Source organism: uncultured Polaribacter sp., from assembly GCF_947501385.1.
In the GTDB taxonomy this organism is placed as follows: domain Bacteria; phylum Bacteroidota; class Bacteroidia; order Flavobacteriales; family Flavobacteriaceae; genus Polaribacter.
This window is the reverse complement of sequence record NZ_CANMVP010000006.1, coordinates 114370-172040: the sequence shown is the minus strand read 5'-3', so window position 1 is coordinate 172040 and position 57671 is coordinate 114370. Positions and strand designations below refer to the sequence as shown.

Annotated in this window: 52 protein-coding genes and 1 other RNA gene (2 of these 53 only partly in view); 35 read left to right on the top strand and 18 right to left on the bottom strand. The window is 29.0% G+C overall.

What is annotated here, in order from left to right; genetic code table 11:
* A protein-coding gene (locus Q0998_RS06045) for an SDR family oxidoreductase (protein ID WP_299667605.1) crosses the window boundary here: on the bottom strand, positions 1 to 137 show its 5' portion. It extends 979 nt beyond the left edge of the window; the window shows 137 of its 1116 coding nt (coding positions 1-137); its start codon is at positions 135 to 137; its stop codon lies beyond the left edge, outside the window.
* A 98-nt stretch (positions 138 to 235) separates the two neighbouring features.
* Positions 236 to 1321 carry a glycine cleavage system aminomethyltransferase GcvT gene (gene gcvT, locus Q0998_RS06040; RefSeq protein ID WP_299667603.1) on the bottom strand — a complete coding sequence of 362 codons (1086 nt, stop codon included), beginning with the start codon at positions 1319 to 1321 and terminating at the stop codon, positions 236 to 238.
* 132 nt (positions 1322 to 1453) lie between these two features.
* Between gcvT and Q0998_RS06035 the strand changes: the two genes are divergently transcribed.
* The 3 genes from Q0998_RS06035 to Q0998_RS06025 are packed head-to-tail and all read left to right on the top strand — an operon-like array spanning position 1454 to position 3967.
* Positions 1454 to 3082, top strand: a complete 1629-nt coding sequence (locus Q0998_RS06035; RefSeq protein ID WP_299667601.1) for an aminopeptidase P family protein — start codon at positions 1454 to 1456, stop codon at positions 3080 to 3082.
* The gene (locus Q0998_RS06030; RefSeq protein WP_299667599.1) at positions 3082 to 3753 is read left to right on the top strand and encodes an NAD(P)H-binding protein; all 672 of its coding nucleotides are present in this window, start codon (positions 3082 to 3084) and stop codon (positions 3751 to 3753) included. The genes Q0998_RS06035 and Q0998_RS06030 overlap by 1 nt, the downstream gene beginning before the upstream one ends.
* Positions 3746 to 3967, top strand: coding sequence for a VF530 family protein (locus tag Q0998_RS06025; protein ID WP_299667596.1), 222 nt, complete (start codon positions 3746 to 3748; stop codon positions 3965 to 3967). Before Q0998_RS06030 ends, Q0998_RS06025 begins: the two co-directional genes overlap by 8 nt.
* A 302-nt stretch (positions 3968 to 4269) precedes the next feature.
* On the opposite strand, the gene Q0998_RS06020 is transcribed toward Q0998_RS06025, so the two are convergent.
* The 9 genes from Q0998_RS06020 to Q0998_RS05980 form a co-directional block, all read right to left on the bottom strand.
* On the bottom strand, positions 4270 to 5019 hold the full coding sequence (locus tag Q0998_RS06020; protein WP_299667594.1) for a LytTR family DNA-binding domain-containing protein: 750 nt from the start codon (positions 5017 to 5019) through the stop codon (positions 4270 to 4272).
* A gap of 14 nt (positions 5020 to 5033) precedes the next feature.
* On the bottom strand, positions 5034 to 5870 hold the full coding sequence (locus Q0998_RS06015; protein ID WP_299667591.1) for a metallophosphoesterase: 837 nt from the start codon (positions 5868 to 5870) through the stop codon (positions 5034 to 5036).
* Between the two features lie 5 nt (positions 5871 to 5875).
* Entirely contained in the window at positions 5876 to 7837 is a 1962-nt protein-coding gene (locus Q0998_RS06010; protein WP_299667589.1) for a histidine kinase, read from the bottom strand.
* A 173-nt stretch (positions 7838 to 8010) separates the two neighbouring features.
* Positions 8011 to 9099, bottom strand: coding sequence for a hypothetical protein (locus tag Q0998_RS06005; protein WP_299667585.1), 1089 nt, complete (start codon positions 9097 to 9099; stop codon positions 8011 to 8013).
* A gap of 107 nt (positions 9100 to 9206) precedes the next feature.
* The gene (locus Q0998_RS06000; RefSeq protein WP_299667583.1) at positions 9207 to 9560 is read right to left on the bottom strand and encodes a DUF6686 family protein; all 354 of its coding nucleotides are present in this window, start codon (positions 9558 to 9560) and stop codon (positions 9207 to 9209) included.
* Between the two features lie 11 nt (positions 9561 to 9571).
* Positions 9572 to 11761 (bottom strand): PepSY domain-containing protein, encoded by a 2190-nt coding sequence (locus Q0998_RS05995; protein ID WP_299667580.1) that lies wholly within the window; start codon positions 11759 to 11761, stop codon positions 9572 to 9574.
* An 81-nt stretch (positions 11762 to 11842) separates the two neighbouring features.
* Positions 11843 to 12337: a DUF2271 domain-containing protein gene (locus tag Q0998_RS05990; RefSeq protein ID WP_299667577.1), complete on the bottom strand. Its 495-nt coding sequence runs from the start codon at positions 12335 to 12337 to the stop codon at positions 11843 to 11845.
* Between the two features lie 10 nt (positions 12338 to 12347).
* On the bottom strand, positions 12348 to 13820 hold the full coding sequence (locus Q0998_RS05985; RefSeq protein ID WP_299667574.1) for an ankyrin repeat domain-containing protein: 1473 nt from the start codon (positions 13818 to 13820) through the stop codon (positions 12348 to 12350).
* A gap of 4 nt (positions 13821 to 13824) precedes the next feature.
* Positions 13825 to 14727: a DUF6607 family protein gene (locus Q0998_RS05980; RefSeq protein WP_299667571.1), complete on the bottom strand. Its 903-nt coding sequence runs from the start codon at positions 14725 to 14727 to the stop codon at positions 13825 to 13827.
* A 191-nt stretch (positions 14728 to 14918) separates the two neighbouring features.
* On the opposite strand from Q0998_RS05980, the gene Q0998_RS05975 reads away from it, so the two are divergent.
* Together Q0998_RS05975 and Q0998_RS05970 are read left to right on the top strand one after the other, a co-directional pair.
* Entirely contained in the window at positions 14919 to 16874 is a 1956-nt protein-coding gene (locus tag Q0998_RS05975; RefSeq protein WP_299667568.1) for a TonB-dependent receptor, read from the top strand.
* 41 nt (positions 16875 to 16915) lie between these two features.
* Entirely contained in the window at positions 16916 to 17542 is a 627-nt protein-coding gene (locus Q0998_RS05970) for an HmuY family protein (RefSeq protein ID WP_299667565.1), read from the top strand.
* 59 nt (positions 17543 to 17601) lie between these two features.
* On the opposite strand, the gene Q0998_RS05965 is transcribed toward Q0998_RS05970, so the two are convergent.
* A complete protein-coding gene (locus Q0998_RS05965) occupies positions 17602 to 18714 on the bottom strand; it encodes a MauE/DoxX family redox-associated membrane protein (RefSeq protein ID WP_299667562.1) in 1113 nt (370 codons plus the stop codon).
* Positions 18715 to 18839: 125 nt separating this feature from the next.
* Positions 18840 to 21632 (bottom strand): excinuclease ABC subunit UvrA, encoded by a 2793-nt coding sequence (gene uvrA, locus Q0998_RS05960; RefSeq protein ID WP_299667559.1) that lies wholly within the window; start codon positions 21630 to 21632, stop codon positions 18840 to 18842.
* A 214-nt stretch (positions 21633 to 21846) separates the two neighbouring features.
* On the opposite strand from uvrA, the gene Q0998_RS05955 reads away from it, so the two are divergent.
* Together Q0998_RS05955 and Q0998_RS05950 are read left to right on the top strand one after the other, a co-directional pair.
* A complete protein-coding gene (locus Q0998_RS05955; protein WP_299667556.1) occupies positions 21847 to 22434 on the top strand; it encodes a sigma-70 family RNA polymerase sigma factor in 588 nt (195 codons plus the stop codon).
* 322 nt (positions 22435 to 22756) lie between these two features.
* The gene (locus Q0998_RS05950; protein WP_299667554.1) at positions 22757 to 23380 is read left to right on the top strand and encodes an SDR family oxidoreductase; all 624 of its coding nucleotides are present in this window, start codon (positions 22757 to 22759) and stop codon (positions 23378 to 23380) included.
* A 385-nt stretch (positions 23381 to 23765) separates the two neighbouring features.
* On the opposite strand, the gene nth is transcribed toward Q0998_RS05950, so the two are convergent.
* Positions 23766 to 24422: an endonuclease III gene (nth, locus tag Q0998_RS05945; protein ID WP_299667551.1), complete on the bottom strand. Its 657-nt coding sequence runs from the start codon at positions 24420 to 24422 to the stop codon at positions 23766 to 23768.
* An 89-nt stretch (positions 24423 to 24511) separates the two neighbouring features.
* Between nth and bcp the strand changes: the two genes are divergently transcribed.
* Together bcp and Q0998_RS05935 are read left to right on the top strand one after the other, a co-directional pair.
* Positions 24512 to 24964, top strand: a complete 453-nt coding sequence (bcp, locus tag Q0998_RS05940; RefSeq protein WP_299667547.1) for a thioredoxin-dependent thiol peroxidase — start codon at positions 24512 to 24514, stop codon at positions 24962 to 24964.
* A gap of 208 nt (positions 24965 to 25172) precedes the next feature.
* The gene (locus Q0998_RS05935) at positions 25173 to 25961 is read left to right on the top strand and encodes a helix-turn-helix transcriptional regulator (protein ID WP_299667545.1); all 789 of its coding nucleotides are present in this window, start codon (positions 25173 to 25175) and stop codon (positions 25959 to 25961) included.
* A gap of 151 nt (positions 25962 to 26112) precedes the next feature.
* Here the strand turns inward: Q0998_RS05935 and Q0998_RS05930 are convergent, their stop codons facing one another.
* Both Q0998_RS05930 and Q0998_RS05925 read right to left on the bottom strand, forming a co-directional pair.
* The gene (locus Q0998_RS05930) at positions 26113 to 28560 is read right to left on the bottom strand and encodes a TonB-dependent receptor (RefSeq protein ID WP_299667542.1); all 2448 of its coding nucleotides are present in this window, start codon (positions 28558 to 28560) and stop codon (positions 26113 to 26115) included.
* A gap of 5 nt (positions 28561 to 28565) precedes the next feature.
* A complete protein-coding gene (locus tag Q0998_RS05925; protein ID WP_299667539.1) occupies positions 28566 to 30266 on the bottom strand; it encodes a M23 family metallopeptidase in 1701 nt (566 codons plus the stop codon).
* 145 nt (positions 30267 to 30411) lie between these two features.
* Between Q0998_RS05925 and Q0998_RS05920 the strand changes: the two genes are divergently transcribed.
* The 4 genes from Q0998_RS05920 (at position 30412) to rny (ending at position 32801) form a co-directional block, all read left to right on the top strand.
* Entirely contained in the window at positions 30412 to 30702 is a 291-nt protein-coding gene (locus Q0998_RS05920) for a hypothetical protein (RefSeq protein ID WP_299667536.1), read from the top strand.
* A 13-nt stretch (positions 30703 to 30715) separates the two neighbouring features.
* On the top strand, positions 30716 to 31006 hold the full coding sequence (locus tag Q0998_RS05915; RefSeq protein WP_299667533.1) for a cell division protein ZapA: 291 nt from the start codon (positions 30716 to 30718) through the stop codon (positions 31004 to 31006).
* A gap of 54 nt (positions 31007 to 31060) precedes the next feature.
* A non-coding RNA gene (gene ssrS / locus Q0998_RS05910) (6S RNA) lies at positions 31061 to 31187 on the top strand.
* A 48-nt stretch (positions 31188 to 31235) separates the two neighbouring features.
* Positions 31236 to 32801, top strand: coding sequence for a ribonuclease Y (rny, locus tag Q0998_RS05905; RefSeq protein WP_299667530.1), 1566 nt, complete (start codon positions 31236 to 31238; stop codon positions 32799 to 32801).
* Between the two features lie 199 nt (positions 32802 to 33000).
* Here the strand turns inward: rny and xerD are convergent, their stop codons facing one another.
* On the bottom strand, positions 33001 to 33918 hold the full coding sequence (gene xerD / locus Q0998_RS05900; protein ID WP_299667528.1) for a site-specific tyrosine recombinase XerD: 918 nt from the start codon (positions 33916 to 33918) through the stop codon (positions 33001 to 33003).
* A 142-nt stretch (positions 33919 to 34060) separates the two neighbouring features.
* On the opposite strand from xerD, the gene Q0998_RS05895 reads away from it, so the two are divergent.
* Both Q0998_RS05895 and aroQ read left to right on the top strand, forming a co-directional pair.
* The gene (locus Q0998_RS05895) at positions 34061 to 34555 is read left to right on the top strand and encodes a hypothetical protein (protein ID WP_299667527.1); all 495 of its coding nucleotides are present in this window, start codon (positions 34061 to 34063) and stop codon (positions 34553 to 34555) included.
* Between the two features lie 75 nt (positions 34556 to 34630).
* Complete coding sequence (aroQ, locus tag Q0998_RS05890) at positions 34631 to 35044, top strand: type II 3-dehydroquinate dehydratase (protein WP_299667526.1); 414 nt, start codon at positions 34631 to 34633, stop codon at positions 35042 to 35044.
* Between the two features lie 20 nt (positions 35045 to 35064).
* Here the strand turns inward: aroQ and Q0998_RS05885 are convergent, their stop codons facing one another.
* Positions 35065 to 35529 (bottom strand): GNAT family N-acetyltransferase, encoded by a 465-nt coding sequence (locus tag Q0998_RS05885; protein WP_299667525.1) that lies wholly within the window; start codon positions 35527 to 35529, stop codon positions 35065 to 35067.
* Between the two features lie 101 nt (positions 35530 to 35630).
* Here Q0998_RS05885 and Q0998_RS05880 point away from each other — a divergent pair, with 101 nt between their 5' ends.
* From Q0998_RS05880 to Q0998_RS05785, 20 genes are all read left to right on the top strand, one after another.
* Complete coding sequence (locus tag Q0998_RS05880; RefSeq protein ID WP_299667523.1) at positions 35631 to 36503, top strand: ABC transporter permease; 873 nt, start codon at positions 35631 to 35633, stop codon at positions 36501 to 36503.
* A 1-nt stretch (position 36504) separates the two neighbouring features.
* Complete coding sequence (locus tag Q0998_RS05875; protein WP_299667521.1) at positions 36505 to 37773, top strand: ABC transporter ATP-binding protein; 1269 nt, start codon at positions 36505 to 36507, stop codon at positions 37771 to 37773.
* The gene (locus Q0998_RS05870) at positions 37770 to 38927 is read left to right on the top strand and encodes a glycosyltransferase (protein ID WP_299667518.1); all 1158 of its coding nucleotides are present in this window, start codon (positions 37770 to 37772) and stop codon (positions 38925 to 38927) included. Before Q0998_RS05875 ends, Q0998_RS05870 begins: the two co-directional genes overlap by 4 nt.
* A 3-nt stretch (positions 38928 to 38930) precedes the next feature.
* Entirely contained in the window at positions 38931 to 39860 is a 930-nt protein-coding gene (locus tag Q0998_RS05865; RefSeq protein WP_299667515.1) for an NAD-dependent epimerase/dehydratase family protein, read from the top strand.
* Entirely contained in the window at positions 39844 to 40860 is a 1017-nt protein-coding gene (locus Q0998_RS05860; protein ID WP_299667512.1) for a glycosyltransferase, read from the top strand. The genes Q0998_RS05865 and Q0998_RS05860 overlap by 17 nt, the downstream gene beginning before the upstream one ends.
* A gap of 3 nt (positions 40861 to 40863) precedes the next feature.
* A complete protein-coding gene (locus tag Q0998_RS05855; protein ID WP_299667509.1) occupies positions 40864 to 42078 on the top strand; it encodes a hypothetical protein in 1215 nt (404 codons plus the stop codon).
* A 4-nt stretch (positions 42079 to 42082) separates the two neighbouring features.
* A complete protein-coding gene (locus Q0998_RS05850) occupies positions 42083 to 43207 on the top strand; it encodes a glycosyltransferase family 4 protein (protein ID WP_299667507.1) in 1125 nt (374 codons plus the stop codon).
* Entirely contained in the window at positions 43207 to 44205 is a 999-nt protein-coding gene (locus tag Q0998_RS05845; protein WP_299667505.1) for an N-acetylneuraminate synthase family protein, read from the top strand. Before Q0998_RS05850 ends, Q0998_RS05845 begins: the two co-directional genes overlap by 1 nt.
* A 1-nt stretch (position 44206) precedes the next feature.
* Positions 44207 to 45367, top strand: coding sequence for a UDP-N-acetylglucosamine 2-epimerase (gene neuC, locus Q0998_RS05840; RefSeq protein ID WP_299667502.1), 1161 nt, complete (start codon positions 44207 to 44209; stop codon positions 45365 to 45367).
* The gene (locus Q0998_RS05835; RefSeq protein WP_299667500.1) at positions 45367 to 46065 is read left to right on the top strand and encodes an acylneuraminate cytidylyltransferase family protein; all 699 of its coding nucleotides are present in this window, start codon (positions 45367 to 45369) and stop codon (positions 46063 to 46065) included. Before neuC ends, Q0998_RS05835 begins: the two co-directional genes overlap by 1 nt.
* 245 nt (positions 46066 to 46310) lie before the next feature.
* Positions 46311 to 47420 carry a non-hydrolyzing UDP-N-acetylglucosamine 2-epimerase gene (wecB, locus tag Q0998_RS05830; RefSeq protein WP_299667498.1) on the top strand — a complete coding sequence of 370 codons (1110 nt, stop codon included), beginning with the start codon at positions 46311 to 46313 and terminating at the stop codon, positions 47418 to 47420.
* 1 nt (position 47421) lies between these two features.
* Positions 47422 to 48807, top strand: a complete 1386-nt coding sequence (locus Q0998_RS05825) for a UDP-glycosyltransferase (RefSeq protein ID WP_299667497.1) — start codon at positions 47422 to 47424, stop codon at positions 48805 to 48807.
* The gene (locus Q0998_RS05820; RefSeq protein ID WP_299667495.1) at positions 48798 to 49943 is read left to right on the top strand and encodes a glycosyltransferase family 4 protein; all 1146 of its coding nucleotides are present in this window, start codon (positions 48798 to 48800) and stop codon (positions 49941 to 49943) included. The genes Q0998_RS05825 and Q0998_RS05820 overlap by 10 nt, the downstream gene beginning before the upstream one ends.
* A gap of 2 nt (positions 49944 to 49945) precedes the next feature.
* On the top strand, positions 49946 to 50758 hold the full coding sequence (locus tag Q0998_RS05815) for an FkbM family methyltransferase (protein WP_299667492.1): 813 nt from the start codon (positions 49946 to 49948) through the stop codon (positions 50756 to 50758).
* A 55-nt stretch (positions 50759 to 50813) separates the two neighbouring features.
* A complete protein-coding gene (locus Q0998_RS05810; protein ID WP_299667489.1) occupies positions 50814 to 51818 on the top strand; it encodes a glycosyltransferase family 2 protein in 1005 nt (334 codons plus the stop codon).
* The gene (locus tag Q0998_RS05805) at positions 51815 to 52939 is read left to right on the top strand and encodes a glycosyltransferase (RefSeq protein ID WP_299667486.1); all 1125 of its coding nucleotides are present in this window, start codon (positions 51815 to 51817) and stop codon (positions 52937 to 52939) included. Before Q0998_RS05810 ends, Q0998_RS05805 begins: the two co-directional genes overlap by 4 nt.
* Positions 52936 to 54012 (top strand): glycosyltransferase, encoded by a 1077-nt coding sequence (locus Q0998_RS05800; RefSeq protein WP_299667483.1) that lies wholly within the window; start codon positions 52936 to 52938, stop codon positions 54010 to 54012. Before Q0998_RS05805 ends, Q0998_RS05800 begins: the two co-directional genes overlap by 4 nt.
* A gap of 1 nt (position 54013) precedes the next feature.
* Complete coding sequence (locus tag Q0998_RS05795; RefSeq protein ID WP_299667481.1) at positions 54014 to 55339, top strand: O-antigen ligase family protein; 1326 nt, start codon at positions 54014 to 54016, stop codon at positions 55337 to 55339.
* Entirely contained in the window at positions 55323 to 56345 is a 1023-nt protein-coding gene (locus tag Q0998_RS05790; protein WP_299667480.1) for a glycosyltransferase family 4 protein, read from the top strand. Before Q0998_RS05795 ends, Q0998_RS05790 begins: the two co-directional genes overlap by 17 nt.
* Positions 56338 to 57671, top strand: the 5' portion of a protein-coding gene (locus Q0998_RS05785; protein ID WP_299667478.1) for a hypothetical protein. 58 nt of this gene lie beyond the right edge of the window; 1334 of the gene's 1392 nt are visible here — the first part of the coding sequence; the start codon lies at positions 56338 to 56340; its stop codon lies beyond the right edge, outside the window. Before Q0998_RS05790 ends, Q0998_RS05785 begins: the two co-directional genes overlap by 8 nt.

Here is a 57671-nt window from a genome sequence, read left to right as displayed (position 1 = left end):
TGTTTCGCAGGTTTTTCATTGTCTCTTATTACAATAAAAAGATGGTTTACTGTTTTCTCAACGATGGCTTTGTGTATCCATTCAAAAATAATATGACTTCCAACAATTCCTGTTCCACCTGTTAACAAACAATTCATACGTATACTTTTAATGAAATTTCAACAGTGAAAAGATTTTTTGAAGTAAAAACCTCACAATTCTGAAACTCCGAGCGTGAGGTTTAAAATATGTTAATTTAGCCTTTGTAAAAAGGTAATTTTACAATAGTTGCAGGAATTGCTTTTTTACGAACCTGAATGTAAATTTGAGTTCCAGATTTGGCGAAAATGCTAGGAACATAACCCATTCCAATTCCTTTTTGTAAACAAGGGCTCATGGTACCTGAAGTTACATTTCCAATCTCGTTTCCCTTGCCATCAACAATAGCATATCCATGTCTTGGAATTCCTCTTTCATTCAATTCGAAAGCAACCAATTTTCTGGCTGGTTTCAATTCTTTTTGCTTCGCCAAAGCTTCTGCATTTACAAAATCTTTCGTGAATTTTGTAATCCACCCTAAACCAGCTTCAATCGGTGAAGTGGTGTCGTCAATATCATTTCCGTACAAACAATAGCCCATTTCTAAACGCAATGTATCTCTTGCGGCCAAACCAATGGGTTTAATTCCAGATGCTGCTCCCGCTTCAAAAACTTTATTCCAGATTTGTTCCACATCCGTATTTTTACAATAAATCTCAAATCCGCCAGAACCTGTATATCCAGTTGCAGAAATAATAACATGTTCAATTCCGGCAAAGTCACCCACTTTAAATTTATAAAAAGGAATGGCTGCCAAGTCTAATGAAGACAAAGATTGCATCGCTTTCACCGCTTTTGGACCTTGAATTGCCAACAAGGAATACTCTTCGGAGATGTCTTTTAAATTGGCATTAAATTCTTGGTTATATTTTGAAATCCAATTCCAATCTTTTTCAATATTAGAAGCATTTACTACCAATAAATATTGATCTTCTTTAATTTTGTAACAAATCAAATCATCTACAATTCCGTTTTCTTCATTTGGAAAACAACTGTACTGTGCATCCCCAATTTCTAGCTTAGAAGCATCATTAGAAGTCACTTTCTGAATCAAAGCTAATGCATGCTTTCCACTCACTAAAAATTCACCCATATGACTTACATCAAAAACACCAACAGCTGTTCTTACCGTTAAATGTTCTGCAGTAACCCCTTCATATTGAACTGGCATATTGTAACCAGCAAAAGGAACCATTTTTGCGTTTAAACTTTCATGAACAGAATGTAATGCTATATTTTTCATTGATAGATTTCTTTAAATTTCAGCTAAATTATTGAAAAATTCGCAATTAACGACCACTAATATTTTGTTAATATTTTTAACTAAAAAATAAATAACAGTACATTTGAAAAAACAACCATTAAACCAATTGAAATGAAGATTTTTAAATTTCTATTTATTGCTTTTTTAGCCGTTTCTTTTAGCGGATTTTCACAAACGCCAACCGATTTTTTATCGGCAGCATTTCATAAGAGTAGAAGAGATGCACTGCGTGCTAAAATGCCAGCGAATTCTGTGGCGGTAGTTTTTGCAAATTCAATTAGAAATAGAGCAAATGATGTAGATTATGTGTTTCATCAAGATCCAAACTTTTATTATTTAACGGGTTATAGAGAACCCAACGGTGTTTTGGTGATGTTTTCGGAAAACCAAACTGATGCTGATGGAAATATCTATAACGAAATTTTATACGTCCAAAAAAGAGATGCAAGAGCAGAACAATGGAATGGAAAACGTTTAGGCGTTGAAGGCGCAATAAATGTACTAGGATTTTCTAAAGCAATGAATGCTGAAGAGTTTGTAAATACAACAATTGATTTTAAGAAGTTTGATCGAATTTTTATTGAAAAATTTAATGATGATTATAGAAATTCATCAAGAAATGCTGCAGAAGTTTACGACTTAGTAGTTGCTTTTAAAGAGAAATCAGCATATAATCCGAATAACTTTTTATCACCTGTAAAAAAACAAGTGTATGAATTGGTAAAATCTACTCCAATAGAAAATAGTGCCAATGTTGCACAGGTAATTGGTAGAGCTTTGGCGTACGATCCATCTTTAAAAAATGATAAAGATTTAATGCAATATAAAGAGGCTACAGATGCGCAACTAAAAAAAGATTTACAACAGAAAATTTCTTTGAAATTAGAAGCTAAAACAAATATCGATCAATCATTTTTATCTACAAATTTAGCAACTTTAAGAGAAGTAAAAACTGCGGAAGAATTAAAATTACTTACCAAAGCAGTAAGAATTTCTGCCATTGGTCAAGTAGAAGTAATGAAAGCCATGAAGCCACACATGTCTGAAACTGAATTGCAAGGAATTCACGAATTTGTTTACAAAAAATACGGAGCAGAATATGAAGGATATCCTTCAATAGTTGGTGCAGGAAACAATGGTTGTATTTTACATTACATAGAAAACAATAAGACAGCTGTTGGAAACGATTTAGTTTTAATGGATTTAGGAGCAGAATATAGAGGTTATACAGCAGATGTTACACGTACAATTCCTGCAAACGGAAAATTTACCGAGGCACAAAAAGCGATTTATGATATTGTATATAAAGCGCAAGAAGCAGGAATTGCGGCCTATGTAATTGGCGAAAGTATGGCAAAACCGAATCAGATTGCTAGAAAAGTTGTCAATAAAGGTTTGTTGAAATTAGGAATCATAAAATCTATTGATGAAAAGCATCCTTATTTTCCACACGGTACTTCGCACCATATTGGTTTAGATGTGCATGATCCAGGAAACTATGGTAATTTCGAAGAAAATATGGTGGTGACTATGGAACCTGGAATTTACATTCCTAATGGTAGTAACTGCGATAAAAAATGGTGGGGAATAGGAATTCGTATTGAAGACGATATTTTAGTTACTAAAAATGGTCCTGTAAATTTATCCGAAGAAGCACCAAGAACAGTTCAAGAAATCGAACAAATGATGGCAAAAAAATCTGTTTTAGATAATTTTGTTTTACCAGATTTAGATAAATAATGGGTAAAACCGCAATCCTATTAGGTGCAACGGGTTTAACAGGAGGATTTCTTTTAGAAAAGCTAATCGCAGACAATTCGTATACAAAAATAAAACTTTTTTCTAGAAGTTCTGTTGAAAAAACTTCTGATAAAATAGAAGAACATCTTGTTGATTTATTAAAGTTAGCAGACCAAAAAGTAGAGTTTATAGCAGATGAAATATATTGCTGTATTGGTACAACAGCATCAAAAACAAAAGACAAAAATCTATACAAAGCTATAGATTATGGCATTCCAGTAGCTGCTGCAAAACTGGCAAAACAACATGGTATTGCTACTTTTATAGTCATGTCTTCTATGGGCGCAGACGCTTCAAGTACTGTTTTTTATAATAGAACAAAAGGAGAAATGGAGCGCGATGTTTTACAACAAAATATTCAAAATACTTTTGTTTTAAGACCTTCTTTAATAGGTGGCAGGAGAGACGAATTTAGACTAGGAGAAAGAATAGGAGTAACACTCATGAAATTATTAAATCCACTATTTGTTGGAAGTTTAAAAAAGTATAGAATGATTCATCCAGAAAAAATTGCAACGTGTATGAAAATACTTGCCAATAAACCTATACATGAATCTATTATTAGTTCAGATAAAATTATAACGATTGCAAATTTTAAAGAAAATGAGTGAAAAACAACCCAATAATCCGATGCATGGAATTAAATTGGCAACTATTTTAGAAGAACTATTTAAAGAATATGGTTGGGAAGAATTAGGAGATATTTTAAACATCAATGCTTTTAAAAATAATCCGACTTATAAATCGAGTTTAAAATTTTTAAGAACAACACCTTGGGCAAGAGAAAAAGTAGAGAGGCTTTATGAAAAAACAATATTGAAATAATTTTTATAGAAGCTACCTGCCTGCGGAAGTCAGGTTTCTAGCTTTCACTACTTGCTTTACTTTCTGAAATTAAAAAAATCTCAAACAATTAGCCATTCTTGAACATAATCGAAAGGAATTCCATCTTTTTTGTGATTACTAATTTAGATTTAGGAATTTAATTATTTAAACAAAATTGAAATCTCTTGGAGCATTATTGAAATTATATAAAAAAGAACAATTTACAAAGTAACTTAAGATCTTGTTATTTTTTATTTAAGTCTCTTCGGAAGGTTCGGAACGCTCGACCAGATACTGATGTACTAATAAGCATTCAAAATTACTAAAACTTCTGCTTTTTTTCTTGAGGAAACAGGTACATTCGAATTGTCTGTTAGCATCAAATAACCACCATCAGATTTTATATATTCTTTGATATATTTTATATTAACCAAATGACTTTGATGCACTCTTAAAAAACCAACTTCCTTTAGCAAGTCTGCATAAAATTTTAAAGTTTTAGAAACAAGTATTTTATCAGTATTTTTAAAGTAAAAAGTAGTGTAGTTATTGTCTGATTTACAACGGATAATATCAGAAATATTAGCAACAATAATTTTTTCTAAAGTATGTAAAGATATCTTTTCTAATTTGGTGTTTGGTGTTTTAATTGCCTGCTTTAAAACCTGTAGTTGTTCTTTTTCTGGTTGTAGTTGTGATTGTGCTTTCTCAATTGCATTTGATAAATCTTCCTCTGAGTAGGGTTTTAAAATATAATCTATTGCTGCAAACTTAAATGCTTTAATTGCATACGCATCACTGGCGGTTACAAAGATAATTTTCGATTTTAAATCAGGAAAAATTTCTAAAAGATCAAAACCAGTTCCATCTCCTAACATAATATCTAAGAAAAGAATATCTGGCTGATTTTTGCGTAATAATTTTGCAGCTTCCACCACACTTTTTGCGTTGCCAATAATTGCTATTTCTTTGTGATTATTTACAATGTCATTTTTTAACATTTCTAAAGCCAGCCTATTGTCTTCTACTAAAATTGCAGTTGTTTTCTTCATCAATCTATCTATATTTATGAGAGTTTAAAAACGGTAATTTCTGGTCTTACATTGAATCTTATTTGATGTAAATTTCCCAAAGCTCTATTAATATACAAAGTTCTACCATCCTTTAAATCGATTTCACCAGCATTATATCTTTTATTTTTTACAGGAAGCATTGGTGGATTTAGAAAAGGAGGTTTTACTTGCCCTCCATGTGTATGACCAGATAAAATCCAGCCGCTGTAATTGTTCCAAACATTTAAATCACAAACATCAGGATTGTGACATAAAACCAAATTTGCTTTTTTAGCATCATATGTAGCCATTATTTCGGTTGGATTAAAATTTAATCCCCAATAGTCATCTAAACCAATAAAGTTTAGTCCGTTCGCATTTTTTTGATAATTACTCAATACAGAAACTCCAGCATTTTCTAAGATCTCGGTAATTTTATTGGCAACATGTTGTTCTGCCCAATTTTTTCCGTAATCATGATTTCCTAAAATACCAACAGTGCCTAATTTGCCTTTTACAACATGCTTAAAAACATCTTTTAATTGTTTTAATTGTTCTTCGTTTTCATAGGAGACAAAATCTCCCGTATAGACCACAAAATCAGGATTAAGCAATTTTGCTTTTTCAAAAGAATCGATTATAAATTGATAATCAAATTTATTGCCTACATGAATATCACTTATTTGCAATAACGTTTTACCAATCAATTCTTTCGGTAAATTTTTAATAGGCATTTTTTTATGGACAAATTCTAACCAAAAAGGTTCTACTTGCCAACTATACAAACTTGTTAATAAACCCATTCCTGCAGCACTTAACAATGTTTTTTTTATAAAATTTCTTCTTTTCATAGCTATTAATAATCTGTTTTTAAAGGAATTTTAAACCAAATTTTAGTTCCTAAAATAGTGTCTTTTTCTTTTATTTCTTCCACAGAAAAAGCACTGAATTTAGAGCTGTTTTCAATTCTCTCTTGAGTTACTTCTAAGGCAACGGAAGTATGATTTTTTGTGGTTTTATTTTTTTGAGATTGATAAATTCCGATACCATTATCAACTACAAAGCACTCTAAAAAGCGATGTTTTACTTTAAAAATAATATTAATTTTCCCTTTTGATGAGTTTTGCTGAATTCCGTGTTTAATAGCATTCTCCACAAAAGGTTGTACCAACATTGGTGGAATCAAAATTTCTTCAGAATCTATATTGTTGAGCGCCGTTTCTATCAAAAAGCTAAATTTTTTAGAGCTCATTGTTTGTTCTAAACTTAAATAGTTTTCTAAGGTTTCTATTTCTTCTTTTAAACTTACTTCTGTGCGTCTAGAATTGTTTAAAACACTTCTTAAAAGTATTGAAAACTGTGAAATTATTTTGTTAAATTCCTTTTTATTTTCTGAATTTCCTAACGCTTTAATTCCGTTTAAAACATTGAAAATAAAATGCGGATTCATTTGTAATTGCAAGGCCTTTTGTTCTAAAGAAAGCAGATGATTCTCTAGTTTTAAAGCTTCGATTTTTTCCTGATTTTTCTTATGAGAATTTCTGATGTACAAATCAACAATTCCTGCAAAAATCAAACACAAAACTACGCCACATAAAAGAAGAAACCAAACTTCTTTATAAATAGGCTTTTCTATATAAAATGAGAAAATTTTAGTAGTGGTTTCTGTACTGTTTTTAAAACGAGATTCCGTAATGAATTCATAATTACCAGGTTTTAAACTGGCAAAATTTACTTGCTGGTTTTTGTTCCAAGGAGAAAATGAATTGTCTAACTTATATCGAAATTCTATATTTTCTGGATTGCTAATTGAAACACTTTGTAGTAAAAAAGAAATGTTATTTTGATTCGGTTTTAACTGCAGCACCTTGTTATACGAATTTACGTTGATGGAATCTATAGCAACATAATTAACAGCAATATCCGCAATGGCTAATGTTGGTTTTTTTACAATTGATGTATTTTTTTTGATGTATAATTCATTATTTGTCGCAATAAAAATATTTTTTTCAACATCCTCAAAAACGGACTGAATTGTATTCGAATTTAAATTGCTATTGTATTTATTCATCCTTTTCTCAAAAATAAAATCATCTGAATTTAAAATATCAATACCATCATTTTTAGAAGCAACATATATTTTATCATTGATTAAAGAAATATGTGTTATTTCATTTTTAGAATACTTTTTAACCAACTTATTTTCAACATTTAATGCTTCAATTTCTGATTTGTTTTTTACAACGAAAAGTTTGTCGCTATTTATTAAAAGTGATGAATAATTTCCTTTGCTAATTAAATTTATTTCCTTTGGCTGAAACAAGCTGTCTAAAATCCAAAGTCCGCTATTGGAAGCCACTATAAATTTATTATTGAAAAAAGTAATATCATTTATAAAAGAGAAATCTAAATTATATGTGGTTTTTAAAGGTTGTAAGAAATCTTTATCAAAATACAGCATTCCTTGGTTAGAACCTATAAATATTTGATTTTGATATTCAAATATTTTATGGACATTTTTTGCATCAAAAGTTAAGAGTTTATTGCGAGTTTTTAAATGAAGACTTTTATTTTTTCCTATAAAAAGCGTATCATTTTTAGAAAAAATAGTTTGAATATTTTGAGAAGATGCTTCTATTTTAAAATCGAAATTAGTAATAGAAACTCCGTCAAATTTCAGTACGCCTTTGCTGGTTGCCAACCAGATATTATAAAACTTGTCTTGGGTAATCTCATTAATTTTATAATTTCTAAATTCTTTGAAAGCTTCCACTTTTTGAAAGCTATTTTCTTGAGCATTTGTTTTAAAAATGAACAAACAAAATAAAATTAGAAATGTGAGATTCCTCCTCATACTTCGTTCGGAATGACAAATCAATAAAGATTTCAAAAAAAATATTTTCATTGTAACAAACTTACTAATTAAAACGTCATTACACCATTTATAATAAAGTGTAATGACGCTTATCAACCTACAATTTCCATTCCAATTTAGTTCATCGCATACAAGCGTTTATTGTTTGTGTCTGGTTTTATGTGTTTTAAATCTCCGTAAGGTCTTATCAATGGTTTTAATACACACAAACCTGTTGTTCTACCTCTAATTACTAATTTACTTCCTTTTATAGACCAGTTCCATCTAAATTTATCCACAGAAATATTTAATTTTTCTAAGGCTGCAAGCAATTCATCTTGTTGTTCAATCCAATCCATTACTTCTTCTACAATTGTAAATTTTGGCATTTCGTTATCAGAATCTTGATAATTAAATTCCCATTTCACGGGGATTGTAAATTGTGTTGTATACGCCTCACCAACATATCTTTCTTTTTCATTATTTAAAGCATCATACCAATCGATGTCTTTTTCTTTAGGGTATTTTCTAGCGATTTCTTTAGATAAATCTACTTTTCCCGGAGAATATGCTGTTGGATAAAATACATAATAAGGTTGCGCTAAATAGTGATTCGAAAATTGGCCTCCAAAAATTGTATGATAAGGAGAAGCCACAACTTTTGGGTTTTTTTTTGCATGAAAAGCGTCTTTTAAAGTACTTAGCAATTCTTTATTTTCAACCAATCCAGAAGCATGAAATACTATTTTCGAATTACCATTTACGACACTTTTCAATTTTGGCAAAGTACCTTGTGTAATAGATCTTCTTAATGTTTCTGAAGTAATTTTGTCTCCTCTAACAACGGTTTCTAAATTCATGCCTTTGTAAGGGTTGCTCTTGTTTACGATATGAATTTCGCTATATGGATGCTGATTTCCGTTTTCATTCAACCAAATAATGATTTCTTCTAAAGAATATTGTCCATCAATTACTTTTAACCCTTTTTCTTGAAAATAAGTTCTTGCGTCTGCATAAAAAGTTTCACTTCCTTTATCAAAACCTGCAATAAACACAATTGGTTTTTGATAGATTATCTCTTTATTTTCTGCTGAAATTGAATTGGTATTCTCTGCAACAATTATGGGTGAAGTTTTATTTGTTGATTTTGAATTGCAACTTATAAAAGTGCTTGTTGCTAAAAATGCGGCTGCAATACATACTGATTTTGTTAAAAATGTTTTCATGATTTCTACTTTTTTAAATGTTAATACACTGTAAAAGTAGCAGAGAAGTTGATCTAAATTTTGGCTGTTTTAGAATTCGTGCAGTATGCATTAGAATTCGTTACATTTTAGTTCAATATAAAAGCATAATCAATATCTCCCGGAAATAATATTTCTTGTGTTTGACTTTTTTTAAATCCTAAAAGTGTTTTCAACTCATTTATTTCATAAATATCAAAAACTAGAACTAAATTTTGATGAAAAGTTTGCACTGGTATTTTTCTTTTTTGTGTTGTACAGGCATTAAAGTCTAACCAATAATCGATATCTATTTTAGAAATATATTCTTTAAACTTATTTAGCTGATTTTTATTAAATTGAAAAAATATATTATTGAAGATAAGATTATAGCTTTTACAACCTTTACACATAGAAAGCTCTCCATTTTTAACTCTTGAAATAATTTTAGCTTTTTGACACATGATGGTAGGCTTTAATAGCAATCTGTTTTAATTTGATTATTTTCTTTTAATATTTCAATATTTGAACTCAATTTTTCTTTGGCAATTTTATTGATTACTTTTTCTACACCTTTTTGCATGTTTAGAGAACCACAAATCATAATAACTCCTTCTTTCTGTAGAGCATTTGAAATTAAATCTGATTGACTTGCTAAACTCTGCTGAACATATGTTTTTTGTGCTACTGAATACCCAACATTAAAAGAAGTAAGTGTTTTGTTTTCTAAAGCAGCAACTATGTATTTATTATAAATTTTTAATGAATTTTTAGTTCTTCCGCCCCAAAATAAATGAACCTTAGCCTTCTTGTTTTCTTGAATCATTCCTAAAAAGGGCGCAATTCCTGTTCCATTTGCAATAAGAATTACTTCTTTCACTTTCTTCGGAAAATGGAAATGGTCATTTTTTTGAATGGTTGTAGTAATTGAATCATTTATTTTAAGCTGATGTAGATAATTTGAACAAACTCCGAATTCGTGTTTTTTGACACTTAGAAGTATTTTTTTATCAATTTTTGCGATAGAGTATAATCGGTTTCTTTGTAATCTATTTGGACTAATGGAAAGTAAATCTCCTGATGTAAATTTTGTTTTTTTTGTTGATTTCAATTCAATTAGAAAAGTATCATCAACATTTATTTCACTAGTATTTGCAACCTTAAAAAAAGTTTCTTTTATTGTTTTTTCAAATATATCACTTTCATCAATTTCTAAAGAAAGGTGATTTAAAATGCCCCATTCATGTATCCAATTTCTAAAAGAACTTAAATTTTGATTGTCAATTTTAAACAAAGGCATTACAGGAGTAAATTTTAAATGAACTTGTAAAGAAGCGTGCACTAAAATGGCAAACTTGCAAAACGCTGTATATTGGGTTGAACCAAAACCTAATACAGCAAATTTTAAAGAATTATTTTGTTGAATTGCACCAATCAATTTCATAAATTTATGTGCATTGGTAGGCGCATCTCCATCTCCATAAGTTGCTGTGAAAATGATGAGATTCTTTGCTTTTTTATAAGTTGTATAGTTATTTAATTCCGCTATAAAAACTCTTTTGTTTGCCTTTATAAGCGCGTTTTTAAAAGCATTGGCAGAGCGTATGGTACTTCCTGTTTCAGAGCCTACCAAAATAACGTATTCAGCTTCGTCTTTTGATATTTTATTTTTTATGGGCGATATTTCTCTCTTTCTTTTTAGTGCCATGACAAACCCTGAATAGATGAAAAATAAAATGGCGAAACAAGTGAATACTAAAATGGTAGCCCATAAAATTGAACCATCTCCTGTGTGTAGCAACAAACTATAATGAGAACCTAAAGCAACTAAAGATTGTCTTTTCTCACTAACAATTTGGCCGTTATATTGATGAACTGCCAATTCCTTATCGTGAAGTTTTATAAAAAAAGAATCTTCTTCATCTGAAGAAAAAGGAAATTCTATTTTTTTAACCTTATCTAAATTTGTTGATTTAAAAATTTCAAAATCAGTTGTTTTTGAATTTAAAGCCTCTTTCTTTAGAGATGTATTTTGATGCGAGTTGGTGTCTTTTGGTAACAAAGAGAATTTTTCTAACGATAAATAAACACCTGTTAAAGTGATAATTATTATCGGAATTAAGGTATATCTGCTAATAACGATATGATAATATTGAGTATAATTTTCTTTGACAATTTTTGAGAATATTTTATGAATTCCTCCTTGTCTTTTACTAATTAAAAGAACACCAGTTATTGCAATTAAAAAGAGTAAAAAGGAAACAAAACCGATTAAAAATCTGCCTGTAGATTTTAAAAATAAAGAACGATGTAAATTAGTTGCAAATTCAAAAAGTGCTAATTTTTCTTTATTATTACCAACCTTTTCGCCTGTTTCTGGGTTGATGTAAAATTTTTCGCTTTTTCCTTTTTTAGTAATTATAGTTGCAGCAACAAAATTATTTTCGTCTATTTCTAAAGCAATAACTTCATCATATTCTTTTTGTAAAACAGCAACTGTTTCGGAAATTGAAATATCATTTAAATTAACAACAGCAAATGGTTGTGACTTGTTTAAAATAGGCTCAAAAGCTAAAATAATACCTGTTATAGAAGCAATTATAATAAATAAAGCAGAAGATATGGCCAGTGTTAAATGGCTATATCTCCAAATAGAAGTGGTCATTTATATATTTTTTTGAGACGTATTTCATATACCAACACAAATAAATTCTGTATTAATTTGTGAAATTAGTACCTTTTACTTTTATTGTGGTATCATTCTTACATAGCGAATAAACCCTTTTCCTTCAATTTTAGACTTTACGTTTCCTGATGTTAATTCAAACTCAACATCATCTTTATGGTATTCTTGGTCTTCAACAGCAGTTTCAAAACGGATTTTATATCCCTTGTCTATTTTTTCATTATCAATTTTAATAATGCTAATAGTTCTTTGTCCTCCACTAATTGTTGCCCCAGTAATCGCATCTATATCTACACGCTTTTTTCCTTGAAAATTCCACCATTCTGTAATATCAAAATACCATTCATCATCATCTCCTTGCACATATAATGTTTCTTCATAATTACCGTTTGGATTCAGCAAAGAGATGATAACATACGCGCCTTCACCTGTATAATTCTTCATTTGAATCATGCATTTATACGCTGAACTTTCACTGTGTTTTTTAAAACTGTACAAAACACAAATCAGCATTATAAAAATTGGAATAACTATAATTAATTTTCTTGTTTTCATTTTTGAAATTTTATTTTAAGTAAGAAATATTGATGCTTTGTTTTTGTAGCAATTCATTTTCTGATGCCAAATCATATACCGTTTCATCAAAATCTGTTTTTACACTTTTATCTGCACCAATATTTAATAAATATTTCATTATTTTATCATCTTTTGCAGTCATAGCAGCAATTTGTAATGCTGACAAATTTTCTTTATTTATTGCATTTACATCAATATTAAAAGTTGATAATCTTTTAAGTAATGCTAAATTATTTTTTTGCGTAGCAATATGAAGCAATGTGTTTTCAGAATTTTGAAGCTCATTGATAACCAAACCATTTTCTTGTAATAGTTTTAATTTGGCTTCAAATCTCTCTGTATTATTCGGTTTAAAATTATTGATTGCATAGTATGAAAGTGTATTTCCATCTTTATCTTTAGTGTTGATGTCTGCACCTTTTTCTATTAGAAATTTTACAACATCAATAGTGTTTCTACTCACTGCCATCGCTAATGCTGAACGACCATTTTCATTTTCCAAATTGATATTTTTTACATATTTAGATAAAAATTTCACAACTTCTAAGGTATTGTTATTTGCAGCATTCATAAAAGGAGAATCTCCACCTTTGTCTTGTAAATTTACAGCAACACCTTTCTTAATAAAGTAGTTATAAATTGATAGATCTTTACTATTGTAGGCAATTGCATGCAATGGATTTCTGTCTTTTTTATCAACTATATTTGGTTGTACGCCCAAACTTTCTAAAAATTGATACGTTTCTAAAGTATTTTTCTTTCTTCGCAAACCTTGACTTGCAAAAATCATTGCATTTTTTCCTTTTTTTACTCCATTTTTTAGCAATGTTTTCAATAAAGCCGTATTTCCACCTTTGGCTACATATTCAAAAATACCATTTCCAATATTGTCTTTATCCTCTAAAGATGCTCCTTTTGACACAAAATATTTTACAGTTTTATAGTTTTTAATGTACGGAGCAACTAATAATAGTGCATTTGCACCCTCATGATTTTTTTCTGTCTTAATATCCGCTCCAATTTCAAAAGAATAATCGTACAATTCTTGATCTAATTGACCAGTTGAAGCCGCAAAATTTAAAAATGTGTTTCCATGCGTATCAACAATGTCTGTTTTTGCACCTTTTGAAAACACAAATTTCATCATTTCTACATTGTCTCTGTAGGCAGCCCAAAAAATATAGGTTCTACCATCATGTGTTTTTTTATTTACATCATTTCCAGGTTTGGACAATATATATTTTATGGTTTTATTCTCTACGTTTTCTAAAATAGCATAGACAACAGCATCAAAAGCATTCTTATTTAAAGCAGAAATATCATTTCCTTCAGAAATTTTCTGATCTATGATTTCTATTGTTGGATTTGTTTTCCAAAAATCTCTATCATGAAAAATATTTTCTTTTTGGGCGAAAGCGAAAAAATTGAACGCAATGAATATCGAAAATGGCAGGTTTTTCATCACATTATTTTTTTACAAAAGATTCAATAATTGCATTCATTTCCTTTGCTGCAGTAACTTTATCCGAGAATAAATGTTTGTAAAGAGGTTTGTTATCAACTTTAGTTGCTAATGTCAAATTCGTATTTCTTTCATACACTTCATCCCATTTGCTTCTAACCAATTGCCATTTATTGGTATTTGCAATCCACCAATCTTTAGCAGCTTTACATCTAATATCAGCTACTTTTTTGTAGGTATTGTAGCCTTTTTCGTTGGCAATAACTACATCTTCTTTTCCAGCTTCACGTATTATTTTACTATTGTCTTGGTCGTGTACCCAACCATAGTTTGTAATTTCGTGTCTATTTCCTCTTAAAGTAATATTGTAGTCACTTCTTTTGGTGTATTCTCTTCTTGGTAACGGTGCAGTTGTTTCATTTTCCCAATAGCTTTTTCCGTCTACATGCACCCAAGTTCCTGAACCTTCATAACGTGGACTATCATCTACTTGATATACTTTTTGTGTCCATTGTTTTTTTACACTTTTTTGATCCTTTTTCTCAAATGTCCAATTATTATCTCCATTGTACCTGTAGAAATGGGTGTTTTCATATAACCAGTCCTGTCGCCAATGTTTTATAATCATAGGTTTTGCAGGATTGCCAACTTGTAGTATATGCTGGATAGAAATTTTATTTTTATCATCTGTAATTAAACCAGCCCATTCTAAACCTTTATCTATTTTTGTTTTTGAGGGTTTGTAAGTCGAATCTTTACTATAATTAAAGGTTTCTGCAAAACTAAAAGTTACTTCAAAACAACCACACATTTCTTTAATGGCATTTTTATCTTTTGTTTTTTTGTTTTGAGCATTTACTGAAATAGCTGTAAAAATTAAAAAGCTTCCTAATAATAATTTTTTCATTATATGATTTATTTAAAATATAAAATTTTTTACAAAAATATAAAATTTATTTAGATTGAATAAAAATAAGGATATATATTTGTCGAAAATTATTAAGAATGTTTCTAAATAGAGTTTGTGGTATCTTTTTTTTGTTTTTTAATATGGTAACTCTTTGTCAGGAAAAAAATATAAAGAAAGATTCTATTAAAGTGAAAACTTTAGATGAAGTAGTGGTTACAGCGACAAGAACTATTAGACAACTATCTTCTTTACCAATGCCTGTAACCTTAATTTCCAAAAAACAAATACAAAAATCGGGAACAACAAGACTAAAAGATATTTTATTAGAGCAAACAGGAATCAATTTTGTAATTGACCAAAGTGGATTTACGGGTATTCAAATGCAAGGTTTATCAGCAGAATATATCATGATTATGATTGATGGAGTTCCGTTAATTGGTAGAAGTTCTGGTAATCTAGATTTGAATAGAATTAGCGTAAATAATATCAAACAAATAGAAATTGTAAAAGGCCCATCTTCGTCTTTATATGGTTCTGAAGCTTTGGGAGGCGTTATAAATATCATCACAGAAAAAATCAAAAAAAATACTTTAAAAGGGGATCTTGGTTACTTTGTAAGAGCTGGTTCAAGAGACGAATTAGATATAAATACCAATTTTTTATATAGAAAAGAAAAGTTTGGGGTTGTTGCAGGCATTAATTTAAACTCAAGTGGTGGTTTTGATTTAAGCCCAGAAACTATAATTAAAACGACAGAAGCATATCAAAATTACACAGGAAGCTTAAAATTAACGTATGATTTTTCTGACCAACTGAATTTAATAGTCTCCCAAAGATATTTCTCTGAAGAACAAACTGAAAAAAATATGCAAAGTGATTGGAATTTTAATGTAGAATTGCAACATAAAGTGAATGACATCTGGAATCTAAATTACACATTTTACACAACTAAATTTTCAACAGAAAGTCAGTTTAACGGGTTGTTATCAGTGTTTAATCAAACTTTGGTTAGACCAGAAATTAGAGCTGTAACAAATTTTGAAAATAGTACTTTAAACACAGGGGTTGGAATTAATTTTGATGCTTTAGACAGAACTTTTTTTGATAATAAAGAAACGTTTCATGCAAAATATATTTTTGCACAATATGATTTCCACCCCACAAAAAGGATGAATACAGTTATTGGCGCTAGGTTTGACAGTCATAACAAATACAAGTCTGCCTTTAGCCCTAAAATATCCACAAATTATAAACTTAACGATTGGTTAACAACAAAAGGTTCTGTTGGTTATGGATTTAAGGCGCCAGATTTTAGACAACTTTTCTTTAACTTTAACAATAGTGCAGGAGGTTATATAGTTTTAGGAATTAGAACTCTACATGAATTGTATGGAAACGAAGCAAATGTACAAGTGATTTCTAAAAATTTAAACCCTGAAAACTCGATTGGTTATAATTTCGGGTTTGAAATAAAACCAACAGCCAATTTAAAAATTAATATCAACGGATTTAGAAATGATATTAACGATTTAATCAATACAGTTGCCTTACAAGGAAGTTTACCTGGTTTAAATCCATCTACATCTGTTTTTTATTTTGAAAATAGAGATCAGGTTTTTACACAAGGGTTAACTTTAGATGTAAATTATAAATTTTTGGACAATTTCAGATTTATTGGCGGATACCAATTTTTAGAAGCAAAAGATAAAGAAGAAATTCAAAGAATTAAATCAGGTGAAATTTTCTTTAGAAGAACCACTTCATCATCTTCTGAAGTTTTAAAATTAAAAGATTACTTCGGGTTATCAAACAGATCTAAACATACTGCCAACGCCAAATTATTTTATGAAAATTTAACACAGAACTTTTCTGCAAACTTAAGAGCTATTTTTAGAAGTAAATATGCATTATTTGATACAAATAATAGTCAGAATATTATTGATAATTACGACGATTTTGTTGCTGGAAACACTCAAGTAAATTTTGCCATAGCAAAAACTTTTTTTAAGCTGATAAATGTGCAATTAGGTATTGATAATCTCTTTAATGAAAGGGGTTTGATAAACAAAGAAACATTTGCAAATAATGATGCCGTTTTATTATTAGGAAGAAATTTTTATACACGAGTTCGATTCAATTTTTAACATATAAATACAAGTAGTAATATTCAATTAAATTTAAAAAAATGAAAAATTTAAAATCAATTTTAGTAATAGTTTTTATAGCTGTTGTAGTAAGTTCTTGTAATGATAATGAAAGAACAGATTTAGAGTCTGTGACATCTACAACTGCAATAAATATTCATGCGCCAGTAACTACAGATTATACCGTAAACCCACCTTTAGAATCTGGTGATTTTACGAAATTTAGCTTTAAAACGGGAACAGTTGTAACAAATGATTCTTGGGATATTGCTTTAAGAGGAACTACAATTTTAGTAAATGGAGGAACCCAAATTGGGTTGATTGATGAGCCAGAAAGAACTGGAAATGGCGCTTTGGTTTTAGAATCAGGAACTTTTGAAAGTATTATAGAAGCACCTGCAGATACCAATTTTAGTCAAGATGCTTCTGGAGTTTATGCTTTACCAAAAGGAAGTGGAAATGGCTGGTATACTTATAATGGACAAACAAATTTGATTAGTCCGATTGCTGGAAAAGTCATTGTTATAAAAACAAATGATGGTCATTATGCAAAAATGGAAATAGTGTCCTATTATAAAGATAATGATACTTCTAATCTAGACAATGGTAGGTATTATACATTTAATTACGTGTATAACCCAAATACAGGAGATAAAAGTTTAGAATAATTAGTTATTTTTAGTTGTAAGTTGAAAAGGTCATTTAAATTTTTGTTTAAATGACCTTTCTAATTCTTATAATCTTGATTGTAAACAACCAATTTAGTCAACCCTATTTTTTCTGGATTCTCAGCAAAAGAGCGCAAATAAGTATCCATATAATTAATAATTCTTTCCTCAGGATAAAACAATACTTTGTTGTCATGTTGTGCCCATTCGTTCATGTTTATGTAGGTTTTTCCTTTTTCAAAACGATAAAAACCTTCTATATACTCAGGCAAAACTTCTTCTAATTCTTCACTAATAAAAACATTGTAATAGTTTAAATCTGCTGTAAAAAAGTGAAAGGAAAGCAAATTGTCATAAAAACCAGTTAGATTATTGGCTAGTGGAAGAAATAAGGTAAAAATTAAAGCAATTACTTTTTGTTTGCTGAAAAAATTTGTAAAAAACTCAAAGGCATTTGTTGTTTTTAAGTTCCAAAAAATGATAGGAACACTAATCATATTCTGAATATTCCATGGAACTACATTGTATCCATAACCTAAATAAAATAGTAGAAAGGTAATAATTCCGTGCATTCCTAAAATGAAAATTACTCCGAATTTTCGGGTGGTATTAAATAGTAAGCATACACCCATTAAAGCTTCTAACCAAGGAACGACGTATGTAAAAGCAACCAAAAACCATTGTGGTAAAAAGCTAAAATGCTTGTTTAAGGCAGTCAACCATTGTATGTAAAAGGCTTCGTTTAATTTTTGAATTCCGCTCCAAAAATAGGTGGCAAAAAAAATAAGAATAACTGCATACAAAATTTTTCTGTAGTCTGTTTTTCTGGGGAAAATTTCAATAACTAAAATGGTTAAAAAACTTTGGTAAAAGTAGGGTTGAAGCCTGTTTTGATCTACCAAAGCTAAATAGAGGTAGAGTAAAAGAACCAACCAACCCTGCCATCTTTTATTCTGAAAAATATATACAATTTGAATGAGAAAGAAAAAACCAGCTAAAATATAATCGACAGGATTGGTAGGAATTGGCAACCAATCAAACAACGGAATTACTGGAAATACTTTTGTGCTAATCCATAATTTTGGGGCATATAACATCAATACCAAAACAGCTAGCATAGCCGTAATTCTTACCCAATTTACTTTCTGTTTGTCTGTTAGGTTATGTAGCATATTCAATAATTTTATGTCTGGTCGAGCGCAGTCGAGACCTAATTAATAGCAATAACCTCTCGATAGCTTCGCTAGCTACTTTCAATGAAAATGTATTTTCATTTGAGTAATGCTCGAGGAGACACCTAAAACTTTAATTTCTCCGCCAAATATTTAGCAGTATAGGAATCTTTATTCCTAGCTAGTTCTTCTGGAGTACCTTGAAAAATAAGGTTTCCTCCATTTTTTCCACCTTCTAAACCTAAATCAATAATATAATCTGCACATTTTATGAGTTCTATGTTGTGTTCAATCACTACAATAGAATGTCCGCGTTCAATTAACGCATTAAAACTTGCTAATAATTTTTTAATATCGTGAAAATGCAATCCTGTTGTAGGTTCATCAAAAATAAATAATGCTTTGTCTTTGGTGTTTCCTTTTACTAAAAAGGAAGCCAATTTAATACGTTGTGCTTCACCACCAGAAAGGGTAGAAGAAGATTGTCCTAATTTTACATACCCCAAACCAACGTCTTGCAAGGGTTGTAGTTTTTGTGCAATTTTAGTCACCAAATTTTCTAAGAAAAATGCTACAGCATCATCAATCGTTAAGTTTAAAATATCATCAATTGACTTTCCATCAAACTTAATTTCTAAAACTTCTTTTTTGAAACGTTTTCCATGACAAACATCGCACTCTAAATGTACATCTGCCATAAATTGCATTTCTATGGTCACTTCGCCTTCACCTTTACAAACTTCGCAACGTCCGCCTTCTACATTAAAAGAAAAGTGTTTTGGTTTGTAGTTTCTAATTTTTGCTAATTTCTGATTCGAAAACAACGCTCTAATATCGTCATAAGCTTTTATATAAGTAACAGGATTGGAGCGAGAGGAACGCCCAATAGGATTCTGATCGATAAATTCTACATGTTTTAAAGTATCAAAATTTCCTTTAACAGCTGTATGTTGCCCGATTTTATCGCCATAACCAGCCAGTTTTTTCTGCATGGTTGGATATAAGATATTTTTAACCAAGGTACTTTTTCCAGAACCAGAAACGCCAGTAATAACTGCGAGAGAATTCAGCGGAAATGTAACATCTATATTTTGTAAATTGTGTTCTCTTGCGCCAATAATTTCAATCTTATTTTTTGAAGTTCTCCGTTTTGTAGGGACTTCAATTCTTAAATCATCATTTAAATATTTAGCAGTTAAAGAATCTGATTTTAAAATTTCTTTAAAATTACCTTCTGCAACTACATGACCTCCAAAAGTTCCCGCTTCAGGACCAATATCGATAATGTAATCTGCTTCTTTCATGATGTCTTCATCATGTTCTACCACCACAACGGTGTTTCCTAAATCTCGTAAATCTTTTAAAACACCAATTAAGCGTTCTGTATCTTTTGGATGCAAACCAATACTAGGTTCGTCTAAAATATACATCGAACCTACCAAAGAACTTCCCAAAGAAGTTGCCAAATTGATACGCTGACTTTCTCCGCCAGAAAGCGTGTTCGAAGTTCTGTTGATGGTTAAATAATTCAACCCAACATTTGTTAAAAATTGTAATCTATTGTTGATTTCTGTCAGCAATCGTTTCCCAATTTTTTCTTCGTATTTATCTAGTTTTAAATTTTTGAAGAAAACAGCCAATTCATCCAACGGAAGTGCCACTAGATCTGAAATATTCTTCTTATTTATCTTTACGTAATTGGTTTCTTCTCGTAAACGCTTGCCATTACAAGTGGTACATTTTGTTTTTCCGCGGTAACGCGAAAGCATTACGCGATTCTGAATTTTATAACTTTTTTCTTCTAAAGCTGTAAAAAAATGCTGAATTCCATTGAATGACTTATTTCCATTCCAGACCAATTCTTGCTGTTTTGCTGTTAGCTCAAACCAAGGTTTGTGCACAGGAATATCAAATTTATAAGCAACTTCGATTAAGTTCTCTTTGTAATGTATATAGGATGGGGTTTTAAAAGGAAAAATAGCATCTTCAAAAATAGATAAACCTGTATTTGGAATTACCAAATCTTTATCTATTCCAATAACATTTCCATAACCTTCACAAGTTGGGCAAGCGCCATAAGGATTGTTAAAGCTGAATAAATGTGTATTCGGTTCTAAGAAAGTAATGCCATCTAGGGCAAACTTATTGCTAAATTCAGTTACTTTATTATCTGCTAAGTTTTCTACAAAACAACTCCCTTTTCCTTCAAAAAAAGCCGTCTGAATAGCATCTGCCAAACGGTTGTAAAAATCTTCATCATCTTTGGTAATGATTCTATCAACCACTAAAAATAAAGGCTCATTTTTAAAAGCTGTCTGTGGAAAATCTGTAATTTTATATACTTGGTCATTCCATTTTAAACGTGCATAGCCTTGTTGCTCTAAAACTTGCAAAACGGTTTTTAAATCTCTGTTTTTATCAATTGCAATTGGCGCAAGTAATAAAAGCTTTGTCTTGTCTTCGTATTTTTTTATAAAGTTTACAACATCAGAAACGGTGTCTTTTTTAACTTCGTCTCCAGAAATAGGAGAGTAGGTTTTACCAACTCTAGCAAACAATAATTTTATATAATCGTAAATTTCTGTGGATGTTCCAACCGTAGAACGTGGATTTGTAGAATTTACTTTTTGCTCAATTGCAATAGCTGGTGCAATCCCTTTAATATAATCTACTTTAGGCTTGTGTAGCTTTCCTAAAAATTGACGGGCGTAAGAACTTAAACTTTCTACATAACGTCTTTGACCTTCGGCATACAAGGTATCAAAAGCCAAAGAAGACTTCCCAGATCCAGAAAGTCCAGTAATTACAACTAGTTTGTTTCTTGGTATTACAACATCTATGTTCTTTAAATTGTGGAGTTTTGCTCCTTTTATAATAATGTTTTCTTTAGGATTTACTTCAGAAATAGCGGTCTTCATGTATCAAAAATATAGGGTATAAATTTACCAAAAAATTACCTCTTTTTGTATCCTGTAAAATCTTTTTTTGCTAAAAGTTTGTTTGGTTGAAAAATAATATTCATATTTGTTGCTTATAAACTACACAAAATAAGGCGTATATAGGAAAAAATTACTTTTAAAATTATTAATAAATAATAAATTGAAAAGCTCTCTTGCTTTTCTAAAAGTAATTATGATACGTGCACATAAAATTTCAGATAGTATATTAGTTAGTGACTATATTAGCGGTAAAGAAGCTTCTTTAGCTATTTTAATCAAAAGGCATCAACAGCGCTTATTCAGCTTTATATATAGTAAAGTTCAAGATAAAGACATCACAGAAGATGTTTTTCAAGACACTTTTATTAAGGTTATTAAAACGTTAAAAAAAGGAAATTATAACGAAGAAGGTAAGTTTTTACCTTGGGTGATGCGAATTGCGCATAATTTAGTGATTGATCATTTTAGAAAAAATAACAGAATGCCATCTTTTAAAAATACAGATGAGTTTGATATTTTTTCTGTTTTAAATGATGGAACGCTAAATGCAGAAAAGCAATTGATACAAGAGCAGATTTATAATGATGTGAGAGAACTCATTAATGAGCTACCAGAAGAGCAAAAAGAAGTTTTAGTGATGCGCATGTATAAAGATATGAGTTTTAAGGAAATTAGCGAAAATACCAATGTTAGCATTAATACTGCTTTGGGAAGAATGCGGTATGCTTTGATAAATATGCGTAAATTAATAGAAAAACATAACATTATTTTGGTGAACTAACAATAAAGTAGAAAAAGCATCGTTACTAATTTAATAACCAACAATTTAAATAAATATATGATGCAACTTTACTCAAAAAAGTCTTCTGATTTACAGATGCAACCAAAAAAAGAAACAGTTCAATTTTTGATTAATTTTTCCAAATCGCACACATTTGTAAAAACAAAATCAAATGACTTCATTGAATTGAATTTGAATTAAGAGTGGAAAAAGCTTCAACTAACGTTGAGGCTTTTTTTAATTGATACAGTATTTTCTATTTGAAGTAACATTTTTGTTGAATGAGTTAATTTTAGATACGCATATTGCGGAAATTGCAGTCATGGAAAATATATTAGTTGCAGGTGCAAATGGTACCACAGGAAAAAAAATAGTAGCCCTTTTAGATTCGTCTCAATACTTTAATCCTATTGCTATGGTCAGAAAGAAAAGTCAGCAAGAACAGTTCGAGAAAAAAAATATAAAAACGGTCTTAGCAGACTTAGAACAAGATGTTTCTCATGCCGTAGAAAATATAGACAAAATAATTTTTGCAGCGGGTTCTGGAGGAAAAAAAGTAAAAGTAGTAGACCAAGAAGGAGCAAAGAAATTAATTGATGCTGGTGAAAAAGTAAAGATTAAGAAATTTGTGATGTTGAGTTCTATGGGGGCAGACAAGCCAGAACAGTCTGAAGATATGAAAGATTATTTACAAGCAAAGCAAAATGCGGATATTCATTTAAGAAAAAGTAAATTATCATACTCAATCGTAAGATCAGGTGCTTTAACAGATGAAGTAGGAAAAGGAAAAATTGAATTGAGTGAAAAGCTCAATAAATCTGGAGAAATAAGTAGAGACGATGTTGCACAAACTTTAGTAAGAGTTTTACATGATTCTGCAACGATAAACGAAACTTTAGAAATTATAAAAGGAGAAACTTTAATTGGGAAAGCGATTCCGAATTAAAAAATTTCTTTCATTTCCTTATTTTGACTGTGCTTAAAATAAACTTGGGTAAAACACTTATCTCTTAAAGTTTCTAAAGAAATTTTAAGAGATTTTTTTGTTATATTTTTAGAGAATTGCTTTTATGAAATATGGTTTTAATGGTCAATTAAACTAGGTAATTTTATAATTGAAAAACAGATTGCTTTAGTCGTACCTCCTTCGAAAAGAAGATATTTTAAAAAAACTTTTAGAATCTCCTTTTTTTCTGTGAATTTTAGTATAATAATTTTTCATCCAATCATCAGTGAAAATCCGTGAAATCCGAGTCAAATTTTTTATGAACATTTGATTATTTCTCTGCGAATCTCTGCGTAATAACAAGATCAGACAGTAAAATCAGAATCTACTTGAACTTCTTATAATAATCATTCAATACAGTTTTTCTCCCAATCGTCTTTGTTATAATATCTTCCTCTAAATTCCAACCTCTTGCTGGTGAATATTCTCTTCCGTACCAAATAATTTGTAAGTGTAAATCATTCCATAACTCTTTAGGAAATAATCGCTTTGCATCTTTTTCTGTCTGAGTTACATTTTTTCCGTTTGTCAAGTTCCAGCGCCATAATAACCTATGAATATGTGTGTCTACAGGGAAAGCGGGAACTCCAAAAGCCTGACTCATAACTACACTTGCCGTTTTATGGCCCACAGCAGGCAATGCTTCTAAACCTTCAAAACTTTGCGGAACTTTACCATTGTATTTATCAATCAATATTTTAGACAAACCGTAAATGCCTTTGCTTTTCATTGGAGACAATCCACAAGGTCTAATAATTGCTTTAATTTCTTCTACAGACATTTTTACCATGTCAAAAGGGTTGTCTGCCTTTGCAAATAACAAAGGTGTAATTAAATTTACACGAACATCTGTACATTGTGCAGATAACAAAACCGCAATTAATAAGGTATAGGGATCTTTATGATCTAACGGAATAGGAATTTCTGGATATAGTTCTTCTAATGTATCTATTATAAATTGTACTTTTTCTTGTTTGGTCATTATGAATTTAAAGTTCAAAATTTAATATTCAAAGTTAGCTAACTTATTCGTAATTTTAAACTTTGAATTTTAAATATTAAACTCAATATATGACAACATTAAAAATAGGAGACAAAGCTCCAAATTTTGAAGCAAAAGACAATGCAGGCAATACTGTAAAATTAGCAGATTATGCTGGTAAAAAATTGGTTTTGTTCTTTTATCCAAAGGCAAGCACACCTGGTTGTACCAATGAAGCATGTGACTTGAGAGATAATTATCAATCTTTTTTAGCAAAAGGATATGATGTGTTAGGGGTAAGTGCAGATTCTGCAAAAAGACAGCAAAACTGGATTCACAAACACGAATTACCTTTTCCGCTTTTAGCAGACGAAGACAAAGCTGTTATTGAGGCTTTTGGTGTTTGGGGACCAAAGAAATTTATGGGAAAAGAATATGATGGAATTCACAGAACTACTTTTGTTATTGATGGAAAAGGAATTATTGAAGACATAATTACTAAAGTAAAAACAAAAACACATGCTGCTCAGATATTAGATTAAGCTGCTATTTATCAGTTTAAATAAATTTATTTTAAGAACTTTTTGTAGCATTTATAATTACAGAAAGTTCTTATTTATTTTTATCAGAATTCATATTTAAACACTTAAATGTGAATATTGAAAACTTTTGTATGAGTATTTTATTCACTAACTTTAATGTTCAAATAACTACCATAAAATAAATAATTTTAGCAAGCATAAATTTTCTATGAGTAATAAAAACTCTATTAACTCCATTAAAAATGTTTGGAATGAGAAAAATAATATCTCTCTACCAAGTAAATTTATTAAACCTGAAAAAGTAATACACGAATTAGCAGGTTTTTTTTCACCAGGAGAATTCTATTATTACTTATTTAACTTTCAAACACTTCAATTAGATTATGTGAGTGAAGGTGTTAAAAAATTAATGAATTTATCTGATATTGAGTACAACTCTATTTCACTTGAAACCATGTTAAATTTTTATGCTCCAGAAGATCTTGCTCTAATGCAGAAAAAAGAGGAAGCAGTACTCAATTTCTTATTAAATAAGATAAAACCGAGTTTACTAACTAAATACAAAGCAACATATTTAATTAGATATAAGTTTAAAGATGGTGCAATAAAGAAAATTTTACATCAAGCAAAAACAATAAATGTTTCTGAAGATGGTAAAATACAGCAAGTGATTGGAGTTCATGCAGATATCAGTCATATTCCAGGACCAATAGATCATAAAATATCTTTTATTGGTGATGGAAATCTCCCTTCTTATTACTCTTTGGATCCCGATGAATTATTACTTAATACGATAAATATTAGAAAAAAATTTACAAATCGAGAATTAAGTATTTTACAATTGATGGCTTCTGGGTTTACAAGTTCAGAAATTGCAGAGAAAATGTTTATTTCAGAATTTACAGTAAATACACACAGAAAAAATATTTTAGGGAAATCTGATGCAAAAAATGTGAATGAACTTATCGCTAATTGTGTAAGAAATGGTTTAATATAAAGTTTCTCAAATAATAGTAACTTTTATTATTACATTATATACAATTGAAGATGTTATTTTAAAAAAGTAAGAATTAATTTTTACAATTAAGAAATTTTACAGCGATTTTAAAGTTCTAAATTCTTAGGCGAGAAATAAAACTATCAACAATTTAAAACTTCATACCAACTTTAAAATTTAAGACTCTACCTGTCATAAAATTCGGAATCCCAAATTGGTTTTTAGAATACACATCTCTTACCCAAGTATTGGTGATAGAATTCTGAATATCGAACATATTAAACAATTCTAAACCTGCAGTTAATTCTTTAAATTTAGACAACCAACCTGTAGTGTATTGTTTGTTTGCATCAGCAAAAACATAAGACACACCCAAATCTGCTCTTTTATAATCTCTTAAACGTTCTTGAAATTGGTAAACATCTGCATAGGCTGGTGCGCCTCCAGGAACTCCTGAATTGTACACTAAATTTAAATAGGCTTTTAAATTGGGTAGATTGGGCACATAATCTTGAAATAAAATAGCAAATTTTATGCGTTGATCTGAAGGTCTAGAAATGTTTCCTCTGTTATCAATATTTTCCTCTGTTTTTAAATAGCCTAAACTTACCCAACTTTCACTTCCAGGAACAAATTCACCATTTAACCGAACATCAAAACCATGTGCGTATGCAGTGGTTACATTATCTGCTCTATAACGAATTCTTACATTATCTATAGCATATGCATTTATATCACTTAAATCTTTGTAATATAGCTCTGTGGTTAACTTAAAAGGCCTTTCCCATAAATCAAAACTATAATCCATTCCTGCTACAAAATGAATAGATTTTTGTGCTTTTACATCCACATTTATTTTTCCATTGAAATCTTTTAATTCTCGGTAAGAAGGTGGTTGCGAATACCAGCCACCAGAAAAACGAAACAACATGTCTTTTTCCCAATTTGGTTTGATTGCAAATTGTGCTCTTGGACTCACAATTAACTGATTTTTAGAAGCACTTCCATTTGAAGAAACGGTCCAGTTTTGAGCTCTAACACCAACGTTGTACCAAACTTCGTTATCATTCCAAAATAAGCGTTCATTGAACTGCACAAAACCAGAAAGACGATTTATGGAAACCTCATTATCTTCTCTTATATTTTGAAAAGGTGTTATCGGGCCTGTAAAAGGCTCATAAGGTTGGTTATTTCCTAAGCTATTTGGCGGACGCACAGAAAAGCCCAGAGAATCTATCACTTCCCATTCTCGAATACGTTCTCTAATATCTTCGTTTTGATATTTTATACCAAAATCCCATTGCTGTCTATCATTCTTATAAGTTCCCCTAATTTGTGCGTTATTAATGAGTGCGTCTAAATCGTTTCTCGCATGGTTTAACTGAGAGCCAATTCCTTGAGAGAAATCAACTTCTCCAAAATTTTCTGAGCCAATATTTGCATCCACTTCTCCTAAATTATACGCCGCAGCAATGTCAAAATATTCTTCTTCTTGCGTATTGTAGCTAGAAATTGTTCCTGTAAAAGATACATTTTCATTTGCTTTGTAATCTCCAGAAATTGCATTAAAGAGTGTAAAGTAATTGTTTTCTTCTCTTCCATCATAAAAAACAGTCAATTCTAAAGGATCTGCAACGGTTCCAAAACGCGTTCTTCTAGAAATAGGTTGATAATCGTAATTATTTAAAGAAAAATTACTTAAATAATTTAAAGAAAACTGATCTGAAAATTGATAAGTAGCAAAAGATTGTAAATCTGTAAACCTTGGTCTAAAATTCGTTTCTATCTGTTTGCTATTTACAAATAAGCTGTTGTCTCTATATCTAAAACTTGTGATGATACTTAGTTTGTTATCTAAAAACGGACTTTCGAAAGTTGCACTTCCGCCTAACAAACTAAAATCTATGGTGGTTGCTAATTCGGTAGGTTTTCTGTAAGTGATGTCTAGCACTGAAGATAATTTATCTCCATATTTTGCTTGAAATCCACCAGCAGAAAAATTAATGTTCTGCACCATATTTGAATTGATAAAACTTAAACCTTCTTGTTGCCCTGAGCGAATTAAAAAGGGTCTGTAAATTTCAATTCCGTTTACATACACAAGATTTTCATCAAAATTGCCACCACGAACATTGTATTGGGTACTTAATTCATTGTTGTTATTAACACCAGGTAATGTCATTAAAATATTTTCTACACCAGCATTTGCACCAATAATAGTTTTGGCTTTTAATGGATCTATTTTTGTAATTCCCTGAGCTTCATTTCTTCTATCTTTTACAATAACTTCATCTAACTTTTCTGTACTTAATGAAAGCACAGGAGAGAAGCGAATGGCATTTCTACTTTTTGCTGTTAGTTGATGATAGAATGTTTTGTACGAAATATGACTAAATTTAATAGTTATTTCTTCTTTTAGAGGAATTCTAAGAGAGTAGTTTCCATTTTTATCAGTTACAGTTCCGGTCTTTCCAAATTCGACAGAAGCATTTTCTACGGGTTCTTTATTTTTGTTTTTAACGGTTCCTTTAAGAATAGTGGTTTTTTGAGCAAATGCTGCAAAAGGTAAAAATAGAATGAGTAAAAATAGGTTTTTCACGTATGTTAGATTGCTTGTTTTTTAAAGAACGAAATAGAACGCTCTGTAGTATTGCCGACGTTGTCTGAGACTACAATTTTAAAGATATGTTTACTACCTACTAATTTTTTATCACTAAAATGATAGGTAAGAATTTTTTTCTTATGATTGTATTGCATTAAAATCCATTCATCATCTAATGTAGCCCGCCAGTTTTTTATACCAGAGCCAACATCAGAAATTTTAACCTTCAATGTATTCAATTTAGAAATCCATTGTTTGTCTTTTATATATAGTATTTTTATCTCAGGTGATTGCTTGTCAGTTTTTAATGTGTAATTGCCTAATGTTTTTGTGGTCGTATAAAAAGTACTGTCTTTTTTTCTTGTGTTCTGATATCTTGGATATTTAGGATACTCAATATTAGCAATATATAGTTGTTCTTTTTCTTTTTTAGAACAGTTCGACACATCAAAGGTGAGTGTAAAACTTTTATCTAAAGGAATTGTTGGTGTGTGTATTTTTGCAATGTTATTTGCTACTTTAAAGTCTAAAAAAATATCTTCATAAAATGTGTTTTTCGGAAAAGCAACAGTTACATTTTCTTGTTGAAATCTATAAAACTGATTCGCAATAATCTTGTAAGCGGTGGTGTCTTTTTGTTTTTTGAAAATCGAATTACTCTCTTTTCCAACAATCGGAATTTTAACGGCACTTGTGTTGCCTATAAAATCTTTGGCTATAATTTCTACAGAATAATTCAAACCATTTTTTATCAAAATTTTTCCGTTATTCACTAAATCTTGATAAATAGAAAGTTTGTTAGCATCTACCTTAAACGTTTTTTGAATTTTACTTTTATATTTTTTATAGTATTCATAATCAATTAAAAGGTTCAAATATTTGCTTTCTGCAAAAGAAAAGCTTTCTACATCATGATAATAATGTCTTTTTCCGTTTACACGCATTTCAAGACTATAAATTCCGTTTTTATTTAAAGCCCTGTCTAATCTATCAAAAACTTCGATACCAAAGCCAATAGTTCCGCTTGCAGAAATTCTATCTGCTTTGTATTTTCCTTTCTCTATTTTTTTGATGGGTATTTTGTAACTGTTGTACTGTTGATTTATTCTAGCATCGATACTCAACGGATACACTTGTAAGGATCGAATGGATGGCGCCTTTGTATCGGGAGTATGGATTCCAAAATAAAGAGGATTGATTACTTTCTCTGTTTTGGTATCTCTAACTTCAAAATGCAAATGCGGGCCGGCAGAACCACCAGTATCTCCTGAAAAAGCAATAATTGCTCCTTTTTTAACAATGAATTTATTTTTTTTAGGAAATATATTTCCAGTTTGATAATTCTCTTTTTTGTACTGGATTGTTTTAACGTAGGCTTCAATCTCTTCATTAAATTTACTTAGGTGTCCATATACAGTGGTAAAACCATTTGGATGCGTAATATAAATTGCTTTACCATAGCCAAATTGTTGCACTTTAATTCTAGAAACATAACCTTCAGCCGCAGCAAGCACTTTTAAGCCTTCTTTATTTTGTGTTTTAAGATCCAAACCCGCATGAAAATGATTGCTTCTTAATTCCCCAAAAGTACCTGCAAAAACCAATGGAATTTCTAAAGGACTTTGAAAGTAATCTTTAGGATATTCCTTTTGAGAAAAGCATAAAATAGGAAGCAATAAGAAAATAATGAGTTTTTGTTTCAACAGTAAAATTTTGTGTAAAAGTAGTGAAAAACATCTTTTTTGTAAACAGTTTACTATCAGTAGATTATTAAAATATCAATAAAATCTTGTAATATTTAAAACAGAACGTTAACTTTGTGTGTATAGTTTTATTCTAATATAGTTTATGAGTAATACCTTAGAAGCAATTCATCTACTGGAAGATAAGTTACAAAGTTTACTTTCTAATTATGAATTTTTAAAAAAAGAAAATGAAATTTTGCTTCAAAATGTTACGAGTTTACAACATAAATTATTAGAGCAAGAGCAAAAATTAGTACATCAAAAAAAAGAATATGATTTATTAAAAATTGCAAAAACTATTGATGGCAGTGGTACAAATACAAGAGATACAAAACTCAAAATAAATACATTAATAAGAGAAATCGATAAATGTATTATTCAGTTACAAGAATAAAGTTCTTTAGATTGTGGAAAAATTAAAAATTAATATAGTAATTGCTGGTAGAACCTACCCTTTAAGTGTTAATAATACCAAAGAAGAAGAAGGTATGCGTAAAGCAGCAACTGCAATTAATAAATTAATTTCTATGTACGAGCAAAATTATGCGGTTAGTGATAAACAAGACGTTTTAGCTATGTGTGCACTACAGTTTGCTTCTAAATTAGAAATTTCTACTTTAGAAAAAGGATCTGAAAATACTGAAACAATAAATAAATTAAACGAGTTAACCAATTTGGTAAATGCTCATTTAGAATAAGTTCTTTAAAATACATTAACAACACACTGCCTACGTTAGTAAATTGTTTGATAAACTCAACGAGTATCTATTATAAAGGATAAGTCTTAGTTGCTAAAGCAAGCCATAGAAGCTGAATTTATTCCGTTTCAGGTGGATCCTTGATCAGCTAGTTAGTCCTAAACCTGTAATAATGGAGTTTATATAAACCGCACTATCGTAGGCTTTTTTTATATATTAAATTTAAAATATGGATGGAATGTTACTTCCCATTATTGTGGGAATCATAGGAATTGCAATTGGATTTATCATTGCAAAATCAATAGAAAAATCTAAAGGTAAAAAATTACTAAATGCAACAAGAAAAGAAGCCAATGCTATTCTAAAAGAAGCTAAAATCGATGCAGATGCCATAAAAAAAGATAAAATTTTACAAGCAAAAGAAAAGTTTATCGAATTAAAATCTGAACATGAAAAAGTAATTTTATCAAGAGAAAAGAAAATTTCTGATGTTGAAAAGCGCATTAGAGATAGAGAATCTCAAGTAGCATCTGAAGTTGATAAAAATAAAAAGTTAAATCGTTCTTTAGAACAGAAAGAAAAAGATTTTGATTTTAAATTAGAATTTTTAGAGAAAAAAGAAGATGATTTAGACAAAATGCACAAGCGCCATGTAGATATGTTAGAACAGATTTCTGGTCTTTCTGCAGATGAAGCTAAAAAAGAATTGGTTTCTTCTTTAAAAGATGAAGCAAAGACAGAAGCAATGGCATTTATACAAACTTCTGTAGAAGAGGCAAAGTTAACGGCAGAACAAGAAGCTAGAAAAGTAGTTTTAGGAACCATACAGAGAGTAGGTGTCGAACAAGCTGTAGAAAACTGTGTATCTGTTTTTAATTTAGAATCTGATGATGTTAAAGGAAGAATTATTGGTAGAGAAGGAAGAAACATTAGAGCAATAGAAGCTGCAACCGGAGTTGAAATTATTGTAGATGATACACCAGATGCCATTATACTTTCTTGTTTTGATCCGATTAGAAGAGAAATAGCACGTTTATCTTTACACAAATTGGTTACAGACGGTAGAATTCATCCTGCTAGAATTGAGGAAGTTGTAGCCAAAACTGAAAAACAAATTACACAAGAAATTATAGAAGTTGGTAAAAGAACTGTAATTGATTTAGGGGTTCATGGATTGCATCCAGAATTAGTAAAAGCTGTAGGTAGAATGAAATATAGATCTTCTTACGGACAAAATTTACTACAACACTCTAGAGAAGTTGCAAACTTATGTGGAATCATGGCTGCAGAAATGGGCTTGAATTCTAAAGTAGCAAAACGAGCAGGTTTGTTGCATGATATTGGTAAAGTGCCTAACGAAGAAAGCGAATTACCGCACGCACTTTTAGGAATGCAATGGGCAGAAAAATATGGTGAAAAGCCAGATGTTTGTAATGCAATTGGTGCGCATCATGATGAAATAGAAATGAAAAGCTTAATCTCTCCAATTGTACAAGTTTGTGATGCTATTTCTGGCGCAAGACCTGGCGCAAGGCGTCAAGTTTTAGATTCTTACATTCAACGTTTAAAAGATTTAGAAGATATTGCTTTTGGTTTTACAGGAGTTCAAAAAGCCTATGCGATTCAAGCAGGACGTGAATTACGTGTGATGGTAGAAAGTACTAAAGTAAATGATGCCAAAGCATCTGAATTATCTTTTAGTATTTCTCAGAAAATACAAAATGATATGACCTATCCAGGGCAAGTAAAAGTAACGGTAATTAGAGAAACAAGAGCTGTGAATGTGGCTAGATAAAAGCCCATCCTAACCTTCCCGAAGAGAAATGACACTGTTGTGTTTTTACTCTTGTTTATATAAACATTAAAAATCTTACTCTATTTGGGTAAGATTTTCTGTTTGAAGAAGGTTTGTTATGACAATATTTTTAAATTTTATCTAAAAAATCAATTTTTAATAATTTTTTTAGAGTAAGAATTTTTTTCCTTTGGGAAGATTAAGATGGGCTTTCAATTGACGTTTTTCTAGGATGAAATGTTTCTACCACTTTTTTTAAATCAGTTTTGTCTACATGAAAATAAATTTCCGTTGTGGTAATACTTTCATGACCGAGCATCTGTTGTATGGCTCTTAAATCCGCACCATTTTGAAGCAGATGAGATGCAAAAGAATGCCTTAACGTATGTGGACTTATCTTTTTATCCAGCTCAATCTTAATCGCTAAATCTTTTAAAATCATAAAAATCATTTGACGTGATAATCCTTTGCCACGTCTGTTTAAAAATAAAGTATCTTCAAAACCTTTTTTGGGTTGCATATGACTTCTCATCTCTTTTTTATAGATAGTAATATATTTTTGAGCCTCTTTATGAATGGGAACATAACGTTCCTTATTTCCTTTTCCTAATACACGAATAAAGCCTTCTTCAAAAAATAAATCAGAAATTTTTAAAGTGATGGCTTCACTAACCCGCAGACCACAGCTATAAATAGTCTCTAAAATAGTTCTATTTCTTTCGCCCTGAGAATGGCTTAAATCGATTGCAGAAATCAATGCATCTATTTCGTCTGGAGATAATGTGTCAGGCAACTTTCTGCCAATTTTAGGGGTTTCTAATAAATCTGTAGGGTTTGTATTTCTATAATCTTCAAAAACCAAATAATCAAAAAAACTACGCAGTCCAGAAATAATTCTGGCCTGACTTCTAGGATTTACTTTTTTAGCAACTTCATAAATAAATTGTTTCACAATAATAGCATCAATAGAAATAGGTGAAATCACAATTTTATGCTCTTCTAAAAACATAGACAGCTTTTCTAAGTCTCTAGCATAACTTTCAATGGTATTTTTAGAAAGACCTCTTTCTATCTTTAAATACATTCGATAATCTGATATTGCTTGTTGCCAATTCATAAATAAATGTAACTATTAAAAAGTTAATTTAAAGATATTATAACAGTATCTTTTTATCGGCTTAACAAAAAATTAACTTTTTTATTATCCTTTTCATAAACAATCATTTTATTTTTGATTCATAATTATAAAATTAAATATTATGAAAAAATTATTTTTAAGTTTATCTTTTATGTTAGTTGCTTTTGCAGCGAATGCACAATTTACACCAAATTTGGTTGTAACTGCTGGTTTGCCTGTAGGTGACTATAAAGATGCCTCATCATTTGCGCTTTCTGCAGATCTTTATTTTATGAAATCAGTAAGTGAGAGTTTTGGCTTGGGGGTAACTTCTGGTTACTCAATTTATTTTGGGAAAGATTATGACGAGGGTTTAGTTGAAATTGAAGGAGCGAACTTTTCTTATTTGCCATTAGCTGGAGCATTTCGATTTAATTTGTCTGAAGATTTTTCTATTGGAACAGATGTAGGCTATGCATTTGGTCTATCTGACAATACAGATGGAGGTTTCTATTATAAACCAACACTTGGTTTTAACATTGGCGACTCTAGTCAATTAATTCTTTCTTATCAAGGAATCTCTGAAGATGGAGGCACATTGAACTATATTGGTTTAGGTTTCGCATTTGGGATGTAGTACCATTTAAGTATATTTTATAAAACGGAAGCAGTTTTGCTTCCGTTTTTTTGTATAAAATGTTATTTTAGCAAGATGAAAATTATTATTATCAATGGACCTAACTTAAATCTCCTAGGAAAGAGAGAACCAGAAATTTATGGTGCTAAAAATTTTGAAGATTATTTTAGAGAATTGCAACTAAATTTTAAGGAGATAGAACTCTCTTATTTTCAATCTAACATTGAAGGAGAAATCATCGATAAATTGCACGAAGTAGGTTTTAATTATGATGGCATTATTTTAAATGCAGCTGCGTATACACATACCTCTGTTGGAATTGGAGATGCTGTAAAAGGAATTGAGACTCCAGTAGTAGAAGTCCATATTTCTAATATTCATGCTCGTGAAGCGTTTAGACAGCACAGTTATATTTCTCCGAATGCAAAAGGAGTGCTGTTTGGATTTGGTTTAAAAGGATATGATTTGGCAATTCAAAGTTTCCTTTAGTTGTAGATTTGTTTCAAAAGCTACTTATTGAATTCTAAAATCATTTTAATATCAGCACGTGCATAATGTACCTCTTTTTCTAGAGGAACTTCTTTAAAACCATATTTTTTATAAATATAAATAGCGGTTTTTAATTTTCTATGAGAATAAAGTGTAATGCTCTTCCATTTTTTCTTTTTAGCAAATTCAATACAAAACTCTAATAACTTCTGACCGAGCTTTAATCCTTGATATGTATCAGAAACCGCCATTTTACTTAATTCAAAGTAACTGTTTTGATTAATCAAAGCAATAGTTCCTAATATTTTATCCTTAGACTTTATGAAAAAGATAAAACCTCCATTGTCGATGATAAATTTTTGCGGATTGCTTAATACTTTTTCATCATAAGGTTCTACATAAAAATATTTTTCAAGCCACTCCACATTCAAATTATAAAAATCTTTAGCATATTTTTTATCAAAAGGAATTATTTTAGCTTTCATTTTATCTTGAAATTTTTTCAAAGATATGAGGAATAATTAAACATCAGGACAAGTGTTAAAATCAATTTAAAAAAATTATATTTGTTCAAATTAATAAATGAATGCAGCGAGATAAATGGCTTTTTGAAATTTCCCCCAAAAACAATTTATTCGACTTAAACCTAAAAGAGGTTTGGCAATATAGAGATTTACTGATGCTTTTTGTAAAGCGAGATGTAGTTACTCTATACAAACAAACTATTTTAGGACCTTTATGGTATTTGATACAGCCTTTATTTACTTCTATCATATTTACGTTGGTTTTTAATACGATTGCTGGAATTTCTACAGGACAGATTCCACCTTTTTTATTCAATTTAGCTGGTGTAACCGTTTGGAATTATTTTAAAGAATGCTTAACTGCTACTTCAGATACGTTTAAAACAAACGAAGCTATTTTTGGTAAGGTGTATTTTCCAAGAGTTATTATGCCGATGTCTATAGTCATATCTAATCTACTAAAATTTGGAATACAACTATTTATATTCATCTGTTTCTATTTGTATTATTATTTTAATGGATATGAAATAACGCCAAATACATATATTTTGTTTTTTCCTTTGCTAATAATCGCTATGGGAATGATTGGATTAGGACTAGGAATGATTATCTCCTCTATGGTAACTAAATACAGAGATTTAACTTTTCTTGTAGCTTTTGGAGTACAATTACTAATGTATTTATCTGCAGTAATGTATCCACTAGATTTAATGAGAGAAAAATTAGGCAATGTACTTGGAGGAAAAGATTTATCTTGGATTGTAGATTTAAATCCAATTGCACATTTAATCGAATTCAGTAGATTTATTCTTTTGAATGATGGAGATTATTCCACTTTCGGAATTGTATATACCACCCTATTTACCATAGCCGTCTTCTTTTTAGGATTATTGATTTTTAATAAAACGGAAAAAACGTTTATAGATACTATTTAAAATGAAAGACGACATAATTTTAAAGGTTGAAAATCTGTCTAAGCAATATCGTTTAGGAACTGTTGGTACAGGAACTATTAGTCATGATTTTAATCGTTTTTTAGCTAGAATAAGAGGAAAAGAAGACCCTTATTTAAAGATTGGTGAATCTAATGATAGAGCCTCTAAAAGTGAATCTGAATATGTTTGGGCTTTAAAAGATATTAATTTTGAAGTAAAAAGAGGCGAGGTTTTAGGGATCATCGGTAAAAATGGCGCAGGAAAATCAACATTATTAAAAATTTTATCTAAAGTAACAGGACCTACAACGGGTACTATAAAATCGAACGGAAGAATTGCTTCTTTGTTAGAGGTGGGTACGGGTTTTCACCCAGAAATGACAGGAAAGGAAAATATTTTTTTAAACGGTGCCATCTTAGGAATGACAAAAAAAGAAATTCAAGCAAAATTAGATGAGATTGTTTCTTTTTCTGGTTGTGAACGCTATATAGATACGCCCGTAAAACGGTATTCTAGCGGAATGAAAGTCCGCTTAGCTTTTGCTGTTGCCGCACATTTAGAACCTGATATTTTGGTAGTAGACGAAGTTTTGGCTGTTGGTGATGCAGAATTCCAGAAGAAAGCCATTGGAAAAATGCAGGATATTTCTAACACAGACGGAAGAACGGTGTTGTTTGTGAGTCATGATATGGGGGCGATTAGAAGTCTTTGTACTAAAACAATAATGCTTGATGATGGTTTAGTTTATGCTAAAGGTCAAACGGATGAAATTATTTCAGAATACTTAAATAAATCAATCAGTTCTCAATCAGCGGTTTTGGAGAATTCAAAGTATATAGAATGGATAAAAGTCTATAATCAAGAGAGTGATAATATTCCAATAATAAACATTGGAGATGAGCTGATTTTAAGAATAAAATTTACTAAAAAAATTAATATTTATGGGAGTATCGATTATTGTTTTATTGGTTTTGAAAATGAAGATCAGAGAAGAGTTCTTTCTATAGCTACTCATATGGATAGAAGTTTTAACGGGATTTTTGATTCAGAAAAGATTCTCGAATGTAAAATAATGAACTTAAACTTAATCCAAGGAAGATATAAATTAATGCTAGCTATCGGTTCTAAAAACGAAAATATTGAAATAAATAGAGACCTAATATTTATAGATATACATGATAATAATTTTTATGATAATGGTTTTAAAATCAATAAAAATCAAGGTTTTATTTTAGAAAAGCCTAAATGGAGAAATATTGAAGTTAAATGAAAAAAGCAAATAATAAAATTTTGATAATCGGTCCCTTTGCAGAATTTGGAGGAAGAGAATTAATGTCTGTTTTTATAGCAGACTGCCTTTCGAAAGATCATTCTGTAGACATATGTTCAACAGGTAACATGTCAAAAAAAGCTGTTATTAATAAAAATTTTAAACAGGGTACTGTTTTTTCCTTAAAAAAAAATCTATTTAAGAAGAATTTTATTTTTAGATTTTTCGCTTATTTAAGTTATTTTAAAAATAATTTAAAAAAAGAGCCTTATTTTTATTTAAATAATAAAATTAATAAAAGCTTAGGGTCTAATAGAAAATACATTAAAGAATTAGATCTAATTCTAAAAAAATACCAGTTGGTTTTTATAAACGCACAATTTTCATCTAATTATGTAGATTATATTTTAAAAACAACAAAGACACTACAAATACCCACTATTTTTAGGACAACAGGTACTATCAATCCTAATGATTATTTTCAATCACTAGAAAACGTAGATATGTTTATACACCACTCGATCAGTAATTCAAATAAAATAAAGAAAAATAATTTTGAGGTAATAGATCAAGCTAGTTTTATAGAAAAAAAACTTATAACAATAAAGCCTAAAAATAAAATAAAAAATTTTTTATTTTTAGGTAGGTTAGTAAAAGAAAAAGGCATAGATGATTTAATTAAATTTTTTATAAAATATCCTAAAGATGATATAAAACTAAATATTGTTGGAGATGGACCACTTAAAAAAGAATTATTAGCAAAATATTCGAATCAAGATAAAATTTTTTTTTTAAATTTTTTAGCACAAGAAGAACTGCATGTTGAATATCAAAAAAATGATTGTTTGATTATCGCCTCGCATTATGAATCTGGGCCATTAGTTGGCGTTGAGGCTATGGCCTCTGGTAATATAATTATTTCCACAAAGGTAGGTGCAATGGAAGAAAGATTAAAAGAGACAAAAAATAATTTTTGGTTTGATATAAATAATTATTCCTCTTTCGAAAAATGTATGAATATTGTTTTAAATTTAAATTCTAACGAAATAAAAATAATATCAGAAAGCTTAAAAGAAAAATATATTAAGAGTCATAAATTAGAATTAATTCAAAAATTATATAAAGAAACTGTCAGGAAAGTTCTAAATAAATAAAAAATGAAAAAATTTTTAATAACAGGGGGTGCTGGAAATGTAGGAAGTTCTTTAGCATTAAAACTATCCGAAGATCCTCAAAATTTTATTGTTATTGCAGACAGTCTCTTAACGGGAAGCATAGAGAAAATTCCGATAAAGGAAAATGTTATATTTTTTAATGTGAATGTAAACATAGTTAACGATTTGTCTATTGTGTTTAAGAAATATAATTTTGATTATGTTTTTCATTATGCTGCATTAGTGGGAGTTCAAAGAACTTTAAACAATCCAATGAAAGTATTGAACGATATTGACGGGATAAAAAATATTCTAGAATTATCTAGTTTATCAAAAGTTAAAAGAGTTTTTTACTCTAGTTCATCTGAAGTGTATGGAGAACCTTTTGAAATACCTCAAAATGAAAAAACGACACCATTAAATTCTAGATTGCCCTATGCAATTGTAAAAAATGTAGGAGAAGCTTTCTTTAGATCTTACAAACAAGAGTATAATTTAGATTATACTATTTTTCGTTTTTTTAATACTTATGGGCCAAATCAAAGTGAAGATTTTGTAATTCCAAAATTTTTAAATTTAGCATTAGAAAATAAACCAATTACAATCTTTGGTGAAGGTTCACAAACAAGAACTTTTTGTTATATAGAAGATAATATAGATACATGTGTAAAAGTTTTAAATAGTGAAAAATATATAAATGATGAATTAAATGTTGGTAATGATATTGAAGTATCTATATTAGAGTTGGCAAAAATAATTATTAAAATAACAAATTCTACCTCAGAAATTATGTATTTACCAGCTTTAGAAGAAGGAGATATGACAAGAAGATGCCCTGATATTCGTAAAATGAAAAATGTTTTACAAAGAGATCTAATAACTTTAGAAGAGGGAATTAAGAAATTGATAAATCACTATGAGAAAAGGAATTAATCCCGAAAAATTTAAAACAGAATTGGCTATTTCCAGTTACCATAGAATTGTTATTCCTGTTTACATACCCAATTTAGAAGGGTATTTTAAAGACTCTTTAAAAATCTTAAAGCTATGTATTGGTTCTTTGTTAAAATCGATAAATTTTCAAACTAGAATAACTTTATACAATAATAATTCACACACTTCTGTTAAAGACTATTTAGATGATCTTTATGCTACTGAATCTCAAATAGATCAAGTTTTTCATTCAAAAGAAAATGTAGGTAAAATAAATGCAATTTTGGCTGCAACAAAAGGAAATTTAGAACCTCTAATTACAATTGCAGATGCTGATGTTCTATTTAAACAGAATTGGCAAGAAGAGGTAGAAAAAGTGTTTAATAATTTTAAATATGCAGGTATGGTTAGCCCAGTTCCCTCTAGTAAAGCATATAACAATTTTACAGCATCTAATTGGTTTTATGGTTTTTTTAAAGGGAAGTTAAAATTCGAGAATGTAATAAACCCAAGTGAAATGAAAATGTTTGAAGATAGTTTGGAGTTAAATTATACACTGTACCAAAAGATTCACTTAGAAAAATATTTAACGCTTCAAAATAATTTAGGAAAAGCCGTTATGGGTTGTGGTCATTTTGTTGCGACCTTAAAAAGAGAAATTTTTGATTTAGGATCAAATTCGCCTGCGCTACATAAAATTGTTGGAGGAGTTGAAAACAAATTTATAGACAAGCCTAATGAAGATCTAGGGTTCTTAAGATTATCAACTCTAGATAATTATGCTTTTCATATGGGAAATACTTATGAATCATGGATGCAGAATAAATACAATCTATTACAGCTAAATAATTCAAGAAGTGTATATAAAAACTTAGATAAAATTTATAAATTAAGAAAGATTAATATTTTAATAGGAAAAGCGATAAGTAGAATCTTAAAAAGGAAAAAGATTAAAAATTTATATTTTCATACTTTAGAAATGAAAAATAAAAATTATTAATTTGTGAAAAACAAGAAAATTCTTTTTATTATTGAAGAATTAGGAGATATTAGAACTTCTGGTGCGATTGTAAATTATAATTTGTGCAAACTTATTGCTCAAAGATATTCAGGTGCAGATATTTTAACTTTAGATTCTATTTCAGAAAGAATCAAAAAGGATTGGAATAAATATGGTAATTTATTTACACATCCAAAAGAAAATATAAAAAGCTATCAAAAAGTATTGATTTATTTTGGCAAAGTAAAGGCAGTTATTTACACCCTTTTAGGAAATGATTTCTATCATTTCAATAGAATAAAAAATATTAAAAAATTTTTAAAAGCTAATGTTAATAATTATAATGAATTAATATTGATGAGTGGTGGCTTAGGTTTTACTCCTCACCAAGCTATAAAGTGTCTTAAGCGAAAAAATATTCAAAAAATTACATCTTTATATCATGACCCTTATCCAATAAGTGCATATCCAGAACCGTATAATTCTGTTAAAAGATGGAAAGAGTATTTTAAATACAGCAACTTACAAAAATCATTAGATTATTCTCATAATATTGTCTTTCCGTCACAGAGGTTGTACACATGGTATTTAAATGATTATAAAATTGATAAACATAAAGTTAGAATAATTCCACATGCTGTAGAACAGGTTACTGAAAATAATTTTTTTAAACAAAAATCTGATAAGATTTGTATAACGCATACAGGTACATTATTAAAACCTAGAAATCCTAAACTATTTTTAGAAATTTTTAGTGAATTAAATGTAAATAATATTTCAGTGAACTTTTATGGAAGTATTAATAGCAATGTATATTCAGATATTAAAAAATTTAAAAACGCTAAGAATATAAAAATTGTAAAAGAAAGAATTCCTTATCAAAAATCTTTAAATATATTAGAGAACTCAGATTACTTATTGTTAATAGAATCAAATGGAAATGAAAACCCATTTTTACCAACTAAATTTGTAGACTATATCAACTCTGGAAAACCTATAATTATTTTAAGCCCAAAGAAATCTGAAGTTTCAAGATTGGTAGGAGAAAATTATCCATTTTTAACTGAACAAGATAATAAATTGGAAATAAGGAATATATTATCTAACAAAATTAATAATATTTCAGAAATTAATAAAGCAAAAGACGTTTTAAAAAAATTAAAAGCATACTTTTCAAGTGATTCTATTTTAGAATCTTATAAATCTATTCTAAAATAGTCGTATGGATAACAAATATAAATCAGTTCTAATATCCCATATAGCTATTCCAAGTAATAAAATTGGAAGCTGGAATCTAATGTTAACAGATTTAATAGATGTTAACGATTCTATTTTTGAGTATATTATTTCTCCTAAACCAGATTTTTTATCAAAACGGCCAAAAAATATTATAGTCCAAAATTCTATTAAATTTTGTGAAAAAATACTGTTTAAAATAGCAGGCAACAGATATTTAGAAAAAAAACAGTATTGGTATCCGATAAGGAAAATATTAAGAAAAGAAGATAAGTTAGTCCTAAACGTTATTGACAATATAGGTATTTTAAATGCATTACATTACTATGCTTGTAAAGAAAACTTAAGAGACAGAATATTTATTAACTTTTTTTTTCATGGTTATTTTATTGACATAGATTTAATTAAAATTCAAACTAACTTTTCTTTAGATAAATTGGTGCTTTTAACAAATACTTCTTACCAAAATTTACTAGATAAATCTAATGTGTTACCTTTTGAGGTGGCCATTTTACCAAATGGAATTAAGCCTAATTTTAAAAAGGTTTCTTATGAAGAAAAATTAGCACTAAGAAATGAATTGGGTTTTAAAAGTAATAAACACTATTTTTTATGGGTATCACAAGACAGACCAAAAAAAGGGTTAAAGATTATTTTGAATGCTTGGAAAAAAGTAGCATCCGAAAATACTAATATCGAATTATTAATCATCGGAGTTAATCAAAAAGGAAAAAAAAATAATATCGAATATTTAGGAAGAATACCAAATAATTTACTTCCCAAATATTATCAGATAGCAGATTATTTTTTATTTTCCACTCTTTGTCATGAAGGTCACCCGTTAAGTTTAACAGAGGCTTTAAAAAGTGGATTAAAGTGTATTGTATCAGATATAGATCCACTAAGTGAAATTTTGCATAATGGAAACTTAGGTTATTTAGTAGATAAGCCTAATATGGTTGACAGTTGGGCAGCGTCAATAAGTTTTGTATTAAATAATAATTATAACTTTAATAAAGAAAATATTGATCTTAATTATTTATATAATTTTGAATCATGGAAATCTCGATTTTTAGAAATTTTAAATCAATCAAAACAAAACTTTAACTAATGTTTATAATTGCGGAAATAGCTCAAGCACACGACGGTAGTTTAGGAATGGCACATGCTTATATAGATGCTGTTGCAAAAACGGGTTGTAATGCTATAAAGTTTCAAACACATATTGCTGAAGCAGAAAGTAGCATTCATGAACCATTTAGAATTCAATTCTCCAAACAAGATACTACCAGAATGGAATATTGGAAACGCATGGAATTTACATTAGAACAATGGAAAGAGATCAAACAACATTGCGATGAAGTCGGTTTAGAGTTTCTAAGTTCTCCTTTTAGTAATGCTGCTGTAGAGTTATTAGAAAAAGTAGGCGTAAAGCAATATAAAGTTGGTTCAGGAGAAGTTAACAACTTTGTACTTTTAGAAAAAATTGCTCAAACAAGGAAACCTGTCATTATTTCTTCAGGGATGAGCTCTTTTGCTGAGTTAGATAAAACAGTTGCTTTTTTAAAATCAAGAAAAGTAGCGTATGCCATTTTACAATGTACAACTGCCTATCCAACAAAACCAAAACAATTTGGACTCAATATCATTCAAGAGCTAAAAAAAAGGTACAAGGTTCCCATTGGTTTTTCAGATCATTCTTCCTCGATAGAAGCTTGTATAGCAGCTACGGCACTAGGCGCAGAAATTTTAGAATTTCATGTCGTTTTCGATAAAGAAATGTTTGGCCCAGATACAAAATCGTCTTTAACAATTGAAGAAACTACCAATTTGGTAAATGCAGTTAGAAACATAGATTTAGCGTTGCAAAACCCGATAGATAAAAATGATAATTCTGAATTTACGGATTTAAAACAAATTTTTGAAAAATCGTTGGCTGTAAATAAAAACCTTAAAAAAGGAGATATCATTACTTTTTTAGATTTAGAAACTAAAAAACCTAAAGGTTTTGGTATCTTGGCAAGTGAATATGAACATATAATTGGTAAAAAATTAAATAAAGATTTACACCAATGGGATTTTCTAAATTATAAGGATATAACGGAATAAAATGTCAATAAAAAAAATATGTATTGTTGTTACGGCAAGACCTTCCTATAGTAGAATTAAAACCGCATTAATAGCTATTAAAAATCACTCAAAATTAGAGTTACAACTAGTAATTACTGGTTCTGCTTTGTTGGGTAGGTATGGAAATGCAGTTGATTTTATTGAAAAAGACGGTTTTAAAATAGATGAAAAAGTTTTTACAGTTTTAGAAGGAGAGAACCCAACCTCTATGGCAAAAACAACAGGTTTAGCAGTGATGGAGTTGGCAAGTGTTTTTTATAGATTAAAGCCTGATGCAGTAATTACTATTGCAGATCGTTTTGAAACCATTGCTACAAGTATTGCTGCTTCTTATCAAAATATCCCATTAATTCATATCCAAGGAGGTGAAGTTACTGGAAATATTGATGAAAAAGTACGTCATGCCAATACAAAATTGGCAGATTTACATTTGGTTGCTTCAGAAAATGCTAAAGCGAGAGTACTAAAAATGGGAGAGCATCCTGAGACAGTTTTTAATACCGGTTGCCCATCTATAGATTTGGCAGCAGAAATTAAAAAAAATCCAAAATTAGACTTTGATCCAATTTTAAAATATGGTGGTGTTGGTGCAAATATAAACTGGAAAAAAGAGGGGTATCTTGTAGTTATGCAGCATCCTGTAACTACAGAATATGCGTCGGCAAGAAAAGATGTAGAACAAACTTTACAAGCGGTTTTTGAATTAGGAATTCCAACATTTTGGTTTTGGCCAAATGTAGATGCTGGTTCAGATGGTACTTCGAATGGTATTAGAACATTTAGGGAATTAAAGAAACCTGAAAATATTCATTTTTTCAAAAACATGGAACCTCAAGACTTTTTAAAATTATTAATAAATAGTAGATGCTTAATAGGGAATTCGAGTGTAGGTATCAGAGAATGTTCTTATTTAAAGATTCCCGTTGTAAACATTGGAAGCCGTCAAAATAGAAGACAAAGAGGAAATAATGTTATCAATTCTAGTTACAACAAATGTGAAATAATTGAAGCGATAAACAATAGGTTAGCAGCAAAAGATATTACTTCAGAAAACATGTATGGTGATGGAAAATCAGGCAAAAGAATTGCTGATATTTTAGCAGATACAGATTTGAGTTTTCATAAAACAATTACTTATTAATGACGATTTTAGGAATTATACCTGCAAGAGGAGGTTCTAAAGGAGTTCCTCGCAAAAATATTAAATTATTAGGAGGCAAGCCTTTATTACAATATACATCTGAAGTTGCTTTAAAAAGTAAATATATAAGTAAGTTGATTGTAAGTTCTGAGGATGATGAAATTATTGAAGTTGCCAAAAGTATTGGAATTGAGGTTCCTTTTAAAAGACCTGATCACTTAGCTTTAGACTCTTCACCAACATTACCTGTAATTATTCATGCTTTAGAGTTTTATAAGCAAAAAAATATTTTTTTTGACGCTGTTTGTCTGTTACAAACAACAAGTCCGTTTAGAACAGTAGCATTTTTAAATAAAGCTATAGAAATTTTTATGGATAAAGGCACAGATTCCTTATTTTCCACTCGAGAGGTTCCTCATGAATACAATCCACACTGGGTGTTTGAAGAAAAGGAAGACAAAACTTTACAAATTGTAACTGGAGAAAAAGAAGTTATTTCTAGAAGGCAAGATCTACCAAAAGTATTTCATAGAGATGGTAGTATTTACATAACTAAAGCATCTGTTTTAATGAAACAAAAATCATTATTTGGACAAAGTATTTCTCATATAGAATCCCCAAAAATAAACCATGTTAATATTGACACCTTAAAGGATTGGAAAAAAGCAGAAAAAATAATATTGAAATCATTTAATTAGATGTAAAAGAGAATGCTCCTAAACTTGTTTAGTCGGTAATAGATAAAAGTAACAAAATAAAGGTTTTCTCATCTATTAAAAAATAACATTTTCTTTGTTTATTAGTTTGTAGATATAAACTGAAGATTATTTATTAGTTTTAACATGTGTTGTAATGCAACGTTCTTTTAGAATCTAAAATATTTATATAAGAGAATCTGTTAAAAATGCAAAAAAATATATACTAAAGACAAAATTGGTAATGTATGAAGAAAATATTAATTGTTTTTGGTACGAGACCAGAGGCTATTAAAATGGCTCCTTTGGTTAAATCACTACTTAAAAATAGAGAATTGAACACCAAAGTTTGTGTAACTGCTCAGCATAGGAAAATGTTAGATCAGGTTTTAGATTTTTTTAAAATTATACCAGATTATGATTTAAATTTGATGAAAAAGAATCAAAGTTTAAATGAGTTGAGCGCAAGAATATTAGTTGCTATAGACAAAGTATTATTAGAGTTTGAACCAGATTTAGTATTAGTTCACGGAGATACTTCTACAAGCAGCATGGTCGCTTTAGCGTCATTCCATAGAAGTGTTAAAATAGGCCATATAGAAGCTGGTTTGAGAACTTATAATAAGCGGGCGCCTTTTCCAGAAGAAGTAAATAGACAAATAACAGGTAGATTAGCAGACTTACATTTTGCACCAACAAAAGAATCTGCCCAAAATTTATTAAATGAAGGTGTAGTTGCTAGTACAGTATTTATAACAGGAAATACGGTTATAGACGCATTATTCTGGGGAATGAAACATATAAATATAAATAGAAAAGATATTAAAAAAATAAGTTCTTATATAGATAGCAATAAAAAATTAATTGTTGTTACTGGTCATAGAAGAGAAAATTTTGGTGATAAATTTTATGAATTTTGTACAGCTCTAAAAGAATTAGCGTGTAGAGACGATGTACAGATTGTATATCCCGTGCATCTAAACCCAAATGTTCAAAAAATGGTTTATAAAACTTTAGCAGGTATTCCTAATATTTTATTAATAAACCCATTAGATTATGAAGTATTTATATGGTTATTGAATCGATCTTATTTAATCATAACAGATAGTGGTGGAGTGCAAGAAGAAGCACCATCTCTAAAAAAGCCCGTTTTGGTAACTAGAGAAGTCACAGAAAGACAAGAGGCAGTAGATAAGGGAGTTGTGAAATTGGTAGGAACAAAAAAAGAAAATATTATTTTAGAAGCCTCTCTACTATTAGACAATATAAATAAATATCATGAAATGATAGGAAATTCGAATCCTTATGGAGATGGAACAGCATCAGAGAAAATTGTAAGTATTATAAAAAGTGAATAAAATGAAAAAGGCTTTTATTTTATTGCCAGATGGAGTTGGATTAAGAAATTTTGCTTTTGGTAAATTCTATGAAGAAGGCATTCATCAAAATTTTGATATTACCTTTTGGAATAATACTAATTTTCCTATTTCAAACCTCGGGTACAAAGAAATAAATTTAGAGTTAGGTAAGCCTAGATCAATTTCTGACCTCTATAAAAGAGCAAAAATAATTATAGAGTTAAAACAGAATGTTAGAAATTTTAAAAATGATGTGTTTCTTTCATATTTATCATCTAAAAATTATAAAAATTCCAAGGAAATAATAAAAACCATATTTGTAAGTTTTTTAGTTTTTTTTTATAATTCTTCAAAAGGAATAATAAAAATTAAGAAAAAATTACATCAACTAGAAAGAAATTCTAAATATTATTTAAAATCGAAACAAACATTACAAAAGGAGAAGCCAGTTATTATATTTTTAACAAATCAAAGACCATTAACAGCTGTTGCACCTTTGCTAGCTGCACAAGACTTAGGTATTCCTACGGTAACCTTTATTTTTTCTTGGGATAATTTACCAAAAGGTACATTAGTTGTTAGTAGCGATTTTTATTTTGTTTGGAGTAATTTTATGAAGTCAGAATTATTAAAATATTACCCATCAGTTAAAGAAAATCAAATTAAAGTTACTGGAACTCCCCAATTTGAATGCCATTACAATACAGTTTTTAAAACAAAATTTTTATTTTTTAAAGAACACAATTTAGATATTAAAAAAAAATATATCTGTTTTTCAGGAGATGACATCACAACATCACCAAATGATCAGTATTATTTAGAGGATTTAGCTAAAACGGTAAGGAGGCTTAATGAGAAAGGAGAAAATATTGGTATTATTTATAGAAAATGCCCAGTAGATTTTTCTAATAGACACATCGATGTTTATAAAAAATACAAGAATGAAATTGTATTGATAGATCCAAAATGGAAGAATTTAGGAAATGGTTGGAATAGAGTGATGCCTTTACCTGAAGATTTAACACTATTGGCAAACACTGTACACCATACAGAAATGGTTATTAACGTGGGCTCTTCTATGGTTTTTGATTTTGTATCACAGAATAAACCTTGTGCTTTTTTAAATTATAATACCATCAAAAAATCTAGTGAAGATTGGAGTATTAAAAAAATTTATAAATATATTCATTTTAAATCTATGCCAAATACAAATGCAGTATTATGGATTAATTCTTCTGAAGAGATGCAAAACATTATTTTACAAGTTTTAAATAATACTATTCATTTAGAGTCCACAAAAGAATGGTACAATAAAATTGTAGAATTCCCTCAAGATAAAGCTTCGCAAAGAATATGGTTAGAAATAAATAAGTTAGTATGCACATAGGTTTTATTACACCAGAATATCCTAGTACGCATTTTGCAGGAAGAATTGGCGGTATTGGTACCTTTACAAAGGGTCTGTCTAAAGAGTTGGTGAAACTAGGAAATACTGTTACCATATTTATTTATAGCCAAAAAAAAAACATAATAATAATAGAAAACGGTATAACTATTTATTTTATTAAAAAGAAAACAATGCCATTATTTACTTGGTTTAGCAATAGAAAATATTTTAATGATTATGTGAATGCTATTGTAGATAAAGAAAATATTCAGATTTTAGAAGCGCCAGAATGGACAGGATTCACCGCTTTTATGAAATTCAAATGTCCACTTATTTTGAGGCTTCACGGATCTGATACTTATTTTTGTCATTTAGAAGGCAGAAAAGTGAAATTTAAAAATAAATTTTTTGAAAAAAGAGCACTTTTAGGAGCTACAAAACTGATTGGTGTAAGTAATTTTGTAGGAAGTAAAACAAAAGAACTGTTCAATATAAATAATCCTATTGATACGATCTATAATGCTATTGACGTAGCTTTCTTCAAGCCCAATCATAAAAAGATAATACCTAAATCGCTTTTATATTTTGGAACAGTAATTAGAAAAAAAGGGGTATTACAAATTGCAGCTGTTTTTAATAAAATTGTTGAAATAGACACAGCTGTTACCTTAAAGATTATAGGAAATGATAGTTTAGATTCTTTAACACAAGAATCTACATTAGAGTTATTTAAAAATTCACTTTCTAAGAAAGCGTTAAATAAATTTGTATACGTAAATTCACTTTTTCAAGAAGATTTAATCATTGAAATTCAGCAAGCAGAAATAATATTATTACCAAGTTTTGCAGAAGCTTTCCCAATGACCTGGTTAGAAGCTATGGCAATGGAGAAAAAAATAATAACTTCAAATATTGGATGGGCAAATGAGTTGATGATTGATGGAGAAACAGGTTATACTATAGACCCAAATAATATAGTAGACTTTAAAAGTAAAATTCTTGTACTTTTAAACAATAAGGGAAATACAAAATTTATGGGTAAAAATGCAAGAGATAGAATTATAAATTTTTTTAATATTGAGAAAATAATAACTTTAAACGTAAATTATTACGAGAAAGTTTGTAAGAGCTATTAATTATGAATAAGAAAAAAATAAAACGGTTCCTTTCGAGTATTTTACCTAATGGCGAAATTAAAGAGGTTATTAAATTATATTATTATAATTTAATAACCTCCAATAAGATTAGATTTAAAAGAAACAAAAAAAATAAAACTTTTATATTTAAACATAATAAAAAATCAATTGAAACTAATACTCCGTTATATACAGTTTACAAAGACTTTGAAATCTATACCAAATTATACACCCCAAAAAAGGATGATGTAATACTAGATATTGGGGCAAATTCTGGAATTATATCATTATACTTTGCAAGTATTTTAAAAAATGGAATTGTATATTCAATAGAACCTGATAGCAATAATGTAACTAATATTAAAAATAACTTGAACTTAAACCCTAAATATAAGGATTCAATTATTATAGATAATAGTTTAATTTGGAATGAAGTTTCCAAAATTAAATTCCATGAAGATTCTAGTGTAGCTTCTTCAATATTCTATAAAGGAGAAAATTCAAAAACAGTACTCAAAGAGACAATAACATTAGATACTTGGGTAGAAAAAAATAATTTAAATAAATTAAATTTTATAAAAATGGATATTGAGGGGGCTGAAGTTGAAGCAATTCAAGGAGCTATTCATATTATAAAAAAATTCAAACCAAATTTTGCAATTGCTTCATATCATATTATTGAAGGACAACCTACTTATTTAAAATTAGAGAAATTATTTAAAAAAATAAACTATCCTTATAAAACAGTTAAAATAAACCAAACTGAAATAATAACATACGCCGGACCTGTTATTGAAACTTTTTTTAATAATTAATAAACTAATTGTTATTAGACTTTTTAATAAATTTTCTTGCTATAAGTAACTATAAATGAATTTTAGCTTAATTGTTTGTACATACATGCGCCCAAAGGCTTTACTCAATTTGCTAAAAACTGTTGAATGCCAAACCTTATATCCCAATGAAATTATTATTGTAGACGGCTCTTCAAATAATAAAACAAAAGATATATTAGAGAATAATTTTTTTAAAAACTTAATTTATTACAAAGTTTTAAAACAGGATAGAGGTTTAACTAGACAACGTAACTATGGAATTTCAAAGGTATTATCAGATACAGATATTGTTTGTTTTTTAGATGATGATACAGTTTTAAATGATAATTATTTTTTTAATCTTAAAGAAATTTTTATTTCCAATCAGAAAATTACAGGTGTTGGTGGTTTAGCCATTAATGAAAACAAATGGAAGCTGAATTCTAAAATAGAAGGCAATTATAATTCTAAAAAATACATAACAATAGACGGTTATCATTGTAAATTAGGGCAGAGACATATTCTGAGAAATTATCTTGGTATCGGAAGTAAAAAACTTCCGGGTATTATGCCAGAATTTTCGAATGGTTTGTCATGTGGATATCCATTAACTGGAAATATTTATGAAGTAGACTTACTGATTGGAATGTCTATGAGTTTTAGAAAAATTGTGGTCGACCACATAAAATTTTCCTCTTTTTTTGAAGGATATGGTTTGTACGAAGATGCTGATTTTTCTTTAAGATCACTCAAATTTGGAAAAAACGTCTTGGCTACAAATGTTTTATTAGAACATAATCATTCACCAGAAGGCAGACCAAACCATTATAACTATGGCAAAATGGTTATTAGAAATGGTTGGTACGTTTGGAGAATAAAATATAATAAACCATCCTTAAAAGCAAGATTCAAGTGGAATTCTATAGCAATTCTTTTAATGATAATTAGATTTTCTAATGTCTTTAATTCTAAAAAAAAGCTAGAGGCTTTAACAGAAGCTTGTGGAAGATTTTATGGTTTAATAAGTTTAATTTTTCATAAACCAAATATAAAAAGATGATATTTGGAATTGTAACGCATGCTGTTCATAAATTAAAAGGAGGTAAAATTTATGCATACGAACCTTATGTTCGAGAAATGAATTTATGGGCGAAGTCTATAGAAAAGATTATCATACTATGTCCTATTTCTGACGGAAGTATCTCTAAAATTGAAACCCACTATTTACACGAAAATATTGAAATTATTGATATTACAAATTTCAATATAATTTCTATAAAGAATATATTAAATACTATATTGGTGGTTCCAACTATTTTAAAAAAAATATTTTTAGTTGCTAAAAAATCAGATCATATACATTTAAGATGCCCAGGAAATATAGGGTTGCTTGGGTGTTTCGTACAAATTTTTTTTCCATTCAAAAAAAAAACAGTTAAATACGCAGGTAATTGGGATCCAAAAAGCAAGCAACCTTTTACTTATAAATTGCAGAAATGGATCCTTTCTAATTCTTTATTAACTCGAAATTGTAAAGTTTTGGTGTATGGAAAATGGGAAAATCAATCTAAAAATATACTCCCTTTTTTTACAGCTTCGTATTTTGAAAAAGAGATTATTAAAATACCGAAAAAAAACTTTTTATCTACTATTAGATTTATATTTGTTGGTACTTTTTCTCAAGGAAAAAGACCCATGATGAGTGTAAAAGTTGTTGAAATTTTAAAAAATAAAAATTATAATGTTCGCTTAGATATGTATGGAAATGGCGTTGAATTTACCGTTATCAAAGAATATATAAAAAGTAAAAATTTAAATAGCATTATTTTTTTACATGACAATCAACCAAAAGAAATTGTAAAACAAGCATTTCAAAAAGCTCATTTTTTAATTTTTAATTCACAATCTGAAGGTTGGCCAAAAGTAGTGGCAGAGGCAATGTTTTGGAGATGTTTACCAATATCCTCAAATGTTTCTTGTATAAGTTATATGTTAGATAATGGCAATAGAGGTGAAATCGTAGATGTAAATATTGATGAAATAGAACTTTCAGACCTTATTGTTGCCAACTTAGAAAATGAATCCTCTTATCAACAAAAGGTATTAAAAGCACAAAATTGGTCTCAAAAATTTACTTTAGATAAATTTGAAAAAGAAATACAAAAACTTTTAAAGGAATGATTAAATTAGGAGTTTTACAAATTATAGATTCTTTAAATACTGGTGGTGCAGAGGTTTTAGCAGTAAATATTGCGAATGCTTTATCAAAAGAATCTATTAATTCGCATCTATGTACCACAAGAGCTGAAGGGAATTTGATTACAAATTTAAATGCTGATGTAGGATATATCTATCTAAAAAAAAATAAAATTTTAGATTATAAAGCTATCATAAAATTAAAGAACTACGTAATAAAAAATAATATATCAATTATTCATGCCCACTCATCGTCATATTTTACGGCTTTCTGTTTAAAAATATTTTATAATAATCTTTATATTATTTGGCACGACCATTATGGCATTACGCAAGACTTATCCAAAAGATCACTATTTCCAATAAAATTTATTTCCAAATATTTTTATGCAATTCTATCGGTTAACGAAAACTTAAAAAAATGGTCTCTAGATAACTTGAAATGTAAAAGAGTACTATTTTTAAATAATTTTGCAACATTTAATAATTTTGATAAAATTACATTTTTAAAAAAGGAGGAGAGTAAAAAAATAGTGCATGTAGCAGCTTTTAGAGCGCAAAAAGATCATGAGAATTTATTACATGCTTATGAAAAATTTTATAATAAAAATAAAAATTGGACTTTACATTTAATAGGTTCAATAAATAATAATTTATATTACGAAAAAATTATCAAACTGATAAAAAATAAAGGGTTAGAAAAAAGTGTGTTTATCTATGGTGCCTGCTTAGATATAAAAAATATTCTAAATCAGGCAGATATAGGAGTATTGTCTTCAAAATCTGAGGGCTTGCCGATTTCTCTTTTAGAATATGGTCTGGCAAAACTACCCGTAATTGTTACCAATGTTGGTGAATGCTCTAAGGTAGTAGAAAATGGAATTTCAGGGTACGTCGTAGCACCTGAAAATAATATCGAGCTTTCATTAAAATTAGATATTTTAGCAAACTCAGAATTATTAAGAACTTCATTCGGTATTCGACACCACAAAAAAGTTACAAGTAAATATTCTAGATCCTATTTTTTAAAGCAACTTTTAAACATTTATAAATTATAATTTGATCGAAAAAATAATAAATAATAGATTACTTCTTATACTGATACACCTAGGAATAGGGTTTTTAGGAACCTTTTCAATTTTCGCAAAACTATATGGTTTTGTAATTATAATTATTCCTTTTTTAATCATTTATTTAAATAAAAACAAAAATGAAGAGGCATTTATTTTTGCATCTTACATCGTTGGAGCAGAAATTTTTAATAGAATGACGGGTGGTTTTTTCTTATATGAAACAGGCAAGTATACTGTCTTATTATTTTTAATATTGGGTGTTTTATTAGGTGATTTTAAACAACATTTTTCAATTCAATATATATTTTATATTCTGTTATTACTTCTGGGAATTGTTTTTACTCAAGTACCAGAAGGGGAATCTTTAAGAAAGGCTATTGCATTTAATTTGAGTGGTCCTGTTGTTTTAGGGGTGTCAGCATTTTATTTTTACAAAAGACCCATCACAAAAAAACAACTATACAACGCCATGTTTTTTATGTTATTACCTCTTTTCTCTACGGTATCATTGCTGTATTTTAGAACTCCAGATTTAAGTGAAATAGTTTTTGGTGGTGAAGCTAATTTTGAGGCGTCAGGTGGTTTTGGTCCAAATCAAGTGGCCACAGCAATTGGTCTAGGTGTTTTTTTAATAACAGTATTTCTTATCTCAAAAGAAAAGCTAACAAATTATATTTTCCTAGATGCTTTATTTTTAATTTATTTTATATACAGAGGGTTATTAACCTTTTCAAGAGGTGGTATAATTACCGCCATTACCGCAACTTTAATTTTTACTTTTTTTTATCTACTTTATAAAAAAATTTCATTCAATATATTAATTAAATATATTTTGATTAGTGCTATTTTTATAATTTCTATATGGCTCTATACGTCTAATATAACTAAAGGGATGTTAGATAATAGATATGCAGGTAGAAATAAAATAGGAGTACAAAAAGATATAACCACCGGAAGGTTAGACATTTTACAAGTCCAAGCATTTAATTTTCTAGAGCATCCGTTAGGTATTGGTGTTGGAAATGGAAAGTATGAAAGAATGAAGAAAGAAAATATCACAGGAGCTTCACACAACGAGGTGGGTAGATTGCTTGAGGAGCATGGCTATATAGGCTTAATTTTATTATTACTGTTAATAACAATTCCAATATTTAATTTCTTTAGAGGAAATTATTATCAAAAAGCATTTATTCTCTCTTTTTATTTAATTTGGTTTCTAACAATTAATCATTCGGCTATGAGAATTGCCTTACCTGGTTTTATATATGCGTTAAGTTTAATTCGTATTACAGATTATGAAGAAGAAGCTTAAAAGTATTTTATATATTGGTAACAATCTAACTTTAAAGTCAAAGTACAATTCTACAATGGCAGTTTTATCTCGTCTGCTAGAAAAAGAGGGCTTTACAGTCTATCTTTCATCAAACAAATTAAACAAAACACTAAGAATTTTAGACATGTGTTTGTCAATATTTAAATTAAGAAATAAAATTGATTATATCTTAATAGATACATTTAGCACTAATAACTTTTATTATGCATTGATAACATCACAATTAGCCAAAATTTTTAAAATAAAATACATTCCAATTTTACATGGTGGAAACCTTCCAAATAGAATACAAAAAAGCAGTTTTTTATCAAAATTGATTTTTAAAAATTCATACAAAAATATAGCCCCATCAAATTATTTAAAAGAAGCTTTCGAGAAAGAGGGTTATGAGGTAGATTACATTCCAAACATTGTAGAAATTGATAATTACCAATTTAAGAAAAGAAAGTATTTAAAACCAAATTTACTTTGGGTAAGAGCATTTAAAGAAATTTACAATCCAATATTAGCCATTGAAGTTTTATTTTTATTGAAAAAAGAATACCCAAATGCAAAGTTGTGCATGGTTGGACCCTTTGTAGATGGTTCTTATCAAAAATGTCTATCTTTAGTTCAGTATTATCAATTAAATGATGCTGTTGAATTTACAAATGTATTATTAAAAGAAGATTGGCATAAAAAAGCTATCGATTTTGATATCTTTATCAATACAACAAATTTTGACAATACCCCTGTTAGTGTTACGGAAGCTATGGCTTTGGGGTTGCCAATTGTATCTACAAATGTTGGAGGAATACCTTATTTAATTGAAAATAAAGTAAATGGTCTTTTAGTTGAAAAAAATAATGTATCTCAAATGGTGCAAAGTATAGAAGATTTAATTGATAATAAGTACCCAAAGCTAACTTTAAATGCTCGCAAGAAAGTGGAAGCTTTTGATAGTGAAGTTGTAATGAAAAAATGGAATTTAATTTTTAATGAATAAATTTTTAACTTCTTTCTATAATGCATCACCAGTATTTTTTCAAAATATACTAATAAGCGCTTACGGTTATAAATGGAAAGAAAGAAGATTAGGTGGTATTTTTAAGAAAGAACTTAAAAAATTTAAAGAAAGAGAAAATTTTTCATATAAAGATTGGGAGAAATATCAAGTAATTGAATTGAGAAAACTTTTAACTCATGCTTTTAAAACAGTTCCCTTTTATCATAAATTATATAAGGAATGTGGTTTTAAATTATCCGATTTTGAAAAATTTGAATTGTCAGATATTAAGAAGTTACCCTATTTAGAAAAAGAAGATTTAAGAAGATTTGGTAAAACAACCTTACTTTCCACATCTAAAGAAAAAGGAAACTTCTATAGTTCAAGTGGAAGCACAGGGACACCAGTTGATATTTATTTTTCAAAAAAAACGCATCAAAAATGGTTTGCAGCTTATGAAGTGAGAGTTTTAAACTGGGCAGGAGTCTCTATAAAATTAGCTAGAGGTATGATTGGAGGAAGAAGAATTATTAATAAATCAAAACCAAAACCACCTTACTATAGATATAATATGGCAGAGAAACAAACATATTTTTCTGCATATCATTTAAATAAAAATACATTAGCAAATTATTTATTCGGAATGAAAAAAAATAATGTAGAATTTATGGTGGGTTATGCTATGAGCAATTATTTTCTAGCGAAATTGTTCGTCGAAAATAAAATAAAACCACCAAAAATTAAAGCAGTTATAACATCTAGTGAAAAATTGACGCAAGATATGAGAGCCATTTTTAAAAAAGCATATGGATGCAAAACTTATGACAGTTATAGTGGTATGGAGGCTTGTGGTTTAATTTCTGAAAATTCTGAAGGAGATTTTCTTTTCAGTCCAGATACTGGAATTGTAGAGCTGATAAATGAAAAAAATGAAGAAGTTAAAGATGGTAATGAAGGAGAAGTTGTTTTAACAGGTTTGTTAAATTTCGATCAACCTTTAATTCGTTATAGAATTGGAGATAGAGCAACAAAAAAAGAAAATCAAAAAGCGATATCGAAAAAACAAATGCCTCTATTTAAAGAAATTAATGGTAGAGTAGAAGATGTAATTATTGGTTTAGATAAAACTAAAATTGTACGTTTTCATGGACTTTATATAAATATTATAGGTTTAGTGGTGGGGCAAATAATACAAGAATCACATTTAGATTTTGTAATAAATTTGGTTGTAGATGATGATTATCTTAAAACATCGGAGTTAATTATAAGTAAAAGGTTAAAAAGTCAGTTAGGTCCTGAAATAAATATTAGTTTTAATTATTTAAG

Bases quoted from the DNA above. Each gene is read 5' to 3' on its own strand.
- Q0998_RS05955 (WP_299667556.1), top strand. From the start codon at position 21,847: ATGATACGTGCACATAAAATTTCAGATAGTATATTAGTTAGTGACTAT.
- Q0998_RS06005 (WP_299667585.1), bottom strand. From the start codon at position 9,099: ATGAAAACATTTTTAACAAAATCAGTATGTATTGCAGCCGCATTTTTA.
- bcp (WP_299667547.1), top strand. From the start codon at position 24,512: ATGACAACATTAAAAATAGGAGACAAAGCTCCAAATTTTGAAGCAAAA.
- Q0998_RS05815 (WP_299667492.1), top strand. From the start codon at position 49,946: ATGAATAAGAAAAAAATAAAACGGTTCCTTTCGAGTATTTTACCTAAT.
- Q0998_RS06030 (WP_299667599.1), top strand. From the start codon at position 3,082: ATGGGTAAAACCGCAATCCTATTAGGTGCAACGGGTTTAACAGGAGGA.
- aroQ (WP_299667526.1), top strand. From the start codon at position 34,631: ATGAAAATTATTATTATCAATGGACCTAACTTAAATCTCCTAGGAAAG.
- Q0998_RS05835 (WP_299667500.1), top strand. From the start codon at position 45,367: ATGACGATTTTAGGAATTATACCTGCAAGAGGAGGTTCTAAAGGAGTT.
- Q0998_RS05895 (WP_299667527.1), top strand. From the start codon at position 34,061: ATGAAAAAATTATTTTTAAGTTTATCTTTTATGTTAGTTGCTTTTGCA.
- Q0998_RS05965 (WP_299667562.1), bottom strand. From the start codon at position 18,714: ATGCTACATAACCTAACAGACAAACAGAAAGTAAATTGGGTAAGAATT.
- xerD (WP_299667528.1), bottom strand. From the start codon at position 33,918: ATGAATTGGCAACAAGCAATATCAGATTATCGAATGTATTTAAAGATA.
- rny (WP_299667530.1), top strand. From the start codon at position 31,236: ATGGATGGAATGTTACTTCCCATTATTGTGGGAATCATAGGAATTGCA.
- Q0998_RS05850 (WP_299667507.1), top strand. From the start codon at position 42,083: ATGGATAACAAATATAAATCAGTTCTAATATCCCATATAGCTATTCCA.
- Q0998_RS05920 (WP_299667536.1), top strand. From the start codon at position 30,412: ATGAGTAATACCTTAGAAGCAATTCATCTACTGGAAGATAAGTTACAA.
- Q0998_RS05970 (WP_299667565.1), top strand. From the start codon at position 16,916: ATGAAAAATTTAAAATCAATTTTAGTAATAGTTTTTATAGCTGTTGTA.
- Q0998_RS05860 (WP_299667512.1), top strand. From the start codon at position 39,844: ATGAGAAAAGGAATTAATCCCGAAAAATTTAAAACAGAATTGGCTATT.
- gcvT (WP_299667603.1), bottom strand. From the start codon at position 1,321: ATGAAAAATATAGCATTACATTCTGTTCATGAAAGTTTAAACGCAAAA.
- Q0998_RS05875 (WP_299667521.1), top strand. From the start codon at position 36,505: ATGAAAGACGACATAATTTTAAAGGTTGAAAATCTGTCTAAGCAATAT.
- Q0998_RS06035 (WP_299667601.1), top strand. From the start codon at position 1,454: ATGAAGATTTTTAAATTTCTATTTATTGCTTTTTTAGCCGTTTCTTTT.
- Q0998_RS05950 (WP_299667554.1), top strand. From the start codon at position 22,757: ATGGAAAATATATTAGTTGCAGGTGCAAATGGTACCACAGGAAAAAAA.
- wecB (WP_299667498.1), top strand. From the start codon at position 46,311: ATGAAGAAAATATTAATTGTTTTTGGTACGAGACCAGAGGCTATTAAA.
- Q0998_RS05985 (WP_299667574.1), bottom strand. From the start codon at position 13,820: ATGAAAAACCTGCCATTTTCGATATTCATTGCGTTCAATTTTTTCGCT.
- Q0998_RS06015 (WP_299667591.1), bottom strand. From the start codon at position 5,870: ATGAAAAGAAGAAATTTTATAAAAAAAACATTGTTAAGTGCTGCAGGA.
- Q0998_RS05845 (WP_299667505.1), top strand. From the start codon at position 43,207: ATGTTTATAATTGCGGAAATAGCTCAAGCACACGACGGTAGTTTAGGA.
- Q0998_RS05820 (WP_299667495.1), top strand. From the start codon at position 48,798: ATGCACATAGGTTTTATTACACCAGAATATCCTAGTACGCATTTTGCA.
- uvrA (WP_299667559.1), bottom strand. From the start codon at position 21,632: ATGAAGACCGCTATTTCTGAAGTAAATCCTAAAGAAAACATTATTATA.
- Q0998_RS05935 (WP_299667545.1), top strand. From the start codon at position 25,173: ATGAGTAATAAAAACTCTATTAACTCCATTAAAAATGTTTGGAATGAG.
- Q0998_RS05885 (WP_299667525.1), bottom strand. From the start codon at position 35,529: ATGAAAGCTAAAATAATTCCTTTTGATAAAAAATATGCTAAAGATTTT.
- neuC (WP_299667502.1), top strand. From the start codon at position 44,207: ATGTCAATAAAAAAAATATGTATTGTTGTTACGGCAAGACCTTCCTAT.
- Q0998_RS05800 (WP_299667483.1), top strand. From the start codon at position 52,936: ATGATTAAATTAGGAGTTTTACAAATTATAGATTCTTTAAATACTGGT.
- Q0998_RS05995 (WP_299667580.1), bottom strand. From the start codon at position 11,761: ATGACCACTTCTATTTGGAGATATAGCCATTTAACACTGGCCATATCT.
- Q0998_RS05805 (WP_299667486.1), top strand. From the start codon at position 51,815: ATGATATTTGGAATTGTAACGCATGCTGTTCATAAATTAAAAGGAGGT.
- Q0998_RS05880 (WP_299667523.1), top strand. From the start codon at position 35,631: ATGCAGCGAGATAAATGGCTTTTTGAAATTTCCCCCAAAAACAATTTA.
- Q0998_RS05990 (WP_299667577.1), bottom strand. From the start codon at position 12,337: ATGAAAACAAGAAAATTAATTATAGTTATTCCAATTTTTATAATGCTG.
- Q0998_RS05825 (WP_299667497.1), top strand. From the start codon at position 47,422: ATGAAAAAGGCTTTTATTTTATTGCCAGATGGAGTTGGATTAAGAAAT.
- Q0998_RS06000 (WP_299667583.1), bottom strand. From the start codon at position 9,560: ATGTGTCAAAAAGCTAAAATTATTTCAAGAGTTAAAAATGGAGAGCTT.
- Q0998_RS06025 (WP_299667596.1), top strand. From the start codon at position 3,746: ATGAGTGAAAAACAACCCAATAATCCGATGCATGGAATTAAATTGGCA.
- Q0998_RS05810 (WP_299667489.1), top strand. From the start codon at position 50,814: ATGAATTTTAGCTTAATTGTTTGTACATACATGCGCCCAAAGGCTTTA.
- Q0998_RS05865 (WP_299667515.1), top strand. From the start codon at position 38,931: ATGAAAAAATTTTTAATAACAGGGGGTGCTGGAAATGTAGGAAGTTCT.
- Q0998_RS05980 (WP_299667571.1), bottom strand. From the start codon at position 14,727: ATGAAAAAATTATTATTAGGAAGCTTTTTAATTTTTACAGCTATTTCA.
- Q0998_RS05870 (WP_299667518.1), top strand. From the start codon at position 37,770: ATGAAAAAAGCAAATAATAAAATTTTGATAATCGGTCCCTTTGCAGAA.
- Q0998_RS06020 (WP_299667594.1), bottom strand. From the start codon at position 5,019: ATGAAGAAAACAACTGCAATTTTAGTAGAAGACAATAGGCTGGCTTTA.
- nth (WP_299667551.1), bottom strand. From the start codon at position 24,422: ATGACCAAACAAGAAAAAGTACAATTTATAATAGATACATTAGAAGAA.
- Q0998_RS05790 (WP_299667480.1), top strand. From the start codon at position 55,323: ATGAAGAAGAAGCTTAAAAGTATTTTATATATTGGTAACAATCTAACT.